The organism is Enterococcus mundtii (genome assembly GCF_013394305.1).
GTDB lineage: Bacteria > Bacillota > Bacilli > Lactobacillales > Enterococcaceae > Enterococcus_B > Enterococcus_B pernyi.
Genome location: NZ_AP019810.1, coordinates 2,225,344 through 2,283,014 on the forward strand (window position 1 = coordinate 2,225,344; position 57,671 = coordinate 2,283,014).

57 protein-coding genes and 1 other annotated feature (2 of these 58 only partly in view) are annotated in these 57,671 nt (G+C 37.9%); of the genes, 46 read left to right on the forward strand and 11 right to left on the reverse strand.

The window, feature by feature from the left end; translation table 11 throughout:
* The 7 genes from tnpB to HZ311_RS10670 all read left to right on the forward strand — a co-directional run.
* On the forward strand, positions 1-112 hold the 3' portion of the coding sequence (gene tnpB / locus HZ311_RS10640; protein WP_023519168.1) for an IS200/IS605 family element RNA-guided endonuclease TnpB. The gene continues 1,040 nt to the left of window position 1, outside the view; 112 of the gene's 1,152 nt are visible here — the last part of the coding sequence; its start codon lies beyond the left edge, outside the window; its stop codon occupies positions 110-112.
* A 385-nt stretch (positions 113-497) separates the two neighbouring features.
* On the forward strand, positions 498-728 hold the full coding sequence (locus HZ311_RS10645; protein ID WP_023519169.1) for a hypothetical protein: 231 nt from the start codon (positions 498-500) through the stop codon (positions 726-728).
* A 61-nt stretch (positions 729-789) separates the two neighbouring features.
* On the forward strand, positions 790-2,043 hold the full coding sequence (locus HZ311_RS10650) for an efflux RND transporter periplasmic adaptor subunit (RefSeq protein WP_178946657.1): 1,254 nt from the start codon (positions 790-792) through the stop codon (positions 2,041-2,043).
* Positions 2,030-2,713 carry an ABC transporter ATP-binding protein gene (locus HZ311_RS10655; RefSeq protein ID WP_137072014.1) on the forward strand — a complete coding sequence of 228 codons (684 nt, stop codon included), beginning with the start codon at positions 2,030-2,032 and terminating at the stop codon, positions 2,711-2,713. Before HZ311_RS10650 ends, HZ311_RS10655 begins: the two co-directional genes overlap by 14 nt.
* Positions 2,714-2,719: 6 nt before the next feature.
* Entirely contained in the window at positions 2,720-3,952 is a 1,233-nt protein-coding gene (locus HZ311_RS10660; protein WP_137072016.1) for an ABC transporter permease, read from the forward strand.
* A gap of 12 nt (positions 3,953-3,964) precedes the next feature.
* Positions 3,965-4,621, forward strand: a complete 657-nt coding sequence (locus tag HZ311_RS10665) for a response regulator transcription factor (RefSeq protein WP_178946658.1) — start codon at positions 3,965-3,967, stop codon at positions 4,619-4,621.
* A complete protein-coding gene (locus HZ311_RS10670) occupies positions 4,618-5,976 on the forward strand; it encodes a HAMP domain-containing sensor histidine kinase (RefSeq protein ID WP_178946659.1) in 1,359 nt (452 codons plus the stop codon). The genes HZ311_RS10665 and HZ311_RS10670 overlap by 4 nt, the downstream gene beginning before the upstream one ends.
* 337 nt (positions 5,977-6,313) lie before the next feature.
* On the opposite strand, the gene HZ311_RS10675 is transcribed toward HZ311_RS10670, so the two are convergent.
* A complete protein-coding gene (locus tag HZ311_RS10675) occupies positions 6,314-7,684 on the reverse strand; it encodes an amino acid permease (protein WP_178946660.1) in 1,371 nt (456 codons plus the stop codon).
* Between the two features lie 241 nt (positions 7,685-7,925).
* On the opposite strand from HZ311_RS10675, the gene HZ311_RS10680 reads away from it, so the two are divergent.
* The 6 genes from HZ311_RS10680 (at position 7,926) to apf (ending at position 13,681) form a co-directional block, all read left to right on the forward strand.
* A complete protein-coding gene (locus HZ311_RS10680; protein ID WP_023519176.1) occupies positions 7,926-8,672 on the forward strand; it encodes a metal ABC transporter ATP-binding protein in 747 nt (248 codons plus the stop codon).
* A complete protein-coding gene (locus HZ311_RS10685) occupies positions 8,669-9,526 on the forward strand; it encodes a metal ABC transporter permease (protein ID WP_023519177.1) in 858 nt (285 codons plus the stop codon). The genes HZ311_RS10680 and HZ311_RS10685 overlap by 4 nt, the downstream gene beginning before the upstream one ends.
* 31 nt (positions 9,527-9,557) lie before the next feature.
* The gene (locus HZ311_RS10690; RefSeq protein ID WP_023519178.1) at positions 9,558-10,493 is read left to right on the forward strand and encodes a metal ABC transporter substrate-binding protein; all 936 of its coding nucleotides are present in this window, start codon (positions 9,558-9,560) and stop codon (positions 10,491-10,493) included.
* A gap of 273 nt (positions 10,494-10,766) precedes the next feature.
* Complete coding sequence (locus HZ311_RS10695) at positions 10,767-11,513, forward strand: hypothetical protein (RefSeq protein ID WP_010736215.1); 747 nt, start codon at positions 10,767-10,769, stop codon at positions 11,511-11,513.
* A gap of 15 nt (positions 11,514-11,528) precedes the next feature.
* Positions 11,529-12,695, forward strand: a complete 1,167-nt coding sequence (queG, locus tag HZ311_RS10700; protein ID WP_023519179.1) for a tRNA epoxyqueuosine(34) reductase QueG — start codon at positions 11,529-11,531, stop codon at positions 12,693-12,695.
* A gap of 377 nt (positions 12,696-13,072) precedes the next feature.
* Positions 13,073-13,681, forward strand: coding sequence for an aggregation-promoting factor (gene apf / locus HZ311_RS10705; protein WP_023519180.1), 609 nt, complete (start codon positions 13,073-13,075; stop codon positions 13,679-13,681).
* Positions 13,682-13,745: 64 nt separating this feature from the next.
* Here apf and HZ311_RS10710 read toward each other — a convergent pair whose 3' ends face one another.
* Both HZ311_RS10710 and HZ311_RS10715 read right to left on the reverse strand, forming a co-directional pair.
* Entirely contained in the window at positions 13,746-14,852 is a 1,107-nt protein-coding gene (locus HZ311_RS10710) for an NAD(P)/FAD-dependent oxidoreductase (protein ID WP_023519181.1), read from the reverse strand.
* 178 nt (positions 14,853-15,030) lie between these two features.
* Positions 15,031-16,413, reverse strand: a complete 1,383-nt coding sequence (locus tag HZ311_RS10715) for an MFS transporter (RefSeq protein ID WP_010736211.1) — start codon at positions 16,411-16,413, stop codon at positions 15,031-15,033.
* 209 nt (positions 16,414-16,622) lie between these two features.
* On the opposite strand from HZ311_RS10715, the gene HZ311_RS10720 reads away from it, so the two are divergent.
* From HZ311_RS10720 to HZ311_RS10730, 3 genes are all read left to right on the forward strand, one after another.
* On the forward strand, positions 16,623-17,273 hold the full coding sequence (locus HZ311_RS10720) for a GyrI-like domain-containing protein (RefSeq protein WP_023519182.1): 651 nt from the start codon (positions 16,623-16,625) through the stop codon (positions 17,271-17,273).
* A gap of 57 nt (positions 17,274-17,330) precedes the next feature.
* Positions 17,331-17,786, forward strand: coding sequence for an arginine repressor (locus tag HZ311_RS10725; protein ID WP_010736209.1), 456 nt, complete (start codon positions 17,331-17,333; stop codon positions 17,784-17,786).
* A gap of 190 nt (positions 17,787-17,976) precedes the next feature.
* Positions 17,977-18,183 (forward strand): hypothetical protein, encoded by a 207-nt coding sequence (locus HZ311_RS10730; protein ID WP_023519183.1) that lies wholly within the window; start codon positions 17,977-17,979, stop codon positions 18,181-18,183.
* A 50-nt stretch (positions 18,184-18,233) separates the two neighbouring features.
* Here the strand turns inward: HZ311_RS10730 and HZ311_RS10735 are convergent, their stop codons facing one another.
* Entirely contained in the window at positions 18,234-19,064 is an 831-nt protein-coding gene (locus HZ311_RS10735; protein ID WP_010736207.1) for a manganese catalase, read from the reverse strand.
* A gap of 622 nt (positions 19,065-19,686) precedes the next feature.
* Between HZ311_RS10735 and sapR the strand changes: the two genes are divergently transcribed.
* From sapR to HZ311_RS10755, 4 genes are all read left to right on the forward strand, one after another.
* Positions 19,687-20,361, forward strand: coding sequence for a two-component system response regulator SapR (gene sapR / locus HZ311_RS10740; protein WP_010736206.1), 675 nt, complete (start codon positions 19,687-19,689; stop codon positions 20,359-20,361).
* A gap of 17 nt (positions 20,362-20,378) precedes the next feature.
* The gene (gene sapS / locus HZ311_RS10745) at positions 20,379-21,404 is read left to right on the forward strand and encodes a two-component system sensor histidine kinase SapS (RefSeq protein WP_010736205.1); all 1,026 of its coding nucleotides are present in this window, start codon (positions 20,379-20,381) and stop codon (positions 21,402-21,404) included.
* Positions 21,405-21,735: 331 nt separating this feature from the next.
* Positions 21,736-22,602: a GRP family sugar transporter gene (locus HZ311_RS10750; RefSeq protein WP_019724165.1), complete on the forward strand. Its 867-nt coding sequence runs from the start codon at positions 21,736-21,738 to the stop codon at positions 22,600-22,602.
* 43 nt (positions 22,603-22,645) lie between these two features.
* Positions 22,646-24,025 carry an APC family permease gene (locus HZ311_RS10755; RefSeq protein WP_019724164.1) on the forward strand — a complete coding sequence of 460 codons (1,380 nt, stop codon included), beginning with the start codon at positions 22,646-22,648 and terminating at the stop codon, positions 24,023-24,025.
* Between the two features lie 64 nt (positions 24,026-24,089).
* Here the strand turns inward: HZ311_RS10755 and HZ311_RS10760 are convergent, their stop codons facing one another.
* Positions 24,090-25,289, reverse strand: a complete 1,200-nt coding sequence (locus tag HZ311_RS10760; RefSeq protein ID WP_010736201.1) for a toxic anion resistance protein — start codon at positions 25,287-25,289, stop codon at positions 24,090-24,092.
* A gap of 89 nt (positions 25,290-25,378) precedes the next feature.
* Positions 25,379-26,035 carry a 5-bromo-4-chloroindolyl phosphate hydrolysis family protein gene (locus tag HZ311_RS10765; RefSeq protein WP_023519185.1) on the reverse strand — a complete coding sequence of 219 codons (657 nt, stop codon included), beginning with the start codon at positions 26,033-26,035 and terminating at the stop codon, positions 25,379-25,381.
* Positions 26,036-26,252: 217 nt separating this feature from the next.
* Here HZ311_RS10765 and HZ311_RS10770 point away from each other — a divergent pair, with 217 nt between their 5' ends.
* From HZ311_RS10770 to HZ311_RS16080, 7 genes are all read left to right on the forward strand, one after another.
* Positions 26,253-26,816 carry an NUDIX hydrolase gene (locus tag HZ311_RS10770; protein ID WP_010736199.1) on the forward strand — a complete coding sequence of 188 codons (564 nt, stop codon included), beginning with the start codon at positions 26,253-26,255 and terminating at the stop codon, positions 26,814-26,816.
* 12 nt (positions 26,817-26,828) lie between these two features.
* On the forward strand, positions 26,829-27,113 hold the full coding sequence (macP, locus tag HZ311_RS10775) for a cell wall synthase accessory phosphoprotein MacP (protein ID WP_010736198.1): 285 nt from the start codon (positions 26,829-26,831) through the stop codon (positions 27,111-27,113).
* A 17-nt stretch (positions 27,114-27,130) separates the two neighbouring features.
* Positions 27,131-27,823: a 5'-methylthioadenosine/adenosylhomocysteine nucleosidase gene (locus HZ311_RS10780; protein ID WP_023519186.1), complete on the forward strand. Its 693-nt coding sequence runs from the start codon at positions 27,131-27,133 to the stop codon at positions 27,821-27,823.
* Between the two features lie 12 nt (positions 27,824-27,835).
* Entirely contained in the window at positions 27,836-28,387 is a 552-nt protein-coding gene (locus HZ311_RS10785; protein WP_178946661.1) for a cysteine hydrolase family protein, read from the forward strand.
* Positions 28,388-28,537: 150 nt separating this feature from the next.
* Positions 28,538-28,876, forward strand: a complete 339-nt coding sequence (locus HZ311_RS10790; protein WP_137072022.1) for a DUF3796 domain-containing protein — start codon at positions 28,538-28,540, stop codon at positions 28,874-28,876.
* A gap of 1,516 nt (positions 28,877-30,392) precedes the next feature.
* Entirely contained in the window at positions 30,393-30,479 is an 87-nt protein-coding gene (locus HZ311_RS16075) for a putative holin-like toxin (protein WP_353629271.1), read from the forward strand.
* Between the two features lie 156 nt (positions 30,480-30,635).
* Positions 30,636-30,731 carry a putative holin-like toxin gene (locus HZ311_RS16080; protein WP_353629272.1) on the forward strand — a complete coding sequence of 32 codons (96 nt, stop codon included), beginning with the start codon at positions 30,636-30,638 and terminating at the stop codon, positions 30,729-30,731.
* Between the two features lie 188 nt (positions 30,732-30,919).
* Here HZ311_RS16080 and HZ311_RS10795 read toward each other — a convergent pair whose 3' ends face one another.
* Positions 30,920-32,827, reverse strand: a complete 1,908-nt coding sequence (locus tag HZ311_RS10795) for a M13 family metallopeptidase (RefSeq protein WP_010736193.1) — start codon at positions 32,825-32,827, stop codon at positions 30,920-30,922.
* A gap of 237 nt (positions 32,828-33,064) precedes the next feature.
* Between HZ311_RS10795 and HZ311_RS10800 the strand changes: the two genes are divergently transcribed.
* The 4 genes from HZ311_RS10800 to HZ311_RS10815 all read left to right on the forward strand — a co-directional run bounded on the left by HZ311_RS10800 (position 33,065) and on the right by HZ311_RS10815 (position 36,697).
* The gene (locus HZ311_RS10800; protein WP_023519191.1) at positions 33,065-33,919 is read left to right on the forward strand and encodes a hypothetical protein; all 855 of its coding nucleotides are present in this window, start codon (positions 33,065-33,067) and stop codon (positions 33,917-33,919) included.
* A gap of 77 nt (positions 33,920-33,996) precedes the next feature.
* Positions 33,997-34,977, forward strand: coding sequence for a ribose-phosphate diphosphokinase (locus tag HZ311_RS10805; RefSeq protein ID WP_010736191.1), 981 nt, complete (start codon positions 33,997-33,999; stop codon positions 34,975-34,977).
* Between the two features lie 166 nt (positions 34,978-35,143).
* Complete coding sequence (locus HZ311_RS10810; protein WP_023519192.1) at positions 35,144-36,274, forward strand: cysteine desulfurase family protein; 1,131 nt, start codon at positions 35,144-35,146, stop codon at positions 36,272-36,274.
* 75 nt (positions 36,275-36,349) lie between these two features.
* Positions 36,350-36,697 (forward strand): DUF1831 domain-containing protein, encoded by a 348-nt coding sequence (locus HZ311_RS10815; protein WP_010736189.1) that lies wholly within the window; start codon positions 36,350-36,352, stop codon positions 36,695-36,697.
* A 142-nt stretch (positions 36,698-36,839) separates the two neighbouring features.
* Here the strand turns inward: HZ311_RS10815 and HZ311_RS10820 are convergent, their stop codons facing one another.
* The gene (locus HZ311_RS10820) at positions 36,840-37,619 is read right to left on the reverse strand and encodes a hypothetical protein (RefSeq protein ID WP_010736188.1); all 780 of its coding nucleotides are present in this window, start codon (positions 37,617-37,619) and stop codon (positions 36,840-36,842) included.
* A gap of 91 nt (positions 37,620-37,710) precedes the next feature.
* Between HZ311_RS10820 and HZ311_RS10825 the strand changes: the two genes are divergently transcribed.
* The 3 genes from HZ311_RS10825 (at position 37,711) to HZ311_RS10835 (ending at position 40,526) form a co-directional block, all read left to right on the forward strand.
* Entirely contained in the window at positions 37,711-38,982 is a 1,272-nt protein-coding gene (locus tag HZ311_RS10825) for an MFS transporter (protein WP_226076711.1), read from the forward strand.
* Positions 38,983-39,074: 92 nt separating this feature from the next.
* Entirely contained in the window at positions 39,075-39,683 is a 609-nt protein-coding gene (locus HZ311_RS10830; RefSeq protein ID WP_023519194.1) for a metallophosphoesterase, read from the forward strand.
* 156 nt (positions 39,684-39,839) lie between these two features.
* Positions 39,840-40,526: a hypothetical protein gene (locus tag HZ311_RS10835; RefSeq protein WP_023519195.1), complete on the forward strand. Its 687-nt coding sequence runs from the start codon at positions 39,840-39,842 to the stop codon at positions 40,524-40,526.
* A gap of 304 nt (positions 40,527-40,830) precedes the next feature.
* On the opposite strand, the gene HZ311_RS10840 is transcribed toward HZ311_RS10835, so the two are convergent.
* Entirely contained in the window at positions 40,831-42,744 is a 1,914-nt protein-coding gene (locus tag HZ311_RS10840) for a C40 family peptidase (RefSeq protein ID WP_023519196.1), read from the reverse strand.
* A gap of 1,549 nt (positions 42,745-44,293) precedes the next feature.
* On the opposite strand from HZ311_RS10840, the gene HZ311_RS10845 reads away from it, so the two are divergent.
* The 5 genes from HZ311_RS10845 (at position 44,294) to mnmA (ending at position 48,787) form a co-directional block, all read left to right on the forward strand.
* Positions 44,294-44,551 carry a hypothetical protein gene (locus tag HZ311_RS10845; RefSeq protein ID WP_023519199.1) on the forward strand — a complete coding sequence of 86 codons (258 nt, stop codon included), beginning with the start codon at positions 44,294-44,296 and terminating at the stop codon, positions 44,549-44,551.
* A 392-nt stretch (positions 44,552-44,943) separates the two neighbouring features.
* Positions 44,944-45,231, forward strand: a complete 288-nt coding sequence (locus HZ311_RS10850; protein WP_023519200.1) for a hypothetical protein — start codon at positions 44,944-44,946, stop codon at positions 45,229-45,231.
* A 389-nt stretch (positions 45,232-45,620) separates the two neighbouring features.
* Entirely contained in the window at positions 45,621-45,884 is a 264-nt protein-coding gene (locus HZ311_RS10855) for a hypothetical protein (protein WP_023519201.1), read from the forward strand.
* Between the two features lie 958 nt (positions 45,885-46,842).
* On the forward strand, positions 46,843-47,466 hold the full coding sequence (locus HZ311_RS10860) for a hypothetical protein (protein WP_023519203.1): 624 nt from the start codon (positions 46,843-46,845) through the stop codon (positions 47,464-47,466).
* Positions 47,467-47,665: 199 nt separating this feature from the next.
* A complete protein-coding gene (gene mnmA / locus HZ311_RS10865; protein ID WP_023519204.1) occupies positions 47,666-48,787 on the forward strand; it encodes a tRNA 2-thiouridine(34) synthase MnmA in 1,122 nt (373 codons plus the stop codon).
* Between the two features lie 30 nt (positions 48,788-48,817).
* On the opposite strand, the gene HZ311_RS10870 is transcribed toward mnmA, so the two are convergent.
* Positions 48,818-50,080 carry a multidrug efflux MFS transporter gene (locus tag HZ311_RS10870; RefSeq protein WP_023519205.1) on the reverse strand — a complete coding sequence of 421 codons (1,263 nt, stop codon included), beginning with the start codon at positions 50,078-50,080 and terminating at the stop codon, positions 48,818-48,820.
* Positions 50,081-50,227: 147 nt separating this feature from the next.
* On the opposite strand from HZ311_RS10870, the gene HZ311_RS10875 reads away from it, so the two are divergent.
* The 3 genes from HZ311_RS10875 to HZ311_RS10885 all read left to right on the forward strand — a co-directional run bounded on the left by HZ311_RS10875 (position 50,228) and on the right by HZ311_RS10885 (position 53,304).
* Complete coding sequence (locus HZ311_RS10875) at positions 50,228-50,794, forward strand: TetR/AcrR family transcriptional regulator (RefSeq protein WP_010736170.1); 567 nt, start codon at positions 50,228-50,230, stop codon at positions 50,792-50,794.
* 124 nt (positions 50,795-50,918) lie between these two features.
* Positions 50,919-51,296, forward strand: coding sequence for a DUF1033 family protein (locus HZ311_RS10880; protein WP_010736169.1), 378 nt, complete (start codon positions 50,919-50,921; stop codon positions 51,294-51,296).
* Positions 51,229-53,304, forward strand: a complete 2,076-nt coding sequence (locus tag HZ311_RS10885; RefSeq protein WP_080674304.1) for a DNA topoisomerase III — start codon at positions 51,229-51,231, stop codon at positions 53,302-53,304. The genes HZ311_RS10880 and HZ311_RS10885 overlap by 68 nt, the downstream gene beginning before the upstream one ends.
* A 1-nt stretch (position 53,305) precedes the next feature.
* Here the strand turns inward: HZ311_RS10885 and HZ311_RS10890 are convergent, their stop codons facing one another.
* Positions 53,306-53,791 (reverse strand): YbaK/EbsC family protein, encoded by a 486-nt coding sequence (locus HZ311_RS10890; RefSeq protein ID WP_023519207.1) that lies wholly within the window; start codon positions 53,789-53,791, stop codon positions 53,306-53,308.
* A 92-nt stretch (positions 53,792-53,883) separates the two neighbouring features.
* Positions 53,884-54,114, forward strand: a binding site (T-box leader).
* Between the two features lie 91 nt (positions 54,115-54,205).
* On the opposite strand from HZ311_RS10890, the gene HZ311_RS10895 reads away from it, so the two are divergent.
* The 4 genes from HZ311_RS10895 to HZ311_RS10910 all read left to right on the forward strand — a co-directional run.
* Complete coding sequence (locus HZ311_RS10895) at positions 54,206-54,847, forward strand: amino acid ABC transporter permease (RefSeq protein ID WP_010736166.1); 642 nt, start codon at positions 54,206-54,208, stop codon at positions 54,845-54,847.
* Positions 54,848-54,867: 20 nt separating this feature from the next.
* Positions 54,868-55,503, forward strand: coding sequence for an amino acid ABC transporter ATP-binding protein (locus HZ311_RS10900; RefSeq protein WP_010736165.1), 636 nt, complete (start codon positions 54,868-54,870; stop codon positions 55,501-55,503).
* An 18-nt stretch (positions 55,504-55,521) separates the two neighbouring features.
* On the forward strand, positions 55,522-56,334 hold the full coding sequence (locus HZ311_RS10905; protein ID WP_010736164.1) for an amino acid ABC transporter substrate-binding protein: 813 nt from the start codon (positions 55,522-55,524) through the stop codon (positions 56,332-56,334).
* Positions 56,335-56,539: 205 nt separating this feature from the next.
* Positions 56,540-57,671, forward strand: the 5' portion of a protein-coding gene (locus tag HZ311_RS10910; protein ID WP_023519209.1) for a glycoside hydrolase family 1 protein. 314 nt of this gene lie beyond the right edge of the window; 1,132 of the gene's 1,446 nt are visible here — the first part of the coding sequence; its start codon is at positions 56,540-56,542; its stop codon lies off the right edge, out of view.

The following is a 57,671-nucleotide window of genomic DNA, read 5'->3' on the forward strand; positions in this document are numbered from 1 at the left end:
TCGAGAATGGACGTGCCCTCTTTGTCACGCGCATCATGATCGAGATATCAATGCTAGTATCAATATTCTGACCGAAGGACTACGCATAAAATCGCTGACTGAGATAACATAAAGAACCGTAGGAACTACGGAGATCGCTTGGTAAACAAGAGAAACCGCTGTGAGTAAAGAAATACACTTACAGGTATGCTCTATTCCCAAGAAGCTCCCACTTCAAGTGTTAAGAACCGTTAGGTTTAGCAAAGTGGTGAGTAGTTCACCGAATGAGTGCTAAAAATAATAGTGGAAGATTTCACTTTCATCAAAACAATCCAACGATCACTTGGGTTGTTTTTTTTTTGTGTGAAATTTAAGCGCTATCTTTTTGTTCAAAAAAAATTACCAAAAAAATTACACAAAAAACAGATTAGCTTTAGAAAGAGAATAGGTCTGTTATGTATGATAGTAAATATAACAAGAGAAACATAACTAAAACAAATAGAAGAGGATGGTTTTTTATGATGAAAGAAGGAACAAAGTATAAAGGTTATCTGGTATTAGTATGTTCTATCGGTCTTTTAGCAGCATGCAGTTCAGAGACCAAAGATACAAGTGAATCAGATATGCCAAAAGTAAAAAGTGAACGAAAAATAACCGTGGATGGGAAAGAAGGAACAGAAAAAGTTTTAGATAATGGAATGGTTGTTCAAGAGTTTGAGGAAGAAGTCTCGGAAAAAGAAGAGGAATGAGCTTTGGATAGAATTATATAAGCGCTTTTCTAATGACTGATCTGAATGAAGGAGTAGGTACATGAAGCCTAAAAAAATAAAAAAATTCAACCGAAAATGGTATTATTTAGTAGCAGTCATCACTGTTTTACTAGTAGTTGGTGCAATCAGTATAGTTGTTTCTAGTGGGAAAACAAAAGAAGAAAATGCAGGAACAAATATTGAAGCACGGTCTGTCAAATCCCTCATTGATGAGGTGAAAGCGGCGAATTTGATTTTAGCAGGAAAAGTCATGCCAAATAATAGCAACAAAATCAAAATTGATCCAGAACGAGGAACAGTGAAAGATATTCTGGTAAATGAAGGCGATGTCGTAGAAAAAGGGCAACCTTTGTTTACATACCAAACGGATCAACAGAGAAAAGTTGTGGAAGCTGAAATGGACGTAGAAATCAAAGTGAGAGCAGTAGAACAAGCACGAGTGACTGCAAATCAAAAATGGACAGCACATAACCAAAAAGTAGCAGAGCTTGGAAAAGCAAGACAAGATTATGCGAAGGAAAAATCCGAAGAGTTACAAAGTACGATCAAAGCATTAGAAGGAGAAATCACCAGTCTACATGCAGAAGCTATTGCTGGTGACAATGAAGTGAAGAATATAGAAACAGACTTGCGAAAAGCCCAACTACTTCACGAAAACGAAAAAGAACGGCTGAATGAAGACACAGTGACAGCCGATAACTCAGGAAGAATCAAATCATTGAATCGTGACTTAGTCAATCAATCAAAAGAACGTCAAAAAGAAGAAAACTTTATGGAGATCCTTGATGATTCGAACTTGTACGTGGATGGCCAAGTCACTGAATTTGATCGTGAAAAAGTTGCTGTCGATCAGCGAGTAGAAATTATGGATCGTAAAGACCAAGAGAATACTTGGCAAGGAACCATTGTGCAGGTGGCAAATTTAACAAGTGATGCAAAACAAGACGATCAAAAAGAAGAGAATCCAAATTTATCTAAGTTTCCTTACAAAGTTAAGATTGATCCAAAAGAAGAAATGCCACTGATTGGTTCCAATGTGTATGTCAATGTTTTACCGAAAGATTTTGTGTCAGGAAAAGTAATCATCAACCAAAGATACCTCATGGAAAAAGATGGAAAATATTATGTATGGAAAGTAGAAAATGATCGGATCAAAGAGCATGAAGTCAAGGTAAATCCGATGGATAATGAACTCGCAGAAATAGTCGAAGGATTGACTGTTGAAGATCAACTTGCTTTGCCTCAAACAGGAATGGTCGAGGGAATGGAGGTTGGTGCAAGTGTTGACGCTTAACAACATTCAGAAGTCATATTGGCAAGGCGGGAAAGAACTAAAAGTCCTTAAAGATATCTCTTTGCAAATCAATGAAGGAGAACTGGTCGCAATCATGGGGCCATCGGGGTCAGGAAAGTCGACGTTGATGAATATCATTGGTTGTCTGGATACGGCTACATCAGGGGATTACATCGTTGAAGGAACGAATGTCAAAACGTTAGCGGACAATTCATTAGCCGATTTTCGTAACGCAAAAATCGGCTTTGTTTTCCAGAATTTCAATCTCATGCCAAAATTAACTGTTTCGCAAAATGTGGAAATGCCATTAACGTATAAAAAAGTCAATAAAAAAGAGCGGCGTAAGCGTGCCTTGGATATGTTGCAACTCGTAGGGTTAGAGGATCGAAGTGACTTCAAACCAATGGAATTATCAGGAGGACAAAAGCAACGTGTCGCAATTGCGAGAGCTTTAGTGACTAACCCTAGTTTTGTTTTAGGGGATGAGCCGACAGGGGCACTTGATACAAAAACCAGTAGCCAAATCATGGACCTTTTTAAGGAATTCCACCAAGCAGGAAAAACAATTATTCTAATTACCCATGAGCCAGAAATTGCAGCGTTATGTCAGCGCACGATCACTTTACGAGATGGTCAAATAATCAGTGATGAACAAAATAAAGTGAGGTGATCAAGAATGGAAGAAATCAGATTTGCCTTACAATCGATTTTTGCTCATAAGATGCGTTCAGTGTTGACTATGTTAGGTGTCATTATTGGGATTGCTGCCATTATTTCGATTTTCAGCATCATCGGTGGAAATACCGAAAAAATGAAACGAGAAATGATTGGTGGTAACAATAATACGATGAACATCCAATACGATAAAAAAAGTTCATTCCAAAGTGGAAACCTATTTGGGGGAGGCCTATCAGAAAAGGAAGAAAAAAAACCGTTATACCTTCCGTTTTTACGTGAAGATGTATTAAATAAAATTAATGAGATACCAGAGGTCTTAGCAAGTGGCTTGTCATATCAAAAAGATGGGAAAATCTATAGGAAAGCAAAAGGGGCTGACGCCAAAGTTTCTGCTGTCACTTCTTCTGTTGAGGATTTGGAGCAATTAAACTTCATCAAAGGGGAAGGTTTTGCTTCTCAAGCCTTCAAGGAGCAACAACAAGCCATTTTTCTGGAAGATTCCTTGTATGACGAATTATTTCCCAATGAAGAAGGGATCGGACAGTTTGTCGAAGTGAATGGCGTGCCATTCAAAGTTCAAGGGGTATTTCAGTTAGATCCCAATAGTAGTAATCTATTTAGCTTTGAGAAAAGAGCTTATGTTCCTTTACAGCAAGCACATAAACTATCTGATGAGTTAGATATTGTGCCACTTGTCACGATCCAAACAAATAATACCGATCAATTACAAGGCGCTGCAGAAAAAGCAGCAGAGATTCTTAATCAACAGATCCCACCATCCGATTATGAATATGGGGTAATGAATCTGAAAGACTTTGCCAGAGAATTGGAACGAATGAACCAGTCAAGTTTTATTCTCTTGTCCGGTATAGCAAGTATCTCGTTATTAGTAGGGGGGATCGGTGTGATGAATATCATGTTAGTCTCTGTCACGGAAAGAACGAAAGAAATCGGGATAAAGAAAGCACTCGGCGCAAGAAGAAAAATTATTTTAAAACAATTTTTAGTAGAAGCGGTAGTCTTGACATTGATTGGTGGGATACTGGGGATACTTATAGGCTTACTAAGTGGCTATGTTATCACACAGTCGCTTGATTATCCTTATATTGTGTCTGTACTGTCTATTATCGTTAGCTTAGTTTTTTGTTCCCTAATGGGTGTGATATTTGGCTTATTACCAGCGATGAAAGCATCCAAATTAAACCCTATTGAGGCATTACGCTTTGAATAAGGAGAGAGTGATATGGAAAGAATTTTAGTGGTTGAAGATGAATATATGATCAATCAAATCGTGACGGAATTTTTAAAAGAGCGTAAATATGAAGTTTATTCAGTAAGAAGTGGCGAACAGGCATTGGAAGTTTTTGCTGAAGAAACATTTGACTTGATCCTATTGGACATTATGTTGCCTGGGATAAGGGGGACGGATGTTTTAAAGAAAATTCGGGAAACGTCGGATGTGCCGATCATCATGCTGACTGCCTTGGATGATGAATATACGCAGTTGCTCAGTTTTTCTCATTTGATCAGTGACTATGTCGTCAAACCTTTTTCTCCACTTATTTTGATCAAACGGATCGAAAATGTGTTTCGGATGAATCAAGGAAATCCCCACATCACTGTCGGGGAGTACGCCATTGATCTTGATGGTGGTCTTGTAAAATACCAAGAGGAAGAAATCCATTTAACAAGAAAAGAGTATGATATTTTAGTGATTCTAATAAGAAACAAAGGGAAAATCATCACGCGAGAACAATTAGTACATCAAGTTTGGTCGTATGAATATCAGTTGGAAAATCGAATATTAGATAATCATCTAAAAAATATCCGAAAGAAAATGCCACTTTTATCCATAAAAACGATCAAAAATAGAGGCTACCAGCTTGAGGACACGCCATGAGTATCATGCTGAAAAATTTTTTGTTTTCTGGGATCATCATTTTTCTAGTTTCGATTCTTTCGTTGATTGTTTTATATTTCACGATGCCTATCTACTATGAACGAATGAAGCTGAACGAAATAAACAAGGAATTCAATCAAGTGGCAAAGAGTATAGAGAACAAAGACTTAGCTACTATGCAAAAGGTGGTTGATCAATACTGGTTTGGAAGAGAACAAAGTCTTGATATCATGCTGATTAATAACAATGGTATGATCCTTGGTCCCTTCTTTGACGAGAATCTTGACTATTCAGGACTAAGTTTTGTACCTGATGAAACGAACCTTTATCAAGAAATTACTGACAAACAAGGTAACACTTATTATTTAGTTGGTATATACTCAATGCAACCAGTTGAAGAAGCAAGTAAAGTCTTACTTCATTTATATCCATTCATCATCATCGTCTCACTAATCATTGGGGGCATCGGCGCTTACTACTATAGTATTTATTCGACAAAAAAAATCAAAGAGATATCCAAAGTAACAGAAAAAATGATCGAATTAGATGCGGATATTCGTTGTGATGTCAAAGGTACGGATGAAATCTCACTTTTAGCGCAAGATATCAACCATCTATATGTTTCTTTGATCCAAACAATTGAAGTGTTAGAGCTTGAAGTAGCTAAAACGAAAGAATTGGAACAAGCAAAGTCAGAGTTTATGCAAATCGCTTCTCATGAATTGAAAACACCTGTTGCTTCATTGATGGGGTTGATTGATGGCATGATCTATAATGTCGGAAAATTTAAAGACAGAGAGCGATATTTAGAAGTTTGCAAAAATATTTTGCAAGAACAAACAGAAATGATCAATAATATCCTCTTTGCCTCAAGAAACAATTTGCCTTCAGATGATGTGGTCTATGAAGAAGTCTCAATCAAAGAAATGATCGAACATAAATTGACTTCTTTCCGGATACTTGCGGAAGCAGAACAGAAAAAACTAGTCGTTAATCTAAAAGGGGAGAAAATCATCGGTAATAAAAATGATATTGATAAAATTTTAGATAATCTACTAAGTAATGCCTTCAAATATACGAAGCATGAGGGAGAAATCAGTCTGTTTTTTGATGGTAAACAATTAGTGATTGAAAATGAAGTGAATCAGATACTTACGGAGGAGGAATTAAGTAAGATTTTCCAACCTTTTTATAGACCAGATTTTAGCAGAAGTCGAGATACTGGAGGTTCTGGTTTAGGATTGTTTATCGTACAACAACTTTTTGAAAAATATGGCTGGGAGTATTCATTCAAGTCAACTGCTAATTCCAGGATGTGCTTTTCTGTCATTTTTAGTGGAAGAAGCCTAAATTGATCGATGGTATTCCTAAAGGACAAACGGTCTGTCGCCACAAGATTTATTGGATATTTTTGTGATGGTAGCGAAGCTAATAGCCAAATTGCACAACTGCTATTTGCCAGGGACTTTGATTTTTTATTTTTACACACTCAACTGGAATGTACAAAACCACACTATACCATACCACTAAATAGTAAGAACAAAATGATCAAAAAACTCACAACGTACTAGAAACTCTTGTAGAAAATTTAGTCCCTGGTAAGTAGCAGTTGTGCAATCAGGTTGTGATAGATTGAAAGAAGTCAGGACTACGTTCGCGCAGTCCTGACTTCTTTTTGTATACTTTCTTATACTATTCCTTGATTTTTCTTTCGCGTACAAAATAGTAACCCGCCATATAGATCAAGAAAATCAAACCAATCATCAATGAGATCCTTGTTTCGGGATTGATGAACATAAAGACTAATACCACTGCCAAAAAGGCCAATGACAGGTAATTGGTATATGGGGATAAGGGCATTTTAAATGGATGTTCAAGCATTTCTATCGGATGTTTTTTTCTGAATTTGATTTGACTGATCAAAATAACGATCCAAGGTACCATCCCTGGTAAGATACTGGAACTATAGACAAAAACAAATAAATCCTGTGATTGGGAGTAGACGAAGGGCAACAAATAATTCAAAATCAACCCAATCAAAATACCAAATGAGATGGCTACTACTGGGTAAAATGGCACTCCATGACGTGTAAGTTTCAAAAACTTTTTAGACATTTTGCCGTTGATGGCTAATGTGTAGACCATGCGACTGGCGCTGAAAATACCGGAATTACAACCAGATAAAGCAGCAGTGATGACAACAAAATTGATCAAACCAGCAGCAAACGTGATCCCGATTTTAGAAAAAGTTTGAACAAACGGTGATCCTAGTTCGCTCAATTGATTCCAAGGATAGATGCTGACAATGATGAAGATCGCCCCAATATAAAAAATCAAGATCCGCCCGATCGTTGATTGGACAGCGTCTACAATCGTTTTTTGGGGATCTTTCGCTTCACCTGCAGTCATCCCAATCAACTCGATTCCTTGGTAAGAGGCAACGACGATCGATAGAGCAAAAAAGAATCCTTTCACGCCACCAGTAAAGAAACCACCATTTTTCCATAAGTTTGAAATCCCGATTGCTTCTCCATGGTTACCGAATCCAAATAAAATGATGCCTAAACCGGCGATGATCATCAAAATAATTGTCACTACTTTAATAGTAGAAAACCAAAATTCTAATTCACCGAATGCTTTGACAGAAACAAGGTTGGCGAACATCAAGAAAAGGATCACAACGATTCCTGAAATGATCTGGGGCAAGTCTGGCCACCAATAGTTCATATATTCCCCTACAGCAATGACTTCACTGATACCGACCACGATAAACTGAAAAATATTGCTCCAAGCCGTCAAATAACCTGCGACGGGATGGATGTATTCACTTGCATAATTAGCGAAAGAACCGGTAGAAGGATCTAAATACAACATCTCGCCCAATGCACGCATGATCAGGTACAAAAAGAAGCCTGCTACAGCATATGCAACCATTACAGAAGGTCCTGTCCAACGGATGGTGGATGAAGCACCCATGAACAGACCGACACCGATCGTTCCTCCTAGCGCAATCATTTGAATATGACGTGCACTGAGACTACGAGTTAATTTTTCTTCTTCCATACAAAAACTCCTTTTTTAAGTTGAGTGATAAAGTAAAAAATAAGTTTATTCTATAACTAGCAAACAAAATAACGACCATTACTTTATAGCTCTTGTTTGTGATTTTACAGAAAATTTTCAAAAATTGCGAGAAAAATCTAAAAAATCAAAAAAATTAGCTATAACACTTGTAAATGATTTTGATATTAGTTAAACTAAGTTTGAATAAAAAGTTAGGTACACCGAAAAGGAGTGGTAAGAGGTGTCTAAAAATGAAATATCCGTTAAAGATTTGACGGTTGCTTATCAAGGAAAGACAGTATTAAATCATGTATCAACAGTTATCCAATCACAAAAATTTACAGGGATCATTGGACCGAATGGCGCTGGGAAATCTACTTTTATGAAAGCTTTATTAGAATTAGTTCCTAAAATTTCCGGAGAAATCACTTTCGACGGTCGCTCCATAAAAACGATTCGCAAAAAAATTGCCTATGTCGAACAGCGTAGTGAGCTGGATCTTTCTTTTCCGATCGATGTATTAGGGGTAGTTTTGTTAGGAACCTATCCATCCTTGCGCTTGGGGCAACGTCCTGGGAAAAAAGAAAAGGAACGAGCAAAACAAGCCTTAGCGAAAGTGGACATGACAGATTATGAAAATCGACAAATCAGTGAATTATCTGGAGGACAATTACAGCGGATATTTATTGCTAGAGCCTTGGCTCAAGGCGCAGAATGGATTTTTTTAGATGAACCATTTGTTGGGATCGATGCGGTCAGTGAAAGAAAAATCTTTGCTATTTTGGATGAACTGAAAAATGAAGGGAAAACTATTGTGATCGTCCATCATGATCTGCACAAAGTCGAAGCCTATTTTGATGAAGTAATTTTATTGAATAAAGAATTGATTGCAGCTGGATCAGTTGACGAAGTATTTACTTCAGAAAATCTACAGTTGGCTTATGGGGAGATCATTGGGCAATTAGTTAAAGGGGTAATGGAAAAATGATTCAATCGTTTATTGAGGGGTTAATGGATTATCAATTTCTGCAATATGCATTGATTACATCTATGTTAGTTGGATTGGCTTCAGGGGTGATTGGCTCTTTTATTATTTTGAGAGGGATGTCTTTGATGGGGGATGCGATTTCTCACGCGGTACTGCCTGGAGTCGCGATTTCGTATATGTTTGGTTTTAGTTACATTCTAGGAGCCACTGCATTTGGGATGTTGACAGCTGGCATAATCGGATTTGTCACACAGCGTAGCCGTTTGAAAAATGATACAGCTATTGGGATCGTTTTTAGTTCGTTCTTTGCATTAGGTGTCATCTTGATTTCTTTTGCTCAAAGTGCAACTAATCTGTACCATATCTTATTTGGAAATGTTTTAGCAGTTAGAGAAAGTGATATGTTGATGACTGCCATAGTGAGTGGGATCGTCTTATTGTTTGTATTTATTTTTTATAAAGAACTGAAAATCACTTCTTTTGATCCGATGATGGCAAAAGCTTATGGGTTGAATACGACACTTGTTCACTATTTGTTGATGTTCTTCTTAACACTGGTTGCCGTTGTGAGTTTACAGACAGTAGGAACGATTTTGGTCATCTCGATGTTGATCACACCAGCAGCAACTGCATACCTATTGACCGATCGATTGGCAAAAATGATTTTTATTTCGGCAACAGTCGGCGTGTTAAGTGCGATCATCGGTGTGTTTTATAGTTATAGTTATAATTGGCCTTCTGGGGCGACCATCGTGTTGACCAGTGCAGTATTCTTTACGTTGGCCTTTTTATTTTCACCGACTAAAGGGATTATTTTTTCAAGAAACAAAACGAAAAAAAATGCCGAGTCGTAAAAAATCTAACGAATAGAAATGGAGTATGTACATGAAAAATAAACTGAATATCTTATGGTTAATGGGAGCTGTCTTATTTATTTTTGCAGGTTGTGGCAGTTCCGCAGCAGAAGAGAAAGAAGAAAACCTGACCGTCGTAGCAACAAATTCGATCATCGCCGACATGGCGAAAGAAGTTGGAAAAGAACATGTCGATGTGCATAGTATCGTCCCTGTTGGAACTGACCCACATGAATACGAGGTATTGCCAGAAGATATCAAAAAAGCAAGTGATGCTGATGTCATCTTATACAATGGGTTAAATTTGGAAACAGGGGATGCTTGGTTTGAAAACTTGATGGATACGGCAAATAAAAAAGAAGATGAAGACTATTTTGCAGTAAGTAAAGAAGTTGAACCACTTTATTTGACCGGTGGAGAATCAGAGACAGAAGCAGATCCACATGCGTGGTTGGATCTTTCAAACGGAATCAAATATGTACAAGAAATCGCACGCATCTTTGCCGAAAAAGACCCAGACCATGCTCCGCAATATGAAGAAAATGCAGATGCATATATCGAAAAATTGAAAGAATTAGATAAACAAGCGAAAGAGAGTTTCGGATCGATCCCAGACAATAAAAAACTATTAGTAACAAGTGAAGGAGCTTTTAGATACTTCTCACAAGCATACGATCTACCAGCAGGGTATATTTGGGAAATCAACACAGAAAGCCAAGGTACACCTGAACAAATGCAGTCGATCATCAGCCAAGTTCGTACTTCGGATGTTCCAGTCTTATTTGTGGAAACAAGTGTTGATCCGAGAAGCATGGAACGTGTCGCAAGTGAAACAGGCCTTGAAATCTATGATGAGCTATTCACTGATTCCATTGCAAAAGAAGGAGAAACTGGTGATTCTTATTATGGAATGATGAAATGGAACATCGAAACGATCCACGATGGTCTATCTCAAGAAAAGAAATAATCACTAATCGATTTAATAATCTAAAAAGAGGCAAAAGTGTGTAGCCTCGATAAATAAGGCGTCATCCACGAAAATTGTTCTTTAAATTTTTGTGGATGGCGCTTTGTTTTTGAAGAGAGTCCTTCTATTCCTTCCGTTTGCTCAGTTTTGGAGACGTGAGGACTAATGCTTCCGCAATTTATACAAATAAAAATTCGTTCGTTTATTGTTTTAAAGATACCAATTTTAGTGAAATTCCGTTATAGTTAAAAGAGAGGAAAGGAAGGTGAAGCTATGAATTTTACTAGCAAAGACAAACAATTGATTGCAAAAGAAATAACAAAAAAAATCAACCAACTAGAAAATAAGGAGAAAGATCAAGATCTCCTATTTCTTGAAGCAGAAATGGCGAAAGCGTTCATAGCAAGCCCAGAAGAATTGGAAACAGAGGAATACCCTGGAAAATGGTTATTTGATGATTTTCAGCCATTAGATGAAGAAACAGGCATTGGCTACTTTGTTTTTCTTTCATCCGTCGGTTTTACTCCTGGCGTATTAGTCAAACAAAAGAACGAACTAAAGGTTCAAGCATGGCCCGCGTTGTTTTCTTTGATAGGGACAGAGGGTGTGATTCCAAAAATCCAATCCGCATTTTTCAAGAGTGCATTTATTGCAAATAGCAAACTAATGAATACGTATTATAATCGTTTAGTAGAAATTGCTCGTCCAGGAGAAATTCCACAAACGTTCACTTATGGGCAACAAAAAAATCTATACGAAGATGTTGTTTATTCACGGGATCTATCTGAGTTCTCAGCAAGAGAACAACTACGTTTACATGAACTACTCCACACCAAACCTGTTTCGTTGAACTTTTTCAATGCATTAGACCAACGTCGAAAATGGGTATCCGTGAATTTCTGGGAAGTATTTGCTGCTAGAAATCGTTGGATGGAAGAAAGAAAAATCCCAGATCAACAGATCCAATTCGTTCAATTGAAAAAAGAACGATTATATTACGGATTATATAGTCGTGTCTGATCGAGGGTGGTAATGATGGCACTAACATTAAAGGAAGAAATCATTCAAGAAAGTAAGCGAATCGGGATTGATAAAATCGGGTTTACTACAGCAGAGCCATTTGATCATTTGAAAGAATCGTTGGTAGAACAAAAAGCTGCTGGACATACTTCTGGATTTGAACACCCTAATATCGATGAACGTTTATATCCGGAAATGACGTTTGATCGGCCGAAATCAATTATTGCAATTGCTTTAGCGTATCCGACAAAGATCCATGAAAAGATGCCTAGAGATGAAAAGCGTGGACAGTTTGCTCGTGCTTCTTGGGGCATCGATTATCATGATGTCTTACGGGATCGTCTGCAACAATTGATTTCATTTATTGAGTCACGAGCGACACATTGGCAAAAGGAAGAAGAATGGCGCTTGGCGCCGCAAGTAGATACAGGTGAGTTGATCGACGTAGCTGTGGCGCAACGTGCTGGATTAGGGTTTATCGGTCGAAACGGATTATTGATCACAGAGGAATTTGGCTCGTTTGTCTATTTAGGTGAGATCGTGACCAATATCGACCTAGAACCAGATACTCCTGGTGTCTTTGGGTGTGGCGAATGTACGCGTTGTGTGACGGCTTGCCCAACGGATGCACTTTTAGGTGATGGGCGAATGAATGCTAAATGCTGTTTGTCTTATCAAACGCAGACAAAAGGCATGATGCCAGAGGAGTATCGAAAGAAGATGAGCAACGTCATTTATGGTTGTGATATCTGTCAGTTGGTTTGTCCTTATAATAGAGGGAAAGATTTTCACTTTCATCCAGAAATGGAACCAAAAGTAGACGAAGTCTATCCGAAACTCACGCCTATGTTAACGATCTCTAATAAAGAATTTAAACAGCAATACGGTCATTTGGCTGGCTCATGGCGTGGAAGGAAACCTCTTCAACGAAATGCGCTGATTGCCTTAGCCAATTTAGGAGAACGTGCCGCTTTGCCTCATATTGAAGAGTGTCTAAGTGATGTTCGTCCAGTGATTCGCGGGACAGCAGCGTGGGCAATCGGTAAGTTAGGAATCAAAGATCCTGAAAAATGGCAAGAAGTATTAAGTTGCGCACTGGAAAAAGAAACAGACGAAGAAGCAATCCATGAAATGAACCAAGCAATCCAATTGTTACAAAAGAAAAAAACTCCTAAAAAATGACTTTTTTACTCGAATACGTCATTTTTCCCAGTAATTGTTGTAACAATTACTGGTTTTTTTGTGTTTATTGCATCAATTTTTGGGAAAATGAGAAGAATTTCGCAGAAAAATACAATAAATTGAAAAAAAATTATTCTAAATATTACAGAATGTAAGTTTTTTTAAAGTTTCTGTGAAAGGATTGAAAAACGATTCCAACGTTGATTTATAAAGCTTCTACGACTTTAGTCCTAGTTTTTCGGAAAATCAAATATTACAAATATTAAAAATGTGACGATTTTGTCATTAAATGTCATAATTCTTTCACCTATGAAATATTTCTAGATGATAAAGTTAGTGACGTTGAAACAAATCAAAGAGAAAAAAAGGAGCTTACTATGAATTCAATTAAAAAGATCGTTTTGGGGACAACTGTTGCCGCTGGAGCAACTGCAATGTTTGTAGGGACTACTGCTCATGCAGATGAAGTCTATACAGTAAAAGCTGGAGATTCATTATCTAAAATCTCACAAAAATTTGCAGGTGACAATTCACTGATCAAAGCTATTGCAGAGCAAAATTCGATTGACGATATCAACCGCATTTTCGTTGGTGAAGAATTAACAATTCCAACTGACGCTTCATCAGTAAAAACAACAGAAGTAGCACCAACAACTGAAAAAGTAGAAACTCCTGTAGTAACAGAAACACCAGCGCAAGAATATACATACGTTGCGCCTGTTGAAACAGTTGAAGTAGCACCAGCTACAACTACTGTAACAACAAACAGCAACTCTGCGAAAGAATGGATTGCACAAAAAGAATCAGGTGGTTCTTACACTGCAACAAACGGCCGTTACATCGGACGTTACCAATTAGATTCAGCATATTTGAACGGTGACTACTCACCAGCGAACCAAGAACGTGTTGTAGAAGAATACGTTGCTGGACGCTATGGTTCATGGGATGCTGCAAAAGCATTCTGGTTAGCAAACGGTTGGTACTAAGATAACCATCAATCATGAATCCAAAAAAGAGGGCTACGCAAGTAGGCCTCTTTTTTTACTTCTTTTATAATCTTGAAAGGTACGTATCGATTGATTTTTGATAATGGTCGCCTCGCCAAATGCCTGTGTTGAGATACTCTGCAATCAAATAGCCGATATAAGGGCCAGTAGTCAAACCAGAGGAGCCTAAGCCACTTGCGGCGATCAAGCTTGGTTCATCTGGAACAGGTGCAAAGAACGGCGCAAAATCGGAGGTGTACGCCCGTGTGCCTACTCGCATGGTGTGTTTCCATGTAGCAAGTTGATCGGGTTCAGCTAAAAATGGTACTGTACTTTTTATCAATTGCTGATAAGCAGATTCGGTAGGAACCAAATCCCAACCCGCATCATTTTCATGGGTTGCGCCAACTAGTATAGTCCCATCGTTGAATGGGATAAAATCGGCTTCCCCTTCTAACATGGCAACAGGCCATTCTTGGCTGTTCGCATAAGGTGTTTGAAAAACGATCAGCTGTCCTTTTTGTGGACGAATATCAGCATGAAAGCCAATCTGCTCCAGTAACGGCTTCAATGAAGGGCCAGGCGCTAGAATGACTCGGTCAAAGTCAAGTTGTCCAAAAGTACCAGAGATGACCCAGTGTGCGGTTTCTTTGCGTAACTGGACACGTTCAGAGATTACTTTGACCATTTGTTTCTCCAAGCGTGTGGCAAGGTGAGATAGATAGGCATGACCGTCTAAACGTCCCCCTCCAGTCACAAATAAAGCAGGTGTTGGTTTTAGCAATGGGAGAACTTTGGCTGTTTCTTCAGCTTGTAACAGCGAAATATCGCCGATTTCAGGTGCGTCTTTCTTTCGTTGTTCGGCAAGTGCAGCAAGATCTTCCAAAGCTTCTTTTTGGCGAAAAATCAGTGTGCCGGATTGTTTATAGATGGAATCATCAAGTGATAGATCCTGGATTAGTTTTGGGAAAAAAGCCGCACCATCTTTTGCTAACTGATACCACTGTTTATTTCGTCTTTTTGAAAGCCAAGGCGAGATGATGCCTGCACTAGCGCGAGTAGCTTGTCCTTCTTTTGCATCAAATAAGGTCACCTCAAATTTAGAGGTGTCTAAATAGTTGGCTAATGTCATACCGATGATGCCACCACCGATAATAGCAATTTTTTCCATAGAAAAACCTCCTTTACTTATCTACCATCTCATAGAATCATTAGAGATACAATATTTTATCCAAGGATTTTTTTCTATTTCATCCGAACGATTGTATGGTGAAAACTGATTATTGATAAAGTTAGAGACAAAAAAAACAAGGAGGAGTGAGCTTCATTCTCTCACACCTCCTTATCTATTAATTTTGTATTTGCTTAGGTTTTTGCACCATATAGCGGATAAATAGGATCAAACTAATGATCAACAAGCCAAGTAGGACACTTAAAGCAACTTTTGATCCTAACGTTGTTGCTGCTTCATAACTATCTGAACGATGATCTTGGAAAAAGTTGATGATCACAGCCACCAACGTAGTAGCGACAGCGCCAGAAAATTGTTGCAACGTATTGAATACGGCGTTGCCATCACCTTGTAATTCCATCGATAAAGCATTCATTCCAGTAGTCATCATATTGCTATAAGACAAACCAATACCGATCATATAGAAGAAATGACAGGCAATCAAAAAACCTAATGATGCATGACCTAAGATCAGGACAAGGGTAGTCCAGCCAACAAGTGAAAACAAGAGACCGATGAAAATTGGTTTTTTAGGTCCATGTTGGTCGAGTAGCTTTCCTGAAAAAGGTGATAACAGGGCACCAATCGTTGCACCTGGAAGCATAGCTAAACCTGCGACAAAGGCATTGTTCCCTTGGACGATTTGGACAAAGTTCGGTAGGACAAAAGAAACACCAAGTAATAAAAATTGATAAACTAAAAAGCTAAATAAGAATAAGCGAAACGTATGGTTTTTAAAAATTTCAAGTCGGATCAACGGATGATCGGCTTTTTTTGTTCGTTGATAGAAAAGGATGAATCCTAAAATGGCGATGACTAAGGATGCCCAGCCAATCCAGTCTCTGAACATGCTTAGAAAAGTTAAGCTTCCACTGAACATCAGACTAATACCAAGGACGCTGAGTAAATCTAAGCGACCAGATTTTTCCACCTTAAATTTAGGAATCGCGTATAAGCCAATCCCAAGTGAAAGGAGTAACACTGGCAATAGAAAGATAAAAATATGACTCCATGAGAAATTAGCAGTTAAGATCCCACCATACGTAGGACCAATCGCTGGTGCAATGGCGGTTGTTAAAGTACCAAGACCCATCATCGTTCCTCTTTTTCCCATAGGAGCAAAAGTCAAGATGATGTGAAACATCAATGGCAAGGCTATCCCTGTCGCAGCACCTTGGAGTACCCGTCCTAAAAGCAGTAACAAGAAGGTAGGGGAAAAGTAATCGACCAATAAACCAGCAATAAATAGTAAATTGGAACTCAAGAAAAGAGTACGCAGGCTAAAGTTTTTTGTCAGATAAGTTGAAAGTGGCACAATGATCGCAATCATTAATAAGTAAATGGTTGTTACCCATTGTACTTGGGAGGTACTGATTTGAAATTCCTGAATCAGCGTTGGGAAGGTCACGTTCATTGCGGTTTCGATCAAAACACCTGCAAATGACATGATCCCTGTGGCAAGTACAGCAGGAATTAATTGTAGTTGTTTTTGTTTTTGCATGTTTTTCACCTCTAAATTATTTCGTAAAAAAAGAGAGAGATTTCTATTCGAAAATAGAAACCGCCTCTCTCTCGACACGCTAGGCGTGTTATCTGTACGATTTATCGTTCGGCTTATTCTAGCACAAGTCTAAAAATAGTGTCAACCAGATTAGCCAATCCAATGTAAAAGAGTTATGATAGTAGTGAAGAAGAAAACAAGGAGGGCCTATGGAAAAAATCGAATGGAGAAAAACCGACCCTAGTTATCGTATGTCAAAGAAACCGCAATTGATCACACTCCCTGCTCAAAATTTTTTTTGCATCAACGGAATAGGTGATCCAAATGGAGAAGAATTTAAGCGTCGTGTAGGTAGTTTGTATGCTGTTAGCTATACGATCCGAATGGCACCTAAAAATGATTGGCTGATCCCTGATTACTCCCCCTATACTGTGTATCCTTTAGAAGGTCAGTGGGGACTGCAAGAAAAATTTTTGAACGAACCAGTGATGTTAAAAGAGCATTTTTCTTATCAGTTGATGATCAAGCAACCGGATTTTGTGACTCCTCAAGTTGCTGCAGAGGCGTTAGTACGAGCCAAAACCAAAATTCCAGAAGACCTAGCTAGTCAGCTCGTTTTTAAGACGATTGAAGAAGGCCTTGTGGCGCAGATCTTACACATTGGTTCCTACGACGATGAACCAGAAACATTTGAAAAGTTGGCTTTATCACTCAAGGAAAAAGGCTATCGCCGAACTTCAAAAGAGCATAAAGAAATCTATATGAGTGATCCCAGAAGGACGGCACCAGAAAAATTAAAGACGATTTTGCGAGTAACCGTTGAACAAGACAAATCAGTCGAAGTGTCAGACATCAACTAAAAGAGAGAAAGATTCCCTGTTTTTTTGCTATAATAGATACGAAGAGGTGTTTTTTGTATGAAAAAAAATCAACGACAATCATTGATTCGCCAATTGATTACTGAGCATGCCATCGGTACGCAAGAGGAATTATTGAATCATTTGCAGATGAATGGGGTCAATGCAACGCAAGCAACGATCTCACGAGATATACGTGAGTTGAAACTTGTGAAAATCCAAGATGAGAATAAACAAATACGCTATGCGTTATTCAATCAACAAGCGGATTCTTTGATGGAAGATCGCTTGCGAAGTGCGGTCAAACGAGAAGTATTACGAATTCAACGGATTCAATTCATGATCGTTGTCTTAACAGAAAAAGATGGTGCGGATGTGGTAACAAACTGGTTAGATGAAGTTGATTATCCAGAAGTGGCTGCGACGATTGCCGGCGTTGATACGTTCATTATTATTTGTCGCACAGAAGAAGAAGCCCAGGCTTTCGCTGAAAAATTAGAGCAAATGAGAGAATAGCTCACGTTTAGTCTAATGATCAATGGAAGCGCTAAACTTATTGACGTTGTGTAAATCGTACTAAATTCCATGGATACTGGACTTGCAAGAATGGTACGTAATGATTGGAAGGGTGTCTTTACAATCTGGATCATTCTAAAGCTCCAATCAATTTGAACAAGTATACAGTGAAAGAGGGGCGAGCAGTCCAGTGATGACAAACATGATCATTTTTCTGACGATTTTAGTTTACGGCGTCAATTTTTTGGCATTTATGTACATTAAAATAAAAGAAATCAAAAATTACCTAGAAAAAATTGCGATCTATTTTGGTGTGAACATGACATTGTTGTTCACCAGTAGTATTTTCCTATTTTTTGGTAAGATCGTCGAAGACGGAATATTGTTGATAGAATAATAGAAAAAACTGATGCCCATTAATATAGGGCATCAGTTTTTAATTTTCATTTATTTTTTTTTGGGAGGGGTACCGTACATTTTAGGTGTTACCGGTTTTAATTTAGGTGCTTTGCCTTCGATCTTAGGTTCTTCCAACCATTGATACTCCCCTTCACCATCTAAAGCTTTACCTTTTGCCCAAGAACCTTCGCTACTTTCGTCACCTTCTGAAAAGTTATAGAAATCATAAGCAATATCTTTACGTTCTTCTTCTCTTGGGAAAGTCGTAGGAACAAGAATACCGCCTTCTGTTTCTTCTAATTCTTTGACAGCCGCTGCCCAAAGGTTTTGATGATAACTGTCTCTAGCCAATAAAACTGATAGTAGGTCTTTTACGCCACGATCATCGATCATTTCGTAAATACGTGCCACTTGTAGTCTTCCTTGAGATTCTGCGTTTAAGTTTGCACGAAAATCAGCAAGTAAATTTCCACTAGCAACAATATAACCACCACTCCAAGGATTACCAACGCTATCCGCAGGACGAGGTCCTAAGCCAGCTACAATAGCGTGTTGAGGATTCATGCCGGAAATGATCGCACCAATCGTTGGGTCTTTTTTCATTGCTTCTTCTTGATCTTCAACAGGTGCATCTTCAAGTAAGCGAGCAACCATTGTCGCTAACATTTCAACGTGTCCAAGTTCTTCTGTTGCAATGTCCATCAGCATATCTTTATATTTTTCTTCTCCACGACAGCTCCAACCTTGGAAAAGATATTGCATCGCTACACTCATTTCACCATACTGTCCGCCAATCAATTCTTGTAAATATTTTGCGATTAATGGATTCGGACGATCTGGTTTTGCCTCAAACTGTAATTCTTTTTGGTGTCTAAACATCAAATCTCCTCCTAATCATTTTTTAATACATTACTATTGTTATATGTAATGGAAAAAAATTCAAAGAAAACGCTCTAGATATTATAGTTATTTTATAAACGTTGATTTATCAATGTTTTATTCTGTGAAAATGACTTCGTTAAAAGAAAATATTAGGAATAGCTCAATGAAATATTTTTGTTTATAAATGATAACTATTGATAATTTCCAATTGTATTCTCATTTTTGTTAACAGAAAGTAAGTAACGAGAAAGAAGAGCTGGTCACATCAAAGAACGATTGTTTTTAAGTCTCAGGTCAAAACGCTTTTGTCACGACCTGATCCACGGTGTTTGAAAGCCAACTCCTACGATATTAAGTCAAAAATTGAAAAAATATGAGAAGCTATTTTCTCAATTTCCGTCTTAATACTTGGAGCTGACCGGCTTTCTCACGACCTGATAAACGGTGTTCAAGAAGCAACACTTCGGTCCTAAGCAAAAAAAAATCAAAAATGAAAGAGCCATTTTCGCTTTTTTTGCTTATGCCTTAGTGCTGATCGCTTCTTTCACGACCTATTGTTACTTGTAGAATGTTTGCTTCTTTGATATGGTTAGTACAAGAAAAACATCGGAGGTATATCATGGCTAAAATTATGGTAGTGGAAGATGAAGAGATCATTCGTCAGCTGATTATGGAAGAGTTGGAGAAATGGCAATTTGAAACCTATGGAACGTCAGATTTCAATCAGGTTTTTGCTGATTTTGAGAAAGAAGAACCACAACTTGTTCTTTTAGATATCAATTTACCAGTGTTTGATGGTTATTATTGGTGCCAGAAAATACGAGAAATTTCCAAAGTCCCAATCATTTTTATTTCAAGTCGTAATACGAATATGGACATGATCATGGCGATGAACATGGGGGCAGACGATTTTGTGACGAAGCCGTTTCAAATCGATGTCTTGATTGCTAAAATCAATGCTTTGTTGCGTCGTTCATATAATTATGGTGAGTTGTCGAGTGAAATGATGACCCATAATGGAATCACGTTGAACGTCGATAATGGCAGTATGGAGATTAATGGTGAAATGATCGATTTGAGTAAGAATGAGTATCGCTTGTTGTTTATTTTAATGAAGCAACACGGGAAAATTTTGACTCGTGAAAAATTGTTGCGTGCGTTGTGGGATGATGAACGGTTTGTCGATGACAATACACTGACGGTCAACATCAATCGCTTACGTCGTAAAATCGAACAGGCAGGGATCACCGATTATATCGAAACAAAAGTCGGCCAGGGGTATATTGTTCCCTGAAAGGATGAAATACAACTATGAACTTTTTTAAGTATTTGAAAGATCAATGGTCGCTGATCGTCGGTTGGATATTTTTTATTTTATTGACGATTTTTGTGATGTGGTTAGCCCCTAATATAACGGTCGATTGGGCCACGATTGCTTACTTAACATTGATCGAAGGTGTTTTCTTAATCTTTTTTTTACTTGTCTGTTACTTGAGTAAACGTCGGTGGTGGGCAAAATTGGCAAATCTACAAAAAAATTCTCCCTTGCAAAATTATTTAGATGGTGGACATACAGAGGAAGAGAAGTTGATAGAAGACTATATCAATCAACTGATACGTGAACATCAGGAAGTGATGCAAGAAGCCATCACGAACCAGCAAGATCAAAAAGATTATATCGACTCATGGGTCCATGAAATCAAAGTACCCGTAGCGGCTTCAGAATTATTAGTACGATCGATCGAGTTTGATATCGATGATCAAAAATATACATTGTTAGAAAATGAGTTGTCTAAAATCGATGAGTATGTGGAACAAGTATTGTATTATGCGCGCTTGGATAGTTTTTCAAGAGACTACTTGATCCAAGAATACAGTATCAAGAGTATCATCCAACCCGTCATTCGTAGCCAAGCAAATTATTTTATCCAAAAGAAAATACGTTATGAAGTGATAGGTGAAGATCAAACGATTTTGACTGATTCCAAATGGGTGGCTTTTATTTTCAAACAGATTCTTAGTAATGCCATTAAGTATACGCCGGATGAAGGCGAGATCAAACTATTGATCGAGAAGACGACAAAAGGCGTAAAATTTTCTGTCAAAGATTCAGGCATCGGTATACCGAAAGAAGATGTTGGACGGATTTTTGACAAAGGCTTTACAGGGGCGAATGGCCGTCTGAGCAAAACCCACTCTACTGGTCTAGGATTATACCTCGCTAAAAATCTTGCGGAAAAATTAGGGATTTCTCTCACTGTTGACTCGATCGAAGGAGAAGGGACGACTATGTCTTTGTTTTTCCCTATCTTGAGTTTTTACCAAGAAGAACGCTAAAAAAATGGGATTGCGACATGTTCACGCGTATTTCTGAAGGAACTACCGGTTGAACATGGTCTAATTTGGTTGTGATAGAAGTGTGTTGACCTTAGATGATGATTGGAAAAGTTTTAATATAGTTATACATCAGCTGTTGCCCCGAAAGTAGAAGAATTTTCGAGGTAACGGTTGATTTTGTTTATGATTTATTAGTGACTGATTGAACTTCATAGAATCGTCAAGGAAGTTAAGTTAGAAAAAAGTGAGAAATAAAAAATAACTCTTGTGTTGTTAACGTTTTCGTTGATATGTTCTATAACATGTGACATTTAAAAGAAGGAGAATGTTTATGGAATTATTAATCGCATTAGTCCCAATGGTCGCGTGGGGAAGTATTGGTTTAGTCAGTGGAAAGATCGGTGGCGATGCCAATCAACAAACATTAGGAATGACGATCGGTGCATTTCTTTTTTCACTCGTTGCTTTTTTCATCGTTAATCCAACGATCACGCCATGGATCACATTGATTGGATTTTTATCTGGTCTAGCGTGGAGTGTCGGACAAAATGGGCAGTTTCATGGGATGAAATTCATGGGAGTATCTGTAGGATTGCCGTTATCCACTGGTTTTCAATTAATTTTGAATACGATTGCGGGCGCTGTTTTTTTCCATGAATGGACACAAACAAAAGATTACGTTTATGGTATTTTAGCGCTGATTCTTCTTGTAAGCGGTGCGTATTTGACTGCTCGACAAGATGATGAAGGAAAAGTCGATACAGATAATAAAATGCTTGATTTTGGTAAAGGATTCAGAGCATTGATCTATTCTACTTTAGGTTATGGTGTCTATACGATCATCGTCAACTGGGCGAATTTAGATGCGATGTCGATTATTTTACCGCAAAGTATCGGTATGATCTTAGGGGCAAGTTTCTTTGCTTTCCGAAAAGTAAAAGTTGATCAATATGTTTGGAAAAATATGGCGAGTGGATTGCTATGGGGAATCGGTAACGTATGTATGCTATTGACCGTTAAGTCATTAGGACTAGCAGTCGGTTTCTCTCTTTCTCAAATGGGGATCATCATTTCAACTCTAGGTGGTATTTTTATCTTAGGGGAGAAAAAGACAAAAAAAGAGCTTATATTTGTAATTGTAGGTTGCCTTTTAGTTATTTTTGGTGGTATCCTTTTAGGGTATATGAAAACAGCGTAAAGCTGTTTTTTTATATACTCAAAAATCAGGGGGAGGGAATTTAATGGATTTGTTTCGTAAGAAAGAAATCAGTCTCAATCATACGAGTGAGATGAAGAAAGAACTAAAAACATCCGATTTGATCATGCTTGGCATTGGCGCGATCATCGGTACAGGTATATTTGTCGTAACAGGAGTGGCAGCAAACCAAAATGCAGGTCCGGCACTATCATTATCGTTTGTTTTAGCAGCGATCGTTGTGATTTTATCTGGTCTAAGCTTTGCAGAATTTGCTTCGCGGGTACCAGTGATTGGCGGACCATATGCGTATCTATACGTCGTATTCGGTGAATTTGCCGCTTGGTTGACTGGATGGTTATTGATCGGTGAGTTCTTATTGGCCGTTTCATCCGTTGCGTCAGGTTGGTCCGGTTATGTACAAGGGTTTATTGAAAGTCTTGGTTTTGGCTTACCAACGGCGCTAACAGGTGGATATAATCCAGCCAATGGTACATACATCGACTTAATTGCGGTGCTTGTTGTGATTTTCGTCACATACATTGTTTCTTTGGAAGCGAAGAAAGCGTTACGATTGAACAACATGATGGTTTATGTGAAATTTGGAATCATTGCATTATTTATTATTGTAGGAATCTTTTTTGTTAAACCAGAGAATTGGCAACCATTCACACCATTTGGCTTTGAAGGTGTCCTAGATGGCGCAGCATTAGTTTTCTTCGCATTCTTAGGATTCGATGCGGTAGCGATGGCTGCGGAGGAAGTAAAAAATCCTCAAAAAGATGTACCACGTGGAATCATTGGCTCGATCTTGATCGCAACCGTGTTGTACATCATCGTGACATTGATTTTAACAGGGATCGTGCCTTATACAGAATTAGGTGTGAATGATCCTGTGGCATTCGCGATGCGTTATGTAGGACATGGTACAGTAGGAGCGATCATCGCCGTTGGCGCGATCTTGACCTTATTGACTGTGACGATCTCCATGATGTATTCATTAGCTAGGTTATTATTTGCAGTAAGTAAAGATGGCTTGTTACCACAGTTCATGACAGAAATCGACAAGAAACATCGCACACCGAAGAAAGCGACGTATGCAGCAGGTATCGCCGCATTATTCTTCGCAGGATTCTTCCCATTGAATATCTTGGCAGAGTTGACGAACATCATGGCATTGGCTTATCTAATGTTAGTTAGTCTAGGCTTACTGAAATTACGTAAAATGTTTGGCAAACCAAAAGCAGGCGAGTTCAAAGTACCATTGGTACCGATTTTACCAATCATTTCGATCTTATCTTGTCTAGTCTTGATGTCACGTTTACAAGCGGTGACTTGGTTAGTCTTTGGGATTACGATGGTGATCGGCCTAGTGATTTACTTTGGCTATGGTTACAAACACAGTAAGATGAATACCGAAAAATAAAAAGATAAACAAAAAACCTTGTATCAAGCAGCATTGCTGATACAAGGTTTTTTCATTCTATTTGTTATTGCGTTAAATCGAGTAATTTTTGTTTCAAGTCTTCTTCCATATGGCCAAGTTCGACTTCTGCATGACGACGTTTTTCTTTTCCTTCTTGTTGGATACGAAGTGTTTCTTGGATCGTTTCGATCAAATCATTTTGTGTAGTTTGCAATGTTTCGATATCCACGATGCCACGTTCATTTTCTTTAGCAGTTTCGATGGCAGAGATTTTCAACATTTCTGAGTTTTTCTTCAATAAATCATTGGTTGTTTCAGAAACTTGTCGTTGTGCTGTAACTGCATCTTTTTGTCGAAGCAAGGTCAATGCGATAACCACTTGGTTTTTCCATAATGGGATGGCTGTAGCAATCGATGCTTGGATCTTTTCTGCCAATGCTTGGTTTGTATTTTGGATCAAACGGATCTGTGGCGCTTGTTGGATCGTGATCTGTCTGGCTAAGCGTAGATCATGAGTGCGCTTGTCTAGGCGATCAAGAAACTGTGTATAATCATTGGCGATCTGTACATCCATTTGATCCCCTGTTTCTTCTGCTTTTCGCATGGCTTCTGGAATGATCTTTGTCTGTAATTCTTCCATTTTTAATTCGCCAGCAGCGATATAAATGTTCAACGCATCAAAATAATCTTTATTTTTTTGATAAAGTTGTTCTAACATCAGATTGTCTTTTAATAGGCCATCTTTTTCTTTGTCTAATTTGACTGAGATCTTGTCGATTTGCGCACCGATTTTTTGGTATTTGGCAGTGACTTCATAAATCGATTGTTTGACTTTACCGAATACGCGTTGGAAAATATTTCCTTCTCCTGCACGTAATTCATCTGGATTTGCTTCTTGAAGGCGGTACATCAGTTCAGTCAATGAATCACCGACTGGTCCGATATCTTGTGCTTGCACGTGATTCAACATCGACTGTGAGAACTCACCTAATTTTGTTTGAGCAGCTGAACCGTAGCTGATGACCGATTGAGAATCAGTGACATCGATTTTTTCAGCCAATTGTTTGGCTTGTTCTTGTCTTTCAGCAGGTAATTTATCAATCAGCCGAGCAGCAGTTTGCTGTTCTTGAAGTGCATTGATTTCATTTTGTTGTGTTTGAGTCAATTTATCGACGGGTGTCGAAAAAGGATTATTCAATAAATCTTCTAAAGTATCATTTACAGGGGTTACTTCGTGTTTTGGTTCATGTGGATTATTTTCCATTAAAATTCCTCCTTATCGATTAAGCTAGAAAAAGTACCCGAAACAATCAGACGATGTCTAAGTGTTCCGAGTCCAAGAAATAAACGTGCTTATTCTTCTGGTACATCTTTATTATCACGCTTTAAGCTTTGTTTCGCAACAGATATCTCTACATCGATATCTTCCAAATCTTCCGAAACGAAATCTTGATAGTCTTTCGCGACTAATGAAGCAAGTTGATCAATGATCTGGGTACTTTCTTCCAGTTTTTGATAGGTCTGTTTGTTTTTGATCTCGTGTTCATTGATCTCAATATATTTGTTTGTCAAATCCACTAGGTTTGGCAAGTGGGTGTAAAGGAACTGACTCGCATCGTGCAATCGAGTGGGTTCTTTTACGAGTTCTTTGAACAAACCTTTTGCTGCTTTTACCGGTTCGTGACGAAGATCGATCGCTTTAAGCTTTGCCGTTTCGTACATATTTTTTTCTAGTTGTTCGATTTCATTTTTTGTTTGATTCATCGTTTCTCTAAAAAAAGAGATTTCACTCGGTGTCATGCCGTTTTCGCTATAATGGGTCGCTAATTTGTCAGATAGATTTGGTAAAGCTGTTTTGTCCTTAGGTTTTTTACGAAAACCAAAAAGCCCCCAAATCAGCAAAACTGCGCCAATTAACAAGATCATTGATATGATCGATACATCATTATAACTGAAGAACAGTATCACTAAGAGTAAACCTACGATCCATTTCCAATTCTTTTTAATCATCCTAAAAACCTCCGTGTATATTCATTGTCCACTCTGCTCATCTACTTCTTTATTTTAGCACAACCTTCTTAATAATTAGTATCGGACTAAAGGTGGATTTTATGAGTTTATAGAATTTCTAAGGTTTGGATATGGTAAACTAAGTAAGAAATCAAAAAGAAAATTGAAAAAAACAAAAAAAGTAGTTATTATAGGACAAAAGAAAGCAGGGGAAAAGATGCTTGAATATGAACAGTTTGAAGAGAAAACGATCCAACGAAAAGAAATTTATCATGGAGCGATCATTGATGTCGCTGTGGATGATGTTCGCTTACCAGATGGAAATATCGGGAAGCGTGAATTAGTCTTTCACCCCGGTGGTGTAGGAATCATTGCTTTTGATGAAAAGGATCGTCTACTATTAGTCAAACAATTCCGCAAACCTTTAGAGAAAGTGATCCTCGAAATACCAGCTGGTAAAATTGATCCAGGAGAAAAACAAGCGCCTGAGATCACTGCTGCTAGAGAATTAGAAGAAGAAACTGGATACCGCGCAGAGCGTTTGGATCATTTGACTTCTATGTATTTATCACCAGGATTTGCGAATGAACTCCTGCATATCTATCATGCAGTAAATATCGAAAAAGTGGAACAGCCTCTCGCACAAGATGAGGACGAAGTATTGGAACTTTATGCGTTGACTTTAGCAGAAGCAAAACAAGCGATGTCAGATCAAGTCATTTGCGATGCAAAAACGATTTATGCGATTCAATACTGGGAATCAATGAACAAAGGAAAGTAGAGGGATCGATTGATGGTCAAAGGACCGCTAGTCACACGTAGCGAAATCCGTAAACGACAGCAAGAACAAGCACAAGAATCATTAAAAAAACAAAGAAAAGCGGAAGCTACGTACAAACAAGAAGAAAAAAAGATCGCGAGTTTTTATCGTAAAGAACAAAAGAAAAATAAGCCAATCACGAAAACAAGAGCAGGCGAACGAGAAAAAACACGTAAATGGAATGCTGTTTTGATGAAAGGCTTGGTTATAGTCATTTTATTGTTAGCCATCGTTTTTCTGGCAGTTGCATTTATATAGAAAGAAGGAACAACTAAATGAAAATTGGAATCATCGGAGCAATGGAAGAAGAAGTAAAAATTTTAAGAGAGCAACTAGGACAACCCTTATCATGGGAAAGAGCAGGCGCTCTGTTTATCTCAGGCTCATTAGGCAACCATGAAGTCATCGTTGTACGTTCAGGTATCGGGAAAGTCTTAGCATCGATCACAACAAGCTTATTGATCCAACAATATGGTGTAAACATGGTCATCAATACAGGATCAGCTGGTGGCATTGGTGAAGGTCTACGTGTAGGGGATGTAGTGATCTCTGACAAAGTTGCCTATTTTGATGCAGATGTTACAGGGTTCGGTTACAAGCCAGGACAATTACCAGGTATGCCTCTTTATTATGAAGCAAGCACGTATTTACGTTCAGAAATGAAAAGAGCCGCAGAAGCAACCAACTTGAATGTAAAAGAAGGCTTGATCGTCACAGGAGATACATTTGTTGATTCGCCAGTCAAAGTCCAAGAGATCTTAGGCAATTTCCCTGAAGCACTTGCTTGTGAGATGGAAGGGGCTGCAGTCGGTCAAACGGCACAACAATTCAATATTCCTTTCTTGATCGTGCGAGCAATGAGTGATACTGCGGACCATTCAGCGACACAAAGCTTTGACGAATTCATCGAAGAAGCAGGGAAACGTTCAGCTGAAATGGTGATTGAATTTGTCAAACATCTTGTATAAGGAGTGAACCGAATGAAAGCATTGATTTCGATTGATTACACCTATGATTTTGTGGCAGACGATGGGAAATTGACGACTGGAAAGAGCGGTCAGGCAATTGAACCAGCTTTAACGAAGTATACAAAAAAGTTTATTGATGAGAAAGAATTTGTCGTATTTGCGATCGATGCACATGATCCCGAAGATGCTTTTCATCCGGAAAACCAATTGTTTCCACCACATAATGTAGTCGGAACGAGTGGCCGCGATCTGTATGGTTTATTGCAAGAGATTTATGCGGAACATCAAACACAAGCCAATGTTTATTGGATCGATAAACGTCACTATTCTGCATTCAGTGGAACAGATCTTGACATTCGTTTACGGGAACGTGGGATTACAGAGATTTATTTGACAGGTGTTTGTACAGATATCTGTGTCTTGCATACAGCAGTCGATGCCTATAACCTAGGCTATCAATTATTTATTTACGAAGATGCAGTTGCCAGCTTTGATCCAATCGGACATGACTGGGCATTGAAACATTTTCAAACAGCCCTTGGTGCGGAGATCATTAAGGGATAAAAAGAGTGAATAAAGTGGATAAAGGCGTTTATATCGTACTTTATCCACTATTTCTATTGGTCATTAACTGAAACAAAGAGAAATAGATACATACAAATTGATCAATGGGGTGTGCATAAAGTCGTTTCTACGTGAAGGGAAGGAATCGGTATGAGAAAAGGGAAAGCAAATTTGGGTTTTTTAGGTTTACTGGGAATTTTAGGGTTTTTAGGATATTTGCCAAATCTCTCAGGGTTATTTTCGCTCTTTGCATTATTTTCTTTGTTTGGCTTTTTTTTGGATAACAAAAAATGGGGAAGGTTTGAAAGATTTTTTTACGAAAGAAAGGTTTTAACCAGAAGTATCTTACTGAAAATTATAATTTTTTCACTGTTATTAGCATATATTCTAACTATAAAACTGGGAGAGTTACAAGCGTTCGTCACTATATTTATTAGTATGTTTTTTTCTCTGTTAATTGTTTTAAATTCATATCTGAGCAGAGACTAGTAGGAGTAGTGTCTGCTGATCGGTGAAGAAAGTGTAAAATCATACATAAATTCAAATTAAAAATATCAAAAAGAAATATGAAATAAGCTGAAAAAGGCTCTTCGACAAGTAGTGTTTCTATTTCTACCATTAAGGGGAGTAGAAATGAATCTGGCGACTGAACCCGTCAGCAGTACTTGCAAGTTTGGTAGTAGGTTGTGATTAAGAATATTCCTTTGAATACCATAAGTTAAATAATTGTTATTTGCGAAACTTTTAGAGTATTAATGATAATAAAAGCCAGCTTTGAAATATACTAATCTTGTAGTAGAAATAGATTTGTTTGCATTCTTTACTGCTCTCTCATTTGGGGAAGTAGTTTCTTCTTGAGGTATTTTTGGAATAACTACAAAAGGTTTTAGTACTGAAGATGCTATTGCTAGAGGATTGGACACAAGTGGAAATGGTTGGATTGGATGATAGGTTGGTGAACCAAGCAATGTTTCACAGACTGTTTATTACGTAAGGTACATGAAATAAAACAATGTAAGTAAGGTGAAATAATGAAACAACTGGATTCCCGATATATCGTGGGTGTATTTCTTTTATTGTTTGTTTTAAGAGGAATCTTAGAATTTATTTGGAAAGGAAATTATTCATTTACTCTCGATGAAATTTATTTTAGAGTCCCGATTGTTGTTGGTGTTGTGATTGGATTGGATTGGTACCAATTCATAAAGGCTGGGGTACATTTAAATCTCTTTTTTTCATCTTTTTGAGTGATTATTTACTGAAAAAATCATTTGATCTTTTAGGATTAGAAAAAATAACTTTTACACTAGTACCTTATCTTATTATCTTAGGAGTCCTTTTAATTATTTTTTTTTGCTAGATTGATTATAAAAAACAAAAAAGGGGTTTCCCTACACTAAAAGAAGATCAGATAAAAAGGGGTTGTGACAGAAGTGTTCAGCCTTATTTTCGAAGAGGTTAATTCTGTTCCTACCCTTAGGTGGTGGAAGGGTACTAATGTATCACTCCTTTTTTGGTGTTTATTTATTAATGAGGAATGGAAGAATATAACAAATAAGAAGAATCGGTAATTTTCCATTATTTTCAGATTCAGACTTCTGTTTGTGGTTGATAGGAGAAGTGAGTGCAAGTTTCTAAGCTCACTTCAGCTGATTAAGTAGGAGATTATCTATAAAAATGAGCTAAATATAACAGAGCTTTTTTCGATTGGAGAAATGCACAAACTTTTGAAAATAGAGGTGGGTGGAAAAAACCAGGAAACCCACCTGAAAAACTGAACACCGCTGAAAGTCAGTTAAGTCAAATTGTGGGAGTAACCACCACTCGAGAATCAGAGTCAAAGATTGGTATAGAGATAAAATGAAAAAAGACTGTTTATCGAAGAAATCACTGTAAATAATATGATATAATTTTGAGGTAGAGAAGTGAAAAGATGGTGGCTAATCTCTTGAAAAAGGGGTGATGCCTATGGTTCATAGCTTTATCCCTAGAAGGGGGTAGGCAAGTGTCAAGTTTTGAAGCAATGCAACTGATGATCGCTTTTGCGACATTAGTTTTGCTGATTATTGCCGATAAAGACCAAAAAAAGTAACCATCTAATCCACTTTGGCGAGTAATTAGATGGTTAGAATATCAAACTAATAAAAGCTGCCGTCTTTTTAACGGTTCTACAAATGAGCTATGTTAGCGCATAGCTCATTTTGTTAATCATAGTATAGCAAAATAATTTTACCCTTGCAAATATGAAATAGACAAGTGTCGATTTTTTGAAGCAATGCAACTGATGATCGCTTTCGCAATGTTAGTTTTGCTGATTATTAACTATAAGACGTTAATACAATGAAATATAACTTTAAAAATAAGAGTATAAAGCAAACATTTTGGTGTGTCTGCTCTATACTCTTTTGACTTGTTATTTAACTAAGGTTAGCTTTTGGAACATCGTTTATTTGAATTTAAATCAGAAACAAAAATGAATTTGCAAATGAATTTATTTTTTTGCCCCATACGCCTAGTTTGTTAGGGAATTATTTACCAAATATGCACACGTTCTTCAGGTGCTAGATACATCGGATCTTCTTCAGTGATCGCAAATGTTTCATAAAACTCTGCTAAGTTTTGTGGCTGGATATTCGCCCGAAGTTTCGCAGGTGCATGAACATCGATTTGTAAAAGTAATTGTTGGTATTCTTTTTTCGCTTTTGTACGCCAGATTGTCGCCCAATTCATGAAGAAATCGGCTGCTGAATAATCGTCTTCTGTCATTGCAGCTTCTAGTGCGCAACTTAATCCGCCAGCATCTGCAATATTTTCAGAAACGGTTAGTTTTCCATTGACTGTGCCATCAGCAAAAGGTACACCGTCAAACTGTTCGATCATGGCTTGCGCTTTTTCTTGGAAATGAGCGAAGTCTTCTTCTGTCCACCAGTTATTCAAGTTACCGAACTCATCAAATTTCGCCCCGTTGTTGTCAAACGCATGGGAAATCTCATGGGCAATGACTGCACCGATTCCGCCGAAGTTTGCCGAGCTAGATTGTTCCAAACTATAAAATGGTGCTTGTAAAATCGCAGCTGGGAAAACGATCACGTTTCGGAATGGATGATAGTACGCATTGACTGTATCCGCGCTCATTTCCCATTCATCACGATCAACAGGCTTGTTCCATTTACTGAAACGGTCTTTTAGGGTTAGATGACTAAAGTTCAACGCATTTGAAAGCAAGGTTCCACCTTCATTTGCGGGAACTGTTTGGAACGCATCGAACAAGGCAGGGATTTTATCAGGGTAACCGACTTGGATGCCTAATTTGTTCAATTTCACAATTGCTTTTTCTCGTGTCGCATCACTTAACCATTCATTCGTTTCGAGTCGTTTTTGGTAAACATTGATCATTTTCTTGACCATTTTTTCGACATCTTTTTTCGCTGCTTCGCCAAAATACTTGTTACCGTAGTAATCGCCCAACACATGATCAAACTGTCCAGAAGCAAGGTAGTAAGCTGCTTTCTTTTGTGGCATTGCTTCATCGGTTCCTGATAAAGTCCGAGAGAAGATCCCACTGACTTGACGGAAATCTTCAGATAGATAACTGCTTAGTGAACGCACCGTTTTTACGATCATCCAGCTTTTAAGTAGTCGGAAATGTGGTGTCGTCAAAAGTTCAGCTAAATGTTCAAAGTAGACAGGGTCAGTAACGATCACTTGGTCTGGACGTGTGCCGATCAAGCCAGTAGTCAAGGTAGTTAAGTCAAGAGCATCGGTATATGCCGTAAATTCATTAAAGGCACGTGGATTGTACATTTGGCTATAATCTGCATTTTCTTCCGCGCTTTTAACATGGGGCGCAATCAATTTATCGAATTGGATCGCTTGTTCGACGATTGCTTCTGCCTGACTTCTTTCTCTGCCTGTCATTTCTAAAAGTTGGACCATCATATCAAAAAAGACGGACAATAATTGAGCACCATTTGGATGTTCTGCTTCATAATAAGTTTTATCTGGTAAAAATAAAGAGGGTGGTGAAGCGAAAAAGGCATTGACTTGCGCATTTTTCATATCTGCATCCACATCTAAGACAACAGGCAACGGTAAGCTGTCCAATGTCCATTCGGGAAATTGCTGATTTAATTCGTCAAAGGAAGTGAGTTGCTCGATTCTTTCGAGGATTGGTTGTAAAGGTGTAGCACCTAATTGATCTCTATATTCATAATCATTTGCTAGTTGATAATATGCAAGGAAGTGACGCATTTTATCAGATGTAACTTTTGTTGGATCAGCTAACATCTCATCTGTATCTCGCATCATTAGTTGATCAATGCCATCAACTAAATCCTGAAACCCACCAGTTGCTGGCTTATCGGCAGGAATTGTTGCTGTTTTTAACCATTCTTCATTTACTGCTTCAAAAAAATCTTGTTTCAAACGTTCTTGGTTCATTGAATCATCGCTCCTTTTTAGTTCCGTGTGCCCATTATCTAACAAAAAAGCAGAATAAACAAATGGAATGTAAAATCTATTTCAAAGCGACAAATTTTGTAATCGGTTTCTTTTGTAAGCAAGCTCTAAAAATCATTTTACATACGAATCAGGAAAAATGTTCAAAACGCGCAATCAACCATTAGTCGATCTGATTTATTTTTTTAGGACTATCCCTTATAATGTAGGTGGAGGTGATTGATTCTGAGTAAAGTAAGTGGGAAATGGCAAGAAATCACGCTCGATGGCAAAACAGAGCGAATCAGTGAGTTTCGTCTGCTAAAGAGAAGACGGGAGAACGAATACTATTTAGCAGTGATTTTTGAAAATGAGAGTTATTTGATCGTTGATCCTCATGGAAAACCAGTCGAATTTATTACAGCGGTAAACGCCTATTCAACAAGCATTGCAACATCCACTATGTGGCAAGAAGCCAGTATAAATGCAGAAGGAATTGACGATGAGCTGATCGATAAACTTCTGGCAAAGTGGGCGCAACAAGCGCCAACGACTTATTTAGTTGATTGTTGGGTAGGCTTGCCAGAGCAACGTTTCTTGACTTATAAAAAGTGGCGAACAACGTCTGGTTATCTTTGTGGCACTTATGCGGCAGCAGTGTTACTTGCCTACTATCAAGATTATCGTATGCCGAATCTGATTCCTTCAGATATTCGCCGAAAAGATTCCCGCGATGCGAAAGAATTGATCCAAAAACTGCGTAAAACGATCCAACCTTTAGGCTTGCCCACTGTACCTATCCAAGTAAGTACAGGGATCTCAGCCTTTTTTAGAACACAACAACAACCGATTTATGCCAGAAGTACAGTAGTCGGTTCTTGGCAACGAGCAACAAAGCGGATTCGCGAAGGAAAACCTGTGATGATCGGTATTTTAAGATTGCTAGGCAGTACCTACGGCAATCATTGGGTCACTGCTTATGCTTACTATGAATCAGCTTCTGGTGAGCGTTATTATAAAGTCCATGATAATTGGGGAAACACAAATAAAGTGATTCCTGCAAGTTGGGGAAATGGAACAGCCTCACTTCCTTGATTATTTTCAGAAAATACCAGAAATACGGAACGAAATATGTTAAACTATCGAAGAATAGAGAAGTTTGGGAGGATGTCATGAGTAAAAAGTATCAGGACGACACGTTGAAAATCTTTAGTTTGAATGGGAATCGACCGTTAGCAGAAAAAATCGCCAAAGTATTTGGAACAGAGTTAGGGAAAAGTGTAGTCAAACAATTTAGTGATGGAGAAATTTCAATCAACATTGAAGAAAGTATCCGTGGCGACCATGTCTACATCGTTCAATCGACGAATGCACCAGTCAATGATTACTACATGGAATTATTGATCATGATCGATGCGATGAAACGTGCAAGTGCCAAAACGATCAATGTGGTGTTGCCTTATTATGGTTATGCGAGACAAGACCGTACAGCGAAGCCCCATGAACCAATTACAGCAAAATTGATTGCGAACATGCTTGAAGAAGCAGGAGCGACTCGTGTATTGACCTTAGATCTGCATACGGTGCAAGTACAAGGATTCTTTGATATTCCAGTAGATAACTTATTTACAATGCCATTATTTGCGCATTATTACCGTGAACTTGGTCTGGTCGGCGATGACATTGTCGTTGTTTCACCAAAGAACAGTGGTGTCCAACGCGCGCGTAGCTTATCAGAGTACTTGAATAGTACGTTAGCGATCGTTGATCATGCGGACGAAGAAGTCGAAGGGACAGCAGCAAGTTACGTGATCGGGAATGTTCAAGGAAAAACGTGTATCCTGGTTGATGATATTTTAAATACTGGATTGACATTCGCTCGAGCAGCCAAAGTCTTGAAAGAAAATGGCGCCAAAGATATCTATGTTTGTGCTTCCCATGGCTTGTTGTCAGAGCCTGCAAAAGAGATCTTGGACGAAGCACCAATCAAAGATATCTGTATCACTGATTCTGTGTATACACCAGAAGACCGTCACCCAGAAAAATTGACGATCGTCACTTGTTCAAACTTGATGGGTGAAGCCGTCAAGCGTATCCATGAAAACACGCCAATGAGCCCACTGTTCCGTTTGGAAGAGAAGAGCTTTAGATAAAAATGAAACACCATAAAATGACGGAATTTAGGTCATTTTATGGTGTTTTTTGCTAGGAACTTGGACATATCTACTAAAAAATCCTCTTTTTGCCTAAGTTTATTTTTGGTAACTGGCTATTTCTATGCTAGAATGTGCCTAGTTCTATTTGAAAGGGATGAATACATTGGGCAATATTTATTTAGATCATGCAGCGACGACGCCGATGCATCCGTTGGTAATCAAAGAAATGATGGATATCATGGAAGGGACATTTGGCAATCCTTCGAGCATTCATGGATTTGGTCGGATGGCTCATGAAAAATTAGAAAATGCTAGACAAATCGTGGCAGATAGTTTGCACGCCCGCCCGCATGAGATTATTTTTAACAGTGGCGGAACGGAAGGTGATAATACTGCGATTCTTGAAACAGCATTCTCACGTCAAAATGAAGGGAAACATCTAATCACTACAGTTATTGAACATCCAGCAGTCTTGAATACGATGAAGTATCTTGAAAACAAGGGTTTTGAGGTTACATATCTACCAGTTGACCAAAAAGGAAATATCTCGATCGCTGACTTCCGCTCGGCTTTAAGAGAAGACACGATTCTAGTCTCGATCATGTACGGGAACAATGAAATCGGTAATTTATTACCAATCAAAGAAATCGGTGAAATTTTACGAGAACATCCAGCCTATTTCCATACGGATGCTGTTCAAGCTTATGGTAATCAAACGATTCATCCTCAAGAGTTAGGAATCGATCTTTTGAGCATATCTGGTCATAAAATCAATGGACCGAAAGGAATCGGTTTTTTATATAAAAGAGATGGCGTAAATATCCCACCTTTGCTTTTAGGGGGAGAACAAGAAGAAAAACGCCGTGCCGGTACAGAAAACTTAGCGGGGATCTGTGGATTAGCGAAAGCGGTAGAAATATTAACACTTGAAGAAAGAGAAGCACGTAATAAAAAATACTTGGACTTCCAACAACTGATTTTAGATAAATTGACAGAAAATGAGATTGAATATGCAATCAATGGGGATTTGACGAATAAATTACCTCATGTACTGAATTTACGTATTCCAGGGATCGTCAACGATCTATTGTTGATGAAATTGGATCTACAAGGCTTTGCGATCTCGATCGGTTCGGCATGTACTGCTGGAAATATCGAACCTTCTCATGTACTAGAAGCCATGTATGGAAAAGGAACACCATTCTTGAAAGAATCCATCCGCATCAGTTTTGGCTATGGGAATACAGAAGAAGAAGTCCAACGATTTGCTGATGGTTTAGTCAAAGCAATCTAAGCGCTAAAAAACCTAGTAAAACGAGTTAGAAACTTTTATAATAAAGAGGAAACTAAACTTACTGAGGTGAAAAAGATGGCATTTGAACAAACAGCGTCCGTACTCGGTTCTCCAGTTAGCTACCGTTTACATCCAGATGCAAAAAGATACACATTACGCGACAATGGCTTTACAGAAACAAATGGCGGGAACTATCAATTGATACGTCCGCTTGATGCAACACCACAAAGCAAAGAGGGTTTTAAATTAAAAATCACGGTTGCAAAAGACATCAAGACAATGAAGATGTCGATCACGACAGCCAATGGCTTGCGTGCAGTCGATATTTTTAAAGATCCAAAGCAAAAAATGAGTCAAGATAAGTTTTATTTCTTGATGGATAGCATGATCAGTCGTGGACTATTTGAAAAAGTAGAAGGCTAAGTACTCATGTGAAACAATAAAGAAAAACAAAAAAGTACCTAAACACTAGAAAAACAAGTGCATGTATCGTCTTCATGTGACAGCGAGCATGCGTAACTGTCCTTCCTAGCGCTTGGGTACTTTTTTATTTATCGGTCAATGATCATTCAACTTTTGACCATTCATCTAATGTTTTTCCTTGGGCATCTTTTAGTTCTAACCAACTATTTGTTCCGCCATAATACAGTAATAGGCTAGCTTCATTCACACTTTTGACGATGATGTCCTCCACAACTTTCCCATCTTTGATCTGCTCTTGGTAGTCAGCCCGCATCTTATCTCCATATTTCGCGGCATAACTAACCGAACCATCTTTATTCAAAGGGGCATCAAGTAATAACGTAGCGCCAGCTTTGATCAACATCTCATTGCGACTGATCCAGTAAAGTGTTGCCTTGCTACCACGAAATTCCACAGTAAAAGGAATCTCGCTGATTTGTTTCGTCCACCGATGACGCGCTTTGGCAGGTTTCTTTTTCGTTGCAGCAAGCGGAGCAAATCCGTAGCCAAACGTTGATAACACAGTCATTACTTTTTCGATCGTCGGGGCTAATTTTTTGGTTGCTTCAACTGGGATTTTTTCTTTGAAATCTTTGTCTTTTTCTAATGTTAGACCAGCTTCGGTGGCTTGATTATTCATTAGATACATAAAATAATCTGCTTCAAGATCCCATGGTAAATGGATAGTGATGACTTGGTCAAAGGATTTTGGGCGGATCTTTGTACCAATTGCCAGACACTTTTTGTCTAAGTAATAAAGATAAAAGGAATTTTCTATTTCTTTTACTGGCTTTGAACAAATAGAGAGTTGGATTTGTTCTTCCTCTAATTGGATCTGTGTTTCAGAAGCAGTGATCGTTGTGTGAAAACTAACCTTAGTCATAGGTGTATCCTCCCGTTTTTTTCTACAGTGTACCATGTTTTTCAAGCAATAATAAAATAATCATAATTATAAAAAAATATAAGACAAATGAATGGTAAAATACAGAAAGAATACAAAATTAGGAGGCGTTATGCAGAAATACTGGAAAAAGAATATTAATTTATTTTTGATGGGACAATTTTTATCAGGAATCACAAGTATGGTTGTTCAATATGCTATTATTTGGTATTTGACGCAAGAAACAGGTTCTGCGACTATTTTAAGTTTTGCCACATTATTAGGAATGCTGCCGATGGTTCTATTAAGTCCATTTGTTGGGCCACTGATCGATCGCTGGGATAAGAAAAAATTATTGATTTATACGGATATCATTGTTGCGATCTTTGCACTTATTTTATCCATTGTAGGAACAGTGATGTCGACCTTTCCGCTCTGGTTAGTGTTTGTCTCTTTATTTATTCGTTCGGTCGCACAGACATTCCAAATGCCGACGATCCAATCAATTTTACCAACAATGGTTCCAGAAGAAGAATTAACAAGGATCAATGGGCGATTGGGTATGGTGCAATCAGCGAATTATATCGTTGCTCCTGGATTAGGTGCTTTTTTATTTGCTGCGGTACCAATGAATGCTTTGATTCTTTTGGATGTATTAGGTGCCATTCTTGGTGTAGGATTGTTGATTCTTGTGGTAATTCCCAAGATGGACATCCAAGGAGAAACGGTTCATTTGTTAGCGGATACTAAATTTGGAGTAAAGAAACTATATGAGAAGCGAGGGTTATGGCATATCATGCTCAATGGGGCAGTTTTCATGCTGTTGTTCATGCCTGCCGCAAGCTTATATCCACTGATGACCATGGGTTATTTTAATGGCACAGTTGGACAAGCGGGATTGATCGAAGTCATTTACGCCGTTGGGATGTTAGTCGGAGGCGCAGTCATTGGTTTTTCTGGTCATTTTAAGAATCGAATGCAGCTAGTGATCATCTCTTATATCGTTTTAGGGGTATCCGTCACAGCAAGTGGTTTATTGCCAGCAACCTCACAAGGATTTATTTACTTTGTTCTGTTGAATGCCATTGCCGGTTTGGCTACGCCTTACTACAATACATTAGTCATGGCGATGATCCAACAAAGTTTTGAGCCAAGCATTTTAGGAAGGGTGTTGGGTGTGTTCAATTCACTGATGTCTCTGTCTGGTCCAATCGGTTTGATCTTTGCTGGACCACTAGCAGATGCTCTTGGCGTGGAGAAATTGTTTGTGATTGCTGGTGTCGGTACATTACTTTGCGCAATTGCACTGTACCTGGTTCCTTCAGCCAGAAACTACGATTTAGAATTACAAAGTAAACATAGCTAAGACAAAGCAATAAATTTCTTTTTTAAAGATAGGCATTGATTGCCTATTTTTTTGTTTTCACATACGATATTTATAAAGGAGAGTGAGCTTAGATGAATTATTTTATCAGTGATATGCATTTTTTCCATGAACGGTTGCTCGGTAATAGTGATTTTTCGCCACGACCATTTAAAAATATTGCCCACATGCACCATCAATTAATCACTAGTTGGAATGCAGTCGTAAAGGAATCCGACCATGTTTATCATCTAGGGGACCTCGCGATGCACCCTAAGTATGAAAAAGGTAGCGCAGAAATTCTTTCCTTAGTCAAAGAACTGAATGGCACGATCCACTTTATCAAAGGGAATCATGACAGTCGGGCCTTTTTCAACTACTTGGAACAACATGATCCGTGGAAAAAGGAAGGAAAGCAAAAGTTTCACTTTTATGATGTAGGTGTCATCATAAAATTCAATCACCAACAATACTATTTGACCCATTATCCATTGTTGCTCGGAGGCAATGATAAAATACGCAATCTTCATGGACATATCCATCACTACAGCGTACCCATCGGCAACGACGTCAATGTAGGCGTAGATGCTCCAGAGCGAGAATTATTAAAAACAAAACGCCCGTTTGGCACGCCACTTTCGGAAGCAGAGATTGAAGAAATCTATGAAGCAAAGTTTCAAGAGCTACAAAAAATTCAACGCTAAACATCGCTCGATAATTTTAAACCGTTAGTTATTTTTAAATTATTCTTAATTAAAGAATAGTTTAGATAATAAGCGGTTTTTGTTTAAATTTAAATCCATTTTTTACCTAGATTTTAAGTTATTATAAATCCATATCAAATAGAGAGGTGATGACATATGATCAAAAAATTGAGTGTAAGTTTAGCTTCAGTTGGCCTATTCAGTGCATTTGCTTTTGGTGCTGTTCCTACCTTTGCTGACACATCGCAAGGAACAGAACAAGTCGGTGAAGAAGTAGAAACAAAAGAAGAACTATTAAAAATGTTGCAAGAAGAATACGGCACAGAAGACAGATTTTATCTTGAATTTGAGGATGATGAATACAAAGAAGAAATCAATCCAGTAACTGGAATGGCTAGAACCACTAATAAAAAAACAGGGGAAACGGAAGAATATGAAGCATTCGGGGAATTTGAATTATTTACAAAAGAAGAATTTCTAAAATCACTACAAGAAGAATACGGGACAGAGGACAAATTCTTTTTAGAGTATGAAGATGATCAAACGAAAGAAGAAATCAATCCGATTACTGGAATGGCTCGAATAACAGATAAGGAAAAGGGGACGATTGAAGAGTACGATGCGTTCAAAGCACTTGAAACAGTCACAAATGACAAACTGCTTCAAACATTGCAAGAAGAATATGGTACAGAAAATCGGTTTTATCTAGTCTATGAAGATGAAGAGATCAAAGAAGAGATTAATCCTGTAACAGGAATGAGTCGACTGACTGATAAAGAATCCGGTGAAGTCGATGAACTCTCCCTCATCGAAGAGACAGAAGTTGCTGGATCAAAAGAATAACCATTAGGAAAAGTAGGTGAGAAGAAGGTGGGGGATGGATTACCTCAAGAAATAAGGCGACAGCTACAAAAATTGTTTTCAAATTTTTGTAGCTGTCGCTTTTCTGATGAGGTTACCTATGTTTCCAACGCATATGCGGTTTTAAGGTGTGAGACAAAAGGAAATGTTACTTTTGTCTCACACCTGTTTTATTTTCGACATTCATCTAGATACTAGGTGGAAAAAGTGTAGAGTTCATTTGTTCAATCCTTGTTAACAACTTTATAGATTCATCAGACATAAAATCCAAGGAGCTATTGAAAGTTTAAATAATACAATTGACGAGTTTTCCTTGATTATTCAATCCTTTACCAACAGTGGCTGTCCCATCATTCAAACGTTTAAGATCATTCGTGATATTTGTTGAGTAGACGATAAGGACCTCTTCTTTTGTATATTGATTCAACCAGTCGATCGCGTAATCCACAGATTGGTTGACGCCGATATGATAGTAATAATTTTGGTAAATCGTTTTGGCTTCATCGGTCATTGTAAAATCATGGTTCAGTCCATACCCGTTTCTCTGAGAAGCAGGCGTAGTGAAAGAGCCATGGAATCGTAGATAAGTAGCGGAACGATAGGTACCATTTTCTAGCTTGATCAAGGCATGGAAGTTATTAAAGAAGTAATACCAAGTCGGACGGTTCTTCGTGTAGGATACATCATAATTCAATGGATTCGGATAGGCCAGATCATAATTTTCATAGACACTTAAATTCTCCGTGTAATCAAATTTTCTTTGAGTAAATGCTGGAGGAGTATGTACTACTTGACTAACTAAATAGCCATATGAAGGATGTGCTTTTTGATCGATTTTTGAATAAGTCGGATTATAGCGTAAGTGATTACTATCCGTCGTGATATCTTTTGAGTAAACAATATCAAAGCTACACTGAGTATAGCGATTGATCCAATTCATCACGTAATTTGGGATATCCGCAAGTTCAATACCATTAGGTACAACAGGGATATTTTTATCTGCGTATTTTTGCTTCGCTTCATCAGTCAAAGCGAAATTGGTGAATAAATCTAATTGTGCAACAACATTTCCATTGGCGTTCCGACCGAGTGTAAGTGATTTATTGGTGTAGGGACGTTGGTTGTTTTGGTCGATGGCTAAGAAATGATAGTCGTTTTCAAGGTAATAAAGGTTAGAATTCGGGCTGAAAACAAAATCTTCACCTTGAAGCGGCGCACCTTCCCCTGACCAAGTAATATTTTTTATATAATCGATGTGTTCGGGAAACGAAGGACTGATTTTTTCCAGTTTATCGGAGCGTTTTATATCATTAGGCGTAATCGTTGGTGATTCGAATAGGTCATCTTTTGACTCGATGTCGATTCCATGGAAATTTGGGTCATCTCCAGGCGTCAGGTCATCAATGCTGCCATCAGGTGTAGCGTTCATATATGCAGCCCATACGAGCATGGAACAGTACCAACTTTGTCTGCTAAAAGTACGATCCCGATGTCCGATTATATCTAATGCAGAATATTTTTTTCCTAATTGACTTTTCATAAATAAAACAGCAGCTTGTTTTTGTAAAACAGTTGCTTCAGGGACTCTTAAGATAGAGGCATTGGTATAATCAAAACGCTCGTCATCTAATACGCCGTAGACAACGCCATCACTTTTGGCGCCGAAGTTTCCTTTTGTCGCTTCAATTGTTCGAATATATGTAAAGGTTTCTTCTTTTCCGTTGATCATATGAGTTTCTTCAACAATATCATCGACAATCATGACATGATGCAGATATCTGATGACCATATCAGCTCTGTTTACCTCAAAAATAACATCTCCAGGCTGGACCGTATTTAACAAGTCATAAGTACCATATTCCGGCTTCTTTTCAAAAGTAATATTATCTAAAGAATTGCCAATATTGAAAGACCATAGTGGTGGGATTTTCGCTAACCATTCTGCTTCCTCGGTTAAATACGTGTCATTGACGGAATGTGCATATTCTTTTAATTGATCCTCATCTAAATAAGGTGTCTGGTTGTAGTAACCAGCTGAAAATTCCTCAAATGTCTGCTCGAAGGAAGCGTATTCATTTTTGAAAAATTCATAATAATCCTCTAAAGACTGATAAGAGTCCGCTTCGGCATGTACCTGCATATTTGAGAATTGAAGTGAAACGATTAATAAAAAAGTTGTGAAAAAAAGTTTGAGCTTCATGATATTTCCTCCTTAATTTTATGATAAAATAATAACATACAAATATTTATAAAAGCACCTATTTTTTTGATTTTATATGTTTTTTTATATGAATTTATGGAAAAGCTTTTATCTAATTATGTTTATCATTAAAAGTTAATGTGAAGAATTTTCCATTATTTCTCTGCAAGTTAATTAATTCATTTTAAAGTTATTTTAACTTTTATTTTAAATAACGATTTATTGGTTTTTGATTGTTAGATGTATAATTTTTCTATTAATCCAAAAATAGCTTTGATTATTTTAAATGAAGCGAAGAAAGGAGTAGCTTATGAATGGGTACAAAATCGGCTTGTGTACGTCAATGTCCTTATCTATTCTGTGTATTATTGGTTCGCTGGTTGATGGACGTGGACTAATTGGATTATTGTTAGTTTTTTTAACAATTATTCCAGGATTTTTTGGGATCTATTTTACAACTAAAATCACTATGGATAAGCTTCTGAAATCTTTTTTGTTCATCGTAAATTATTTATTCGCAACGCATCTTCATATCAGATATTTCATCCAGTTTTTAACGAGGGTTCTATAGGTTGTCAGAGATCAACGAATAAAAATCAGCTGAATCAGCGAATAGCGTTACCTAAAATTTTTAGAAGAAAGGAAGATTAGATGAACGGTTATAAAATCGGGTTAATTGTTTCTATGATTTTATCGATCTTATGTTTATTGGGAATACTCATAGATTATAGAGGGTATGTTGGTTTTATTTTGTCATTTGTAATCATAATTCCTGGCTTTTTGGGAATTTATTTTACTACAAAAACTACCATGAAAAAGTACATAGAGTGGACTCTGTTAGTCGTGAATTATTTATTTGCGACTACGCTCATCGGATGGGACGTTGTCCATGTTTTCTTACGATTTTTTTATAAATAAAAAGGACCAGACGTATCAATAAAGATATTGAAAGCAGGAGAAAAAAATGATTCAAAATAAAAAATACTGGATTTTGTCGTTTGTATTATTGATACTTTCATGTCTACTTGCTAGACATTATTTTTTATCCTATAGACTATATCCACTTGTATATCAAAGGATTATTGTCTACGGTTGTTGGATACTAAGCGGATTTAGTTTATTTTTTTGTCGGGCGATCAGTAATAAATTTCTGAAACGTATTGTCATTAGCATCAACATTTTCTGTATTTATGGTTGGTGGTTTATATATGATTTTTGAAAATACAGATATTCATAAATTTAAAAGGAGAATAAGATGACGAATAACCAATTCAGATTATCTATAGCAATGTTTTTTTCGATGAGTTGCTTTGTTGGAGGAATCATTTCCGGAGAGAGTGCTCTACGGATTATTTTGTTTTTCATGATGACTTTTCCAAGTCTGCTAGGACTTTATTTTTCCACTAAAGCGGAACTTCGACAGTATAAATGGTTGCTTATTTCTTTGAATTACTTTTTTGCTACGTATATTGTTATTGGGCAATTCATTGAATGGTTTATTAGAAAGTTTATCCAAATGAGTTAAGACTATTTACGAGGAGGAATAGGAATGTTAACCAAGAAAAATTATTTAGAATTTATTCTTTCAATTGTTTTATTGGCAATCTCTATTCTTTTATTTTTATTCTATGCCTATCCGTATTCTAAATTGCAATATGAAATCAGAATATTCATCATGACGGTTTGTTGGTTATGTAGCACTGCAAGTTTGTTTTTTTCAACGAAAATCACTTATCCATATTTGAAAAGAGGAATCATATTAGTGAATTTTTGTTGTATCTATGGTTGGTTATTTTATTTTGGTTAGTCTATGTGTGCTTGTAAAATAGTAAAAAGGAGCGTATAAATGTCTTTTCCAAAAAAATAAGTCTCGTACAAAAAAATCAGTAGTTCTATTGGTATTATCAATTTTTCTTGTATTTATTACGTGTGTCTTTGCTAGTCCCATCTTGTTTGACTCATTTAAGTATCAACCGCATCTATTTATAGTCACAATTTCGATTTGTTGGGTCATCAATGGAGGGAGTATCGTTTTTGCGTTAGGAATCGCAGATAGATACCTGAAAAGGACGTTGATTACGTTGAATTTTGTGTTTAGCTATGTCTTTTTATCTACGATTTTTCATTTTTCTTTGAATTTTTGAAGCTATTTCTGTTTTTAGTGAGAAATATTGATGTTGATAAGGAGGAGAAAGAAGTATGAAACGTGCATTGAATCTAGTCGTTTTATTTTTGTCAATACTTGCATGTGTCAGTGGTCTGTTTTATATACATATTTATTTAAGTGGAGAAATTGAGGGGATTCTTTTTGCATTAGGTTTAGGTTTTCCGGGTTTGATTGGTTTTTATTGTTCGACAAAAATAAAAAAGACGAAGTTGAAATGGCTACTGCTAGGGCTGAATTACCTTTTCGCTACTTACAGTACCGTCTTGATTATCGTAATTTATTGGTTACAAGTCTTCGGGATAGAGTTTTTTACAAGTTAGTACATTTTATTTTATGTATCAATTGAACAATTTAAAAATTAATAGAAATTATATCTAGTTGTGAGTGGATTTAAGAAAGAAGGAGTCACATATGATTATAAAACAGAATAACAAGTACTGGATTTTATCGATCATCTTTTTGTTCGCTTCTTGTTTATTTAGTAGCAGTTATTTTTCATCTTATAGAACTTTGCCTCTTGTATATCAAGGAATCATCGTTATCAGTTGTTGGTTATTGAGTGGATGTAGTTTGTTTTTTTCTACAGGAATCAACAATAAATTTATTAAGTGTATTGTTGTAGGAGCGAATATTTTTTGTATTTATGGTTGGTGGTTTATATTTTGATTTTTGAAACTACAGATATTCATAAAATTAAAAGGAGAATAAGATGACGAATAATCAATTCAGATTATTAATAGCGATGTTTTTTTCGATTTGTTGTTTTGTTGGAGAAATCGTTTATGGAGATAGTCCTCAGAGTGTCTTATTGTTTTTCATTATGACATTTCCTGGATTAGCTGGGTTTTATTATTCGATAAAAGCGAATCTTGGACGATACAAATGGATGATTGTTTCTCTGAATTATTTTTTTGCTACATTTATTATTATTGGACAATTCATTCAATTAATTGTTTTAACTTTGAACAATTAATAGAGTTAAATATTACTTGAAAGGGAGATTGAAATGAAAAGTACATACAAAAGATATTGTTCATTGATTATTTTACTCTTATCGATCAGTGTGATTACGTTCAGTATGGTTCAAGGAGGTCGCTATAGTATTGAATGGCGAGTAATATTGACATCGATTTGTTGGCTACTTAGCAGTATAAGTTTATTTTTTTCAAGGTTCATTGAAAGTAAAGCCTTAAAAAACTTAGTCATTTTTTTTGAACTTTAGTTGTATCTATGGTTGGCTGTTTTCCTTTAGTTAAGACTCTATTTACTGGTGAAATGAACAGTAACTGTACATAGAAAAAAGCACCATAACGCCACAATAAATAAAAGATGAATAGGAGATCACCATGAAATTCCATAAAATAGGATTGGGTCTTTCGATGCTGTTGTCTATCTTATTTATGATAGGGAGCTTTCTATATCGAGAAGAGCCACTTTCAAGTTTTGCATTTATCCTGTACATGGTAATTCCTGGACTTATGGGGATTTATTTTACGAACTGTCTTACGATGAGTAACTATCAGAAAGGATTTCTCTTAGTCGTAAATTATGGATTTGCGACCGCTATGAGTTTGATGCGTGTGATTGAGTTTATTTCTAGTAAGCTATGATCGGTAATCGTTGAAAAAAGGAGTGAGATGAATGATTTCGATTGAACCTAAAAGATTTAAGTTTTTTCCCTACTATTTATGTGCTTGTCAGTTTTTTTGCGATTTTTTATTTTTTACCGTATTTACCATATTTACCATATACTGGCGAGACTAAATTGATGATTTCCACGATTTGCTGGTTCTTGAGTGGGATTAGTTTATTTTTTTCGACAGGAATAAAATTCGGTTGGGTAAAAGTATTGATCATTTTGGTTAACTGGTTCTGTATCTTTGGCTGGTGGTTTTCTACTAGATAAGTATGTTTTAAAAGGAGTGAGTGGAATGTTTGTAAAAAAAAGTATGCCGAATAAATATATTTCGTTCTATCTATTGGCGCTTTGTTTTCTATTAGGAAGTTTAGTTTTTGTTTTCAAATTTTATTGGTTATTTGCAACAGTCCAATATTCTTGGTGGATCATCAGTGGAATCAGTTTGTTTTACTCAACTAGAATCCCCTCAGCATTCTTAAAAAGAGTGCTCATTGGCATTCATCTTGTTTTGATGTACGGTATTGTACTAGGAACTTTATTAGGTTTTGTCAGCTTTGGTAAGGTGGAGTATTTATTGTTCCCTGTTGCGTACGTATTAATTGTGGGCGCGCTTCATGAGTTAGAGAAAAAGAAAGCATTCTTTATCATGGGATTGATCATCCCGATGTCTATTTCTACACTCGCATTTATTTATGCTCATTATTTGATTATTTTTCAAAGTCATTCATTCGAAAGTTATTATTTGATTCCTTTACTGATGTTGATGGTGATCTCTGGCTTGATTGGATTATACGCCGCAACAAAGCTTGAAACTAGCCGGCGAAAATTTTACTTATTGTTTATCAACTATTTGTTTTCTACATATTTCAATGTTGTGCTGTTACTTTTGTTTTTGGTGAATGTAGTAAGAAACTGAATCACGAACAAAACGCCTCTCATAGCAAAGTTTTGGTATCTGAAAAGTACAGAATAGGCCAACTAAAAAACGTCGTTTTTTTAAATTGATTATTTAGGGGTGAAATTTTCAGAAAGATGACGTATAATGTAAAATACTGAAAAGTTGCGACCTTCAACTCGTAGATGTTTCAGAATCTAATTGAAATGATGGTGATACCATGACAGACAACAGCAAAACACGCGTTGTCGTTGGGATGAGTGGCGGTGTTGACTCATCTGTAACAGCACTTTTGTTAAAGGAACAAGGCTATGATGTAATCGGGATCTTTATGAAAAACTGGGATGATACCGATGAAAATGGCGTCTGTACGGCGACGGAAGATTATAAGGATGTAGCGAAAGTCGCTGCCCAAATCGGGATTCCTTATTACTCGGTCAATTTTGAAAAAGAATATTGGGACCGTGTGTTTGAATATTTCTTAGCAGAATATCGTGCAGGACGTACCCCGAACCCAGATGTAATGTGCAATAAGGAAATCAAATTTAAAGCATTCTTAGACTATGCAATGGACTTAGGAGCGGAATATGTTGCTACTGGTCACTATGCGCAAGTCACACGTGATGAAAATGGCGTGTCACATATGTTGCGTGGGATCGATAATAACAAAGACCAAACGTATTTCCTTAGCCAATTGTCACAAGAACAGTTAGCAAAAACGATGTTTCCGTTAGGCGGTATGGAAAAATCAGAAGTACGTGCGATTGCGGAACGTGCCGGTCTAGCAACGGCGAAGAAAAAAGACTCAACTGGTATCTGTTTTATCGGCGAAAAGAACTTCAAACAATTCTTAAGTAACTATTTACCAGCTAAAAAAGGCAATATGGTGACCCTTGATGGTGAAGTGAAAGGCGTACACGCTGGTTTGATGTACTACACGATCGGACAACGTCAAGGCTTAGGTATCGGCGGCGGTGGCGATTCACAAGAACCTTGGTTCGTGGTGGGGAAAGATCTTGCGACGAATACATTATATGTTGGACAAGGCTTCCACCACCCTGCATTGTATGCAACCAGTTTGGATGCAAGCGAAATCCATTTTACAACGAATGAACCAATGCCAAAAGAATTCAAATGTACAGCGAAATTCCGTTACCGTCAGCAAGATGTACCGGTAACCGTGCGCTTATTAGAAAATAATCGGGCAGAAGTCATCTTCGACGAACCCGTACGCGCAATCACACCAGGACAAGCCGTTGTTTTTTATGACGGAATGGAATGTCTAGGTGGCGGATTGATCGATCATGCGTATCAAGAAACGAAAGTTTTGCAATACGTCTAAGATAGTCTAAAAAAGCCACAGGATTTTTTGCTATTTATTGACAAAAGCATGACCATTGCTTGTTTCTTCCTGCTTATGAATCTCCTTCGTATTATGGTGAACCAGCACAAAGTTTGCAAGTACAAGTAAGGATGTGGATAAAAAGACACCACGATAACCGAAGATACTTGAAACGCTTGAACCGATCAAGGGGCCAACGACATTTCCAGTGGCTTGGAAGGATTGGTTGTAACTAAAGATTCTTCCGGCAGCTTGTGGGGGAGAGTATTTAGTGATCAATGCTTGCACGGCTGGAAGGAGGCAAGCGTCTGAGATCCCGATCAAAAATCGTAGTCCTGCAAGTTGCCATACATTCGTTACGAAAGCCATTGGGATATAGACGATCAAGGCGAAGCCTAATCCGATGGCTAAGATTCGTTCACTCCCGATCTTATCACCTAAGCGGCCGAAACGAGGAGCGGCTATCAGGGTGGCAATCCCAGGAATAGAAGCAATGATCCCGCTGACCAACGTGACGTTGCCATGTCCATGTAATAATTGCCGGATATATAAACTAATGATCGGACTGATCGAATTATTTGATGCTTGAATGATCATTGTGGTAATAAACATGCCGATGACGACATGTGGGTATTTCAGGTCACGGAAAATTTGTTTAGCAGAAACCAACTCGCTTTTTTCTACTGGCACAAATTGTTCATGGACAAAAAATAAGCTAAGTAAGAAAACGAAGAACAAAATTGTCCCGGTAATAAAGAAGGTAGGGCGATACCCAAAAGCAGAAGCAGAAAGTCCGCCAAGTAAAGGACCAAGTAATGTTCCGGTCACAGAGCCGGTCGCCAAAGTGCCAAGTACTTGTCCACTTTTTTCTCTTGGGGTACCAGTGGCGACTAAAGCTGTTGCGTTACTGATATAGCCGGAAAAAATTCCCTGCAACAGACGTAATGCGACTAATTGATACACGCTGGTTACTAGACCCATCAAGGAAATCACTACCGCCATCCCTAGAGAAGCGCGCAACAACATCATCTTTCGGCCTTTTTGATCGGCAAGTCGTCCCCACCATGGAGAAATCAAAGTAGTAACAAGGAATGTAGAGGAGAAGGTCAAGCCACTCCAAAAGTTCAATTGTGACGTACTGTAATTTCCTAACGTATCTATGTAAAGCGACATAAAAGGCATCACTAGACTAAACCCAATCCCTGCCATAAATGTACCAAACCACAAAACAACTAGGTTTTTCTCCCATGTTTCTCTTTTTCTGAATACTGTCTCTTTTACTCTTGACACCACAATTAAAGCCTTCTTTCTGAAAATTTTCATCTACAATCATTTATTATAAACTACAACGTGTAGTTTATCAATAACAAGTCTTTTTTCTCTTCGTCTTTCATGGTAAACTTAAAGGGATTGAGTTTATTCCATAAGAGGGGAAATCAAATGAAAAAACGAACGCTGTCACAAGAGAAAATCATCGACTGCTTTCGAGAATTGGCAGAAGAGATGGCTGTACAGCAAATCACTTTCCAACATTTAGCTAAGGCATTGAATATCAAATCACCGTCGCTTTATAACCACTTTAAGAATATTCGAGAAGTGAAAACGGCGTTGACTGCGAAACTTTTAACGGAGTTGAATGATCAATTACGTCGAGTGTTAGTTGGGAAAAGTAAGGGAGAAGCGATCCAAGCGTACGCGCAAACCTATCAGTCATTTGCGTTTCAAAATCAGGCAGTCTATGAACTGCTGATCAGTGTACCGCATACAAATGAAGAAATTCTATTAGAGGGAATACACGAAACGAACCAAATCATTTTACAAATATTTGACGCTTTTTCTTTGTCGAAAGAAGAAAAGGTCCATCGAAGTCGAGAACTGCGAAGTATGATCCATGGGTACCTTTCGTTACGTTTTTTAGGGTACTTTACCAATGAACCGAATGTTTCTCCAGAAGAAAGTTATGTCTGGATGATCGACGACTTTATTGCAACTTTACCAATAAAATAAAAGGCATCATTTAAATTAATTTTCTGAACATTCATAAAAAGCCCCTTTTAAGCAAAATTTCTTGCAACTTTCTTGGAAAGTGACTAATATGTTTTTAAGATGACCTGAGAAAAGGAGCGCATGTATGTATCAAGTAATTACAATGTTCGGTGATAATGAGCCTTGGTGGTTCTTTGAAGATTGGCAAGAAGATATTCAAATGGAGGAAACTTTCTCCTCTTTTGAAGAAGCGCAACAAAACTATGAAGAAAAATGGCTGGCCATTAAAGACAACTATGAGTATATCCATGCCAAAAATAATTTTCTTAGCGCTTTTTGGAATGATGGCGATGAGCGCTGGTGTGAAGAATGCGATGATGATTTGCAGCAATACAAAGGACTGGCTTTGCTGAAAGATTATCAACCGATCACTTTGGAAAGCAGAAAGGATTTTTATGAAACAACTAATTCTAGCGGAAAAGCCAAGCGTTGCGAAAGACCTAAGCAAGGTGCTTGGTGCTAATCAAAAACACAAAAACTATTACGAAGGACCCAAGGTGATCGTGACTTGGGCCCTTGGTCATTTATTAGGTCTAAAGATGCCAGAGGATCTGAATAAGGAATGGCAAAGCTGGCAGATGGAGACCTTGCCGATGATCCCTAAAAAACTAGGGATCAAACCCTTACCAAAAACTGGTCATCAATTGAAAGCCATCAAGCAATTGGCTAGTCGTAAAGATGTCTCAGAAGCAGTGATCGCCACAGATGCCGGACGTGAAGGAGAACTCGTTGCACGTTGGATCTTGGAATACGTTCACTTCAATAAGCCGGTGAAACGTTTGTGGATCTCCTCTCAAACGGACAAAGCGATCAAGACAGGTTTCAGCCAATTGAAACCAGCTAAAAGCTATGATGCGCTGTATGAGTCTGCTTTGGCCAGGGCAAAAGCAGATTGGTTGGTCGGGTTGAATGTGACACGTGCACTGACAGTAAAATATCAAGACAATTTATCAGCGGGTCGGGTACAAACCCCAACCTTAGCTTTGGTGCGTAATCAGGAAAAGAAAATCGAATCATTCCGACCACAAACGTATTTTACGATTTCATTGACAGTCGGCAATGAACAAGCAAAAATGGTCCAAAAAAACCAGTTTGCTTTGAAATCCCATGAAGAAGCCCAAGCGTTTGTTAAAACCCTTAGTCAGAGTAAGGGAACAGTAGTCAACATTGAAGAAAAAACAAAGACAGAAAAAGCTCCTCTGCCTTATGATCTCACGGAGATCCAACGAGAAGCCAACCAACGTTATGGTTATTCTGCAAAGAAAACGTTAGGACTTGTTCAAAGTTTATACGAAACGCACAAGATCGTCACCTATCCACGAACAGATAGTAAATATTTGACGAATGATATGAAAAGTACCATGAAAGAAAGACTTCAAGCCATCAGCGATTTTGCACCAGAAGTGAAAACTTATTTGAAGAATGGGGCAGTGGTTCGTCAAACGAGTGTCTTCCAAGATAGTAAAGTAACAGATCACCATGCTTTGTTACCGACGGAAAATCGTCCACGCTATGAAAAATTAAGTAACGAAGAACAAAAAATCTACCAAATGATCGTGACACGATTCTTAGGGTTATTTGCAGAACCACATAAAATCAGTCAAACGAAAATCACTGTCGTATTTGGGAACGAACAATTTGTTTTCCGCCAAAACCGGGTGTTGGAAGCTGGTTGGAAAACGTCTGCTGAAAGTCATGTGGATTCGTTTGACTGGAAAAAAGACATGCGCATCCAACCTGATTTTACGATCAAAAAGGAATTGTCGGCACCGCCAAAACCTTTGACAGAAGCAAGTCTGTTAGGTTTGATGGAAAAACACAGTTTAGGCACGCCCGCGACTCGTGCGGAGATCATTGAAAAGTTGATCAAATCCGAATTAATGGAACGCACACCGCAAGGCTTACAAGTCTCACCGAAGGGCAAGCAGTTGTTAGAACTGGTCAATCCATCACTTGTGACACCAGATTTGACTGAAAGTTGGGAAAGAGATCTAGAAGCGATCGCGCTTGGAAAAAAACAAGCCAACGTCTTTTTACAATCCATCGAAAAAGAAACGAAGCGACTTGTCCAAGAAATCAAAACAAGTAAGCAAGAATACCAAGATTTTTCGATTACCCAAAAGAAATGTCCGGATTGTGGCTCGAATCTTCGTGAGAAGAACACAAAAGATGGCAAAATCTATGTGTGTACGAATCAAGATTGTAGCTATCGTCGTCGGAAAGATCCGAAAGTCTCTAACCATCGTTGTCCACAATGTCACCGCAAAATGGAGATCATTGAAGGCAAAAATGGCGCTTACTTCCGTTGTAAATTTGACGGGACGACAGAGAAGATGCTAGAAAAAAAAGAGCAGAAGAAAAAAATGACAAAACATGAAGAACGTCGCTTGATGAAGAAATATTCTCAAGCAGAAGAACCGGAAGAAAGCCCATTAGCAGCAGCCTTAAAAGCTGCGATGAAGGATAGTTAAGTTACAAGACTTCATACCTTGGCAGATGATCCACATGAGCGAGTAGTCGTTCAAAATCTGCAAAGGGAAAAATGATGGTACTGGTGTTGCTGTTTGGATGAAAGCCCACGGTATCTTTGCGATCGATCGAGGAATCAATGACGACTTGGATCTCGTTTTCTAAATCGTTGACTAAGGCAAATGGATTGACGGTACCTGGCGGAACATGTAACAACTGTTTGACTTGGTCTCCTGACACAAACGATAATCGTTTTTCATTCAACTGTTCTGCCAATAACTTCAAGTCGGCTTGTTTTTCATCAGGTAAGACGACAAAATATATTTGTTTGCCTTTCTTTGATTTGACCAAAAGATTTTTAACTTGTGGACCTGGTAAAGTAAAAGTTAGATTTTTGACAGAAGTAATGGCTGGATGATTCACTTCTTGGTAATTGATTGCCAATAGATCAAGCAATTCATAGGCCTCTTGTTTCGTGGCATGACACATAAAAAACAATCCTCCATTCATTTTTTATTTATTTTAGCACAAAAAAGATTGACAAATAAAAATGAATCAGGTAAATTACTCATTAAGTTAAATAAAAGACATCGAAAAGAAGAGTAGCAATTAAGTGTTTGAAGAGAGTCTCTGGTTGGTGAGAAGAGGCAATAACTGATTGTGAAACACATCTTGGAGTCGATTTTCTGAACAGCCAGTAAGAAAATCCGGGAAGCCCGTTATAGCTGCGGTCGTTGTTAGACGACCAGATAAGGTTAGTTTTGCGAGAAACTAATAAAAAAAGGTGGAACCACGTATTTTGCGTCCTTTGATCTTCGGATCAAAGGACTTTTTTTGTTTTTCATGTGGTTGGAAGGGACAGCTAACAATGTACCCCTTTAAAGAAAAGAGGAGGAAAAGAAAATGAATGATTTATTAGAAGTGATGCCACAGTTGTTAGTAGGGGCGCTGACAACCTTGAAATTATTTGCCTTTACCTTGATTGGTTCTTTGCCATTAGGAATTATTTTAGCCTTAGGGTTGTCGTTACATTTTAAACCGATCCGTTATTTCCTACAAACGTATGTCTGGATCATGCGAGGAACACCGCTATTATTACAATTGATCTTCGTGTTTTACGGTTTGCCAACGATCGGGATCGTGTTTGATCGTTTCGAAGCTGCTTTGATCGCATTCGTTTTAAATTATGCTGCCTATTTTGCTGAGATTTTCCGTGGTGGTATCCAGTCTATCCCTAAAGGGCAGTATGAAGCAGCTCAAGTCTTACAGTTGAGTCCTTTCCAAACAGTGACAAGAATCATTATTCCGCAAGTAACAAAAATCGTGTTACCTTCTGTCGGCAATGAAGTCATCAATCTAGTGAAAGATTCTTCGTTGATCTATATCTTAGGTTTAGGTGATGTGATGCGAGCGGGTAAGATCGCGATGGAGAGAGATGCAAGTTTACTTCCATTGCTTGGCGTGGCACTGATCTATCTCGCACTAACAGGAGTGCTGACGATCGTGTTGAAGCAAATTGAAGAAAAATTAAATTATTACCGCTAAGAAACGAGGAGGGAACAGCGATGATTGAATTAAAAAAGATTAGTAAATCATTTGGTGACAAACAAGTGATCAAAGATTTTGATTTAGTAATACCGGAAGGACAAACATTAGCGATCGGCGGACCGTCAGGAGGCGGTAAAACAACGATGTTACGGATTTTAGCCGGTTTAGAAAAAGCTGACAGTGGTGAGTTTTACCTGGATGGCACGAAATTTGACCCTTTTGAATTGAAAACAGAAGAACAAGTGGTAGGCGTCGTGTTTCAAGATTTCCAGCTTTTCCCACACTTGAGTATTTTTGACAATATTACTTTGGCACCTAAAATGGTGTTGAAACAAAGTAAAGAAGAATACACGAAAAAGGCGGAGGAATTAGCGGACTCATTAGGGATTCGTGATTTATTAGGAAATTATCCTTATCAATTATCTGGAGGACAAAAACAACGTGTGGCCATTGCTCGTGCGTTAGCGATGAACCCACGAGTGTTAGCTTATGATGAACCGACGAGTGCATTAGATCCAGAGTTACGCCAACAAGTAGAGAAGTTGATTCTTTCATTAAAAGAAGAAGGCGTGACACAAATCATCGTGACCCACGATTTAGTCTTTGCTGAAAACGTTGGGGATCAATTGATCAAAGTTATGCCAAGTAAGTAGGAAAGCGGTGGGGAGAAAATGAAAAAATTCAGCTTTTTGATTTTATCTTTGATTGGTTTTTTCTTTTTAACTGGCTGCACGAATGAGCGGACAGCGACAGAAAGCTGGTCAAGAATCAATGAAGAAAAAAAGATTATCGTAGGACTAGACGACAGCTTTGTACCAATGGGTTTTCGTGATAAAGATGGTAAACTGACAGGATTTGATATTGAGTTAGCGAAAGCTGTCTTTGATGAATATGGCATTACTGTTGAGTTCCAACCAATTGACTGGTCAATGAAGGAGTTCGAATTAAACAACGGAACAATTGATTTGATCTGGAACGGGTATTCAAAAACGCCAGAACGTGAAGAAAAAGTCTTGTTTACAAAACCATATATGAAAAATGATCAAGTATTGATCACACCAAAAACTTCTGGTATTACAAGCTTTGAACAAATGCAAGACAAAATCTTAGGCGCACAAAACGGTTCTTCTGGTTATGATATGTTTGTCAGACATCCAGAAATACTCAAAGACTATGTGAAAAATCAAGAGGCAGTTTTGTATGCAAGCTTTAATGAAGCATTGATCGATTTGAAAAGTGGCCGTACAGATGGTGTGTTGATCGACAAAGTCTATGCCGAGTATTTTTTGAACATACGAGACGAATTAGACAATTTCAATGTGATCAAAGGGGACTTTGATGGAGAAGATTTTGCTGTCGGTGCGCGAAAAAATGACGAAATACTTGTGGAAAAAGTCAATGATGGCATAGCCGAATTGGTTGAAAACGGAAAATTTAAAAAGATCTCAGAGAAGTGGTTTGGTGAAGATGTCACACCAGAATAGGTGACAGGATGACATGAAGGATCGAATCATAGGGGAAGTCAAAATAGTGGAACAGCATCTGCTGCTCCGCTTTTTTTATTTGTTTTGGACTTATTTTTTAAATGACTAGACTTTTATTTAGAAATGTCAAAAATCTACTTGGTAATGAAAAGGGTTTCGTGTTATTCTAAAGAGGTAAAGATTGAACTAGGAAAGGAAGATGTTCATGGAACACCAAAAATTAACGGCATTTCCTGATGATTTTCTTTGGGGATCTGCTTCAGCTGCCTATCAAGTAGAAGGTGCATGGCAAGAAGGCGGAAAAGGTGAGTCTGTATGGGATCGCTTTGTTCGTATTCCAGGTAAGACATTTAAAGGAACAAATGGTGACCTAGCAGTAGATCACTACCATCGTTATAAAGAAGACATTGCCTTGATGAAAGAACAAGGTTTGAAAACGTATCGCTTCTCTGTAGCTTGGACACGTATTTTTCCAAATGGCCGCGGCGAGATCAATCAAGAAGGTTTAGCTTTCTATATGGATTTGATTGATGAATTGATCAAACACGACATTGAACCAATGTTGACTTTGTATCATTGGGATCTGCCACAAGCATTGCAAGATGAATACCAAGGATGGGAATCTCGTCAGATCATCGAAGATTTTACGAACTATGCAAAAACATTATTCGAAGCATTTCGTGGCAAAGTCCACTATTGGGTTAGTTTGAACGAACAAAATATTTTTACTTCACTCGGTTATTTATTAGCGGTACATCCTCCAGGAGTGACTGATCCAAAACGAATGTACCAAGTGAACCACATTGCCAACTTAGCTAATGCAGCAGTGATCAATGAGTTCCATGAAATGGATATGCCTGGGAAAATCGGACCAAGTTTTGCGTATACGCCAAACTATCCGATCGACAGTGATCCAAAGAACATTTTGGCTGCTGAAAATGCGGAAGATTTGATGGCACATTATTGGATGGATGTTTATATGTGGGGCAAATATCCAATCGCTGCGATGAAATTCTTGGAAGAACAAGGGTGGGCGCCAACGATTGAAGAAGGCGATGAGGAGCTACTAGCATCTGCGAAACCTGACTTTTTAGGCATCAACTACTACCAAACAGCAACGAATGCCTTTAATCCATTAGATGGTGTCGGCGCTGGTAAGATGAATACTACAGGTAAAAAAGGCTCATCAGAAGAAACAGGCGTGCCTGGCATGTACAAAAAAGTAGAAAATCCATTTGTCGAACGTACAAATTGGGATTGGGAAATCGATCCAGAAGGTTTACGTATTGCTTTGCGACGAATCACGAGTCGCTACCGTATCCCTGTGTTGATCACGG

What these genes read in the sequence shown, in the direction of transcription:
- HZ311_RS10645 (WP_023519169.1), top strand. Translation starts at nt 498, where the DNA reads ATGATGAAAGAAGGAACAAAGTATAAAGGTTATCTGGTATTAGTATGT.
- HZ311_RS10650 (WP_178946657.1), top strand. Translation starts at nt 790, where the DNA reads ATGAAGCCTAAAAAAATAAAAAAATTCAACCGAAAATGGTATTATTTA.
- HZ311_RS10660 (WP_137072016.1), top strand. Translation starts at nt 2,720, where the DNA reads ATGGAAGAAATCAGATTTGCCTTACAATCGATTTTTGCTCATAAGATG.
- HZ311_RS10665 (WP_178946658.1), top strand. Translation starts at nt 3,965, where the DNA reads ATGGAAAGAATTTTAGTGGTTGAAGATGAATATATGATCAATCAAATC.
- HZ311_RS10670 (WP_178946659.1), top strand. Translation starts at nt 4,618, where the DNA reads ATGAGTATCATGCTGAAAAATTTTTTGTTTTCTGGGATCATCATTTTT.
- HZ311_RS10675 (WP_178946660.1), bottom strand. Translation starts at nt 7,684, where the DNA reads ATGGAAGAAGAAAAATTAACTCGTAGTCTCAGTGCACGTCATATTCAA.
- HZ311_RS10685 (WP_023519177.1), top strand. Translation starts at nt 8,669, where the DNA reads ATGATTCAATCGTTTATTGAGGGGTTAATGGATTATCAATTTCTGCAA.
- HZ311_RS10690 (WP_023519178.1), top strand. Translation starts at nt 9,558, where the DNA reads ATGAAAAATAAACTGAATATCTTATGGTTAATGGGAGCTGTCTTATTT.
- HZ311_RS10695 (WP_010736215.1), top strand. Translation starts at nt 10,767, where the DNA reads ATGAATTTTACTAGCAAAGACAAACAATTGATTGCAAAAGAAATAACA.
- queG (WP_023519179.1), top strand. Translation starts at nt 11,529, where the DNA reads ATGGCACTAACATTAAAGGAAGAAATCATTCAAGAAAGTAAGCGAATC.
- apf (WP_023519180.1), top strand. Translation starts at nt 13,073, where the DNA reads ATGAATTCAATTAAAAAGATCGTTTTGGGGACAACTGTTGCCGCTGGA.
- HZ311_RS10710 (WP_023519181.1), bottom strand. Translation starts at nt 14,852, where the DNA reads ATGGAAAAAATTGCTATTATCGGTGGTGGCATCATCGGTATGACATTA.
- HZ311_RS10715 (WP_010736211.1), bottom strand. Translation starts at nt 16,413, where the DNA reads ATGCAAAAACAAAAACAACTACAATTAATTCCTGCTGTACTTGCCACA.
- HZ311_RS10720 (WP_023519182.1), top strand. Translation starts at nt 16,623, where the DNA reads ATGGAAAAAATCGAATGGAGAAAAACCGACCCTAGTTATCGTATGTCA.
- HZ311_RS10725 (WP_010736209.1), top strand. Translation starts at nt 17,331, where the DNA reads ATGAAAAAAAATCAACGACAATCATTGATTCGCCAATTGATTACTGAG.
- HZ311_RS10735 (WP_010736207.1), bottom strand. Translation starts at nt 19,064, where the DNA reads ATGTTTAGACACCAAAAAGAATTACAGTTTGAGGCAAAACCAGATCGT.
- sapR (WP_010736206.1), top strand. Translation starts at nt 19,687, where the DNA reads ATGGCTAAAATTATGGTAGTGGAAGATGAAGAGATCATTCGTCAGCTG.
- sapS (WP_010736205.1), top strand. Translation starts at nt 20,379, where the DNA reads ATGAACTTTTTTAAGTATTTGAAAGATCAATGGTCGCTGATCGTCGGT.
- HZ311_RS10750 (WP_019724165.1), top strand. Translation starts at nt 21,736, where the DNA reads ATGGAATTATTAATCGCATTAGTCCCAATGGTCGCGTGGGGAAGTATT.
- HZ311_RS10755 (WP_019724164.1), top strand. Translation starts at nt 22,646, where the DNA reads ATGGATTTGTTTCGTAAGAAAGAAATCAGTCTCAATCATACGAGTGAG.
- HZ311_RS10760 (WP_010736201.1), bottom strand. Translation starts at nt 25,289, where the DNA reads ATGGAAAATAATCCACATGAACCAAAACACGAAGTAACCCCTGTAAAT.
- HZ311_RS10765 (WP_023519185.1), bottom strand. Translation starts at nt 26,035, where the DNA reads ATGATTAAAAAGAATTGGAAATGGATCGTAGGTTTACTCTTAGTGATA.
- HZ311_RS10770 (WP_010736199.1), top strand. Translation starts at nt 26,253, where the DNA reads ATGCTTGAATATGAACAGTTTGAAGAGAAAACGATCCAACGAAAAGAA.
- macP (WP_010736198.1), top strand. Translation starts at nt 26,829, where the DNA reads ATGGTCAAAGGACCGCTAGTCACACGTAGCGAAATCCGTAAACGACAG.
- HZ311_RS10780 (WP_023519186.1), top strand. Translation starts at nt 27,131, where the DNA reads ATGAAAATTGGAATCATCGGAGCAATGGAAGAAGAAGTAAAAATTTTA.
- HZ311_RS10785 (WP_178946661.1), top strand. Translation starts at nt 27,836, where the DNA reads ATGAAAGCATTGATTTCGATTGATTACACCTATGATTTTGTGGCAGAC.
- HZ311_RS10790 (WP_137072022.1), top strand. Translation starts at nt 28,538, where the DNA reads ATGAGAAAAGGGAAAGCAAATTTGGGTTTTTTAGGTTTACTGGGAATT.
- HZ311_RS10795 (WP_010736193.1), bottom strand. Translation starts at nt 32,827, where the DNA reads ATGAACCAAGAACGTTTGAAACAAGATTTTTTTGAAGCAGTAAATGAA.
- HZ311_RS10805 (WP_010736191.1), top strand. Translation starts at nt 33,997, where the DNA reads ATGAGTAAAAAGTATCAGGACGACACGTTGAAAATCTTTAGTTTGAAT.
- HZ311_RS10815 (WP_010736189.1), top strand. Translation starts at nt 36,350, where the DNA reads ATGGCATTTGAACAAACAGCGTCCGTACTCGGTTCTCCAGTTAGCTAC.
- HZ311_RS10820 (WP_010736188.1), bottom strand. Translation starts at nt 37,619, where the DNA reads ATGACTAAGGTTAGTTTTCACACAACGATCACTGCTTCTGAAACACAG.
- HZ311_RS10825 (WP_226076711.1), top strand. Translation starts at nt 37,711, where the DNA reads ATGGTAAAATACAGAAAGAATACAAAATTAGGAGGCGTTATGCAGAAA.
- HZ311_RS10830 (WP_023519194.1), top strand. Translation starts at nt 39,075, where the DNA reads ATGAATTATTTTATCAGTGATATGCATTTTTTCCATGAACGGTTGCTC.
- HZ311_RS10835 (WP_023519195.1), top strand. Translation starts at nt 39,840, where the DNA reads ATGATCAAAAAATTGAGTGTAAGTTTAGCTTCAGTTGGCCTATTCAGT.
- HZ311_RS10840 (WP_023519196.1), bottom strand. Translation starts at nt 42,744, where the DNA reads ATGAAGCTCAAACTTTTTTTCACAACTTTTTTATTAATCGTTTCACTT.
- HZ311_RS10845 (WP_023519199.1), top strand. Translation starts at nt 44,294, where the DNA reads ATGTTAACCAAGAAAAATTATTTAGAATTTATTCTTTCAATTGTTTTA.
- HZ311_RS10850 (WP_023519200.1), top strand. Translation starts at nt 44,944, where the DNA reads ATGAAACGTGCATTGAATCTAGTCGTTTTATTTTTGTCAATACTTGCA.
- HZ311_RS10855 (WP_023519201.1), top strand. Translation starts at nt 45,621, where the DNA reads ATGACGAATAATCAATTCAGATTATTAATAGCGATGTTTTTTTCGATT.
- HZ311_RS10860 (WP_023519203.1), top strand. Translation starts at nt 46,843, where the DNA reads ATGTTTGTAAAAAAAAGTATGCCGAATAAATATATTTCGTTCTATCTA.
- mnmA (WP_023519204.1), top strand. Translation starts at nt 47,666, where the DNA reads ATGACAGACAACAGCAAAACACGCGTTGTCGTTGGGATGAGTGGCGGT.
- HZ311_RS10875 (WP_010736170.1), top strand. Translation starts at nt 50,228, where the DNA reads ATGAAAAAACGAACGCTGTCACAAGAGAAAATCATCGACTGCTTTCGA.
- HZ311_RS10880 (WP_010736169.1), top strand. Translation starts at nt 50,919, where the DNA reads ATGTATCAAGTAATTACAATGTTCGGTGATAATGAGCCTTGGTGGTTC.
- HZ311_RS10885 (WP_080674304.1), top strand. Translation starts at nt 51,229, where the DNA reads ATGAAACAACTAATTCTAGCGGAAAAGCCAAGCGTTGCGAAAGACCTA.
- HZ311_RS10890 (WP_023519207.1), bottom strand. Translation starts at nt 53,791, where the DNA reads ATGTGTCATGCCACGAAACAAGAGGCCTATGAATTGCTTGATCTATTG.
- HZ311_RS10895 (WP_010736166.1), top strand. Translation starts at nt 54,206, where the DNA reads ATGAATGATTTATTAGAAGTGATGCCACAGTTGTTAGTAGGGGCGCTG.
- HZ311_RS10900 (WP_010736165.1), top strand. Translation starts at nt 54,868, where the DNA reads ATGATTGAATTAAAAAAGATTAGTAAATCATTTGGTGACAAACAAGTG.
- HZ311_RS10905 (WP_010736164.1), top strand. Translation starts at nt 55,522, where the DNA reads ATGAAAAAATTCAGCTTTTTGATTTTATCTTTGATTGGTTTTTTCTTT.